Annotated in this window: 44 protein-coding genes, 1 tRNA gene, 1 rRNA gene and 1 pseudogene (1 of these 47 running past the window's edge); 13 read left to right on the top strand and 34 right to left on the bottom strand. The window is 73.7% G+C overall.

The features are described from left to right. Positions 1–657 (top strand): IS5 family transposase gene (locus IE329_RS29710; protein WP_229927872.1). Its coding sequence is split into 2 segments (ribosomal slippage): positions 1–182 and positions 182–657, totalling 807 coding nucleotides (it extends 149 nt beyond the left edge of the window); the frame shifts between segments, so codons are not numbered across the junction. Positions 658–804: 147 nt separating this feature from the next. Here the strand turns inward: IE329_RS29710 and IE329_RS29705 are convergent. The 3 genes from IE329_RS29705 to IE329_RS29695 all read right to left on the bottom strand — a co-directional run bounded on the left by IE329_RS29705 (position 805) and on the right by IE329_RS29695 (position 5,530). Next, positions 805–1,314, bottom strand: a complete 510-nt coding sequence (locus tag IE329_RS29705) for an HNH endonuclease family protein (protein WP_190214081.1) — start codon at positions 1,312–1,314, stop codon at positions 805–807. Positions 1,315–1,520: 206 nt separating this feature from the next. Continuing rightward, positions 1,521–2,888 (bottom strand): AAA family ATPase, encoded by a 1,368-nt coding sequence (locus IE329_RS29700; RefSeq protein ID WP_190214080.1) that lies wholly within the window; start codon positions 2,886–2,888, stop codon positions 1,521–1,523. 1,763 nt (positions 2,889–4,651) lie between these two features. Beyond that, the gene (locus tag IE329_RS29695) at positions 4,652–5,530 is read right to left on the bottom strand and encodes an HNH endonuclease (RefSeq protein ID WP_190214079.1); all 879 of its coding nucleotides are present in this window, start codon (positions 5,528–5,530) and stop codon (positions 4,652–4,654) included. 76 nt (positions 5,531–5,606) lie between these two features. On the opposite strand from IE329_RS29695, the gene IE329_RS29690 reads away from it, so the two are divergent. The 3 genes from IE329_RS29690 (at position 5,607) to IE329_RS29680 (ending at position 7,632) form a co-directional block, all read left to right on the top strand. Continuing rightward, on the top strand, positions 5,607–5,906 hold the full coding sequence (locus tag IE329_RS29690) for a DUF3631 domain-containing protein (RefSeq protein ID WP_308438413.1): 300 nt from the start codon (positions 5,607–5,609) through the stop codon (positions 5,904–5,906). A gap of 191 nt (positions 5,907–6,097) precedes the next feature. Beyond that, complete coding sequence (locus tag IE329_RS40945) at positions 6,098–6,394, top strand: helix-turn-helix transcriptional regulator (protein ID WP_229927871.1); 297 nt, start codon at positions 6,098–6,100, stop codon at positions 6,392–6,394. Further along, entirely contained in the window at positions 6,394–7,632 is a 1,239-nt protein-coding gene (locus tag IE329_RS29680) for a site-specific integrase (RefSeq protein ID WP_229927870.1), read from the top strand. The genes IE329_RS40945 and IE329_RS29680 overlap by 1 nt, the downstream gene beginning before the upstream one ends. Before the next feature lie 72 nt (positions 7,633–7,704). Here IE329_RS29680 and IE329_RS29675 read toward each other — a convergent pair. The 6 genes from IE329_RS29675 to IE329_RS41895 all read right to left on the bottom strand — a co-directional run bounded on the left by IE329_RS29675 (position 7,705) and on the right by IE329_RS41895 (position 13,873). Then, positions 7,705–7,778 (bottom strand) — tRNA-Pro (locus IE329_RS29675). Between the two features lie 199 nt (positions 7,779–7,977). Continuing rightward, entirely contained in the window at positions 7,978–9,273 is a 1,296-nt protein-coding gene (locus IE329_RS29670; protein ID WP_373311337.1) for an MFS transporter, read from the bottom strand. Between the two features lie 303 nt (positions 9,274–9,576). Continuing rightward, positions 9,577–10,371, bottom strand: a complete 795-nt coding sequence (locus IE329_RS29665; protein WP_190214077.1) for a DUF1684 domain-containing protein — start codon at positions 10,369–10,371, stop codon at positions 9,577–9,579. 164 nt (positions 10,372–10,535) lie between these two features. Then, positions 10,536–11,396 (bottom strand): acyl-CoA thioesterase, encoded by an 861-nt coding sequence (locus IE329_RS29660; RefSeq protein ID WP_190214076.1) that lies wholly within the window; start codon positions 11,394–11,396, stop codon positions 10,536–10,538. Between the two features lie 242 nt (positions 11,397–11,638). Further along, positions 11,639–12,346 (bottom strand): transglycosylase family protein, encoded by a 708-nt coding sequence (locus IE329_RS41900; protein ID WP_308438412.1) that lies wholly within the window; start codon positions 12,344–12,346, stop codon positions 11,639–11,641. Positions 12,347–13,102: 756 nt separating this feature from the next. Further along, positions 13,103–13,873, bottom strand: coding sequence for a LysM peptidoglycan-binding domain-containing protein (locus tag IE329_RS41895; protein ID WP_190214075.1), 771 nt, complete (start codon positions 13,871–13,873; stop codon positions 13,103–13,105). A gap of 585 nt (positions 13,874–14,458) precedes the next feature. Between IE329_RS41895 and IE329_RS29645 the strand changes: the two genes are divergently transcribed. After that, a complete protein-coding gene (locus IE329_RS29645) occupies positions 14,459–15,328 on the top strand; it encodes a hypothetical protein (protein ID WP_190214074.1) in 870 nt (289 codons plus the stop codon). Between the two features lie 274 nt (positions 15,329–15,602). Beyond that, positions 15,603–16,205: a hypothetical protein gene (locus tag IE329_RS29640; RefSeq protein ID WP_190214103.1), complete on the top strand. Its 603-nt coding sequence runs from the start codon at positions 15,603–15,605 to the stop codon at positions 16,203–16,205. A 280-nt stretch (positions 16,206–16,485) separates the two neighbouring features. Here the strand turns inward: IE329_RS29640 and der are convergent, their stop codons facing one another. From der to IE329_RS29625, 3 genes are all read right to left on the bottom strand, one after another. Then, entirely contained in the window at positions 16,486–17,928 is a 1,443-nt protein-coding gene (der, locus tag IE329_RS29635) for a ribosome biogenesis GTPase Der (protein WP_190214073.1), read from the bottom strand. A 168-nt stretch (positions 17,929–18,096) separates the two neighbouring features. After that, on the bottom strand, positions 18,097–18,810 hold the full coding sequence (gene cmk / locus IE329_RS29630) for a (d)CMP kinase (RefSeq protein WP_190214072.1): 714 nt from the start codon (positions 18,808–18,810) through the stop codon (positions 18,097–18,099). Between the two features lie 309 nt (positions 18,811–19,119). Next, complete coding sequence (locus tag IE329_RS29625) at positions 19,120–20,205, bottom strand: prephenate dehydrogenase (RefSeq protein WP_190214071.1); 1,086 nt, start codon at positions 20,203–20,205, stop codon at positions 19,120–19,122. Positions 20,206–20,428: 223 nt separating this feature from the next. Here IE329_RS29625 and IE329_RS29620 point away from each other — a divergent pair, with 223 nt between their 5' ends. From IE329_RS29620 to IE329_RS29610, 3 genes are all read left to right on the top strand, one after another. Continuing rightward, the gene (locus tag IE329_RS29620; protein ID WP_373311336.1) at positions 20,429–22,699 is read left to right on the top strand and encodes a DUF4139 domain-containing protein; all 2,271 of its coding nucleotides are present in this window, start codon (positions 20,429–20,431) and stop codon (positions 22,697–22,699) included. 3 nt (positions 22,700–22,702) lie between these two features. Beyond that, complete coding sequence (locus tag IE329_RS29615; RefSeq protein WP_190214069.1) at positions 22,703–24,262, top strand: mucoidy inhibitor MuiA family protein; 1,560 nt, start codon at positions 22,703–22,705, stop codon at positions 24,260–24,262. Positions 24,263–24,437: 175 nt separating this feature from the next. After that, entirely contained in the window at positions 24,438–24,800 is a 363-nt protein-coding gene (locus IE329_RS29610; RefSeq protein WP_190214068.1) for a DUF952 domain-containing protein, read from the top strand. A 202-nt stretch (positions 24,801–25,002) separates the two neighbouring features. Here the strand turns inward: IE329_RS29610 and IE329_RS29605 are convergent, their stop codons facing one another. From IE329_RS29605 to IE329_RS29560, 10 genes are all read right to left on the bottom strand, one after another. Continuing rightward, entirely contained in the window at positions 25,003–25,983 is a 981-nt protein-coding gene (locus tag IE329_RS29605; RefSeq protein WP_190214067.1) for a helix-turn-helix domain-containing protein, read from the bottom strand. Positions 25,984–26,216: 233 nt separating this feature from the next. Next, positions 26,217–27,527: a pseudouridine synthase gene (locus tag IE329_RS29600; RefSeq protein WP_190214066.1), complete on the bottom strand. Its 1,311-nt coding sequence runs from the start codon at positions 27,525–27,527 to the stop codon at positions 26,217–26,219. A gap of 65 nt (positions 27,528–27,592) precedes the next feature. Next, entirely contained in the window at positions 27,593–28,186 is a 594-nt protein-coding gene (gene scpB / locus IE329_RS29595; RefSeq protein ID WP_229927877.1) for an SMC-Scp complex subunit ScpB, read from the bottom strand. 425 nt (positions 28,187–28,611) lie between these two features. Continuing rightward, a complete protein-coding gene (locus IE329_RS29590) occupies positions 28,612–29,643 on the bottom strand; it encodes a segregation and condensation protein A (protein ID WP_190214065.1) in 1,032 nt (343 codons plus the stop codon). A gap of 79 nt (positions 29,644–29,722) precedes the next feature. Continuing rightward, positions 29,723–30,295 (bottom strand): hypothetical protein, encoded by a 573-nt coding sequence (locus IE329_RS29585; protein ID WP_229927869.1) that lies wholly within the window; start codon positions 30,293–30,295, stop codon positions 29,723–29,725. Further along, on the bottom strand, positions 30,292–31,350 hold the full coding sequence (locus IE329_RS29580; protein WP_190214064.1) for a ParA family protein: 1,059 nt from the start codon (positions 31,348–31,350) through the stop codon (positions 30,292–30,294). Before IE329_RS29580 ends, IE329_RS29585 begins: the two co-directional genes overlap by 4 nt. 564 nt (positions 31,351–31,914) lie before the next feature. Further along, positions 31,915–33,033: an alanine dehydrogenase gene (gene ald / locus IE329_RS29575; protein WP_190214063.1), complete on the bottom strand. Its 1,119-nt coding sequence runs from the start codon at positions 33,031–33,033 to the stop codon at positions 31,915–31,917. 257 nt (positions 33,034–33,290) lie between these two features. Further along, positions 33,291–35,708, bottom strand: a complete 2,418-nt coding sequence (locus IE329_RS29570) for an AAA family ATPase (RefSeq protein WP_190214062.1) — start codon at positions 35,706–35,708, stop codon at positions 33,291–33,293. A 193-nt stretch (positions 35,709–35,901) separates the two neighbouring features. Beyond that, on the bottom strand, positions 35,902–36,549 hold the full coding sequence (locus tag IE329_RS29565; RefSeq protein WP_190214061.1) for an NUDIX domain-containing protein: 648 nt from the start codon (positions 36,547–36,549) through the stop codon (positions 35,902–35,904). Positions 36,550–36,646: 97 nt separating this feature from the next. Beyond that, positions 36,647–38,281 (bottom strand): CTP synthase, encoded by a 1,635-nt coding sequence (locus tag IE329_RS29560; protein ID WP_190214060.1) that lies wholly within the window; start codon positions 38,279–38,281, stop codon positions 36,647–36,649. A gap of 709 nt (positions 38,282–38,990) precedes the next feature. On the opposite strand from IE329_RS29560, the pseudogene IE329_RS29555 reads away from it, so the two are divergent. After that, positions 38,991–40,907: pseudogene (locus tag IE329_RS29555) on the top strand (glycoside hydrolase family 15 protein); the annotation flags it as partial. A 138-nt stretch (positions 40,908–41,045) separates the two neighbouring features. On the opposite strand, the gene IE329_RS29550 reads toward IE329_RS29555, so the two are convergent. From IE329_RS29550 to yczE, 3 genes are all read right to left on the bottom strand, one after another. Continuing rightward, positions 41,046–42,212, bottom strand: coding sequence for a glycosyltransferase family 4 protein (locus IE329_RS29550; protein WP_190214058.1), 1,167 nt, complete (start codon positions 42,210–42,212; stop codon positions 41,046–41,048). 259 nt (positions 42,213–42,471) lie between these two features. Further along, a complete protein-coding gene (gene recN / locus IE329_RS29545; protein WP_190214095.1) occupies positions 42,472–44,205 on the bottom strand; it encodes a DNA repair protein RecN in 1,734 nt (577 codons plus the stop codon). A 78-nt stretch (positions 44,206–44,283) separates the two neighbouring features. Further along, complete coding sequence (gene yczE, locus IE329_RS29540) at positions 44,284–45,030, bottom strand: membrane protein YczE (protein ID WP_190214057.1); 747 nt, start codon at positions 45,028–45,030, stop codon at positions 44,284–44,286. A gap of 167 nt (positions 45,031–45,197) precedes the next feature. On the opposite strand from yczE, the gene yczR reads away from it, so the two are divergent. Continuing rightward, positions 45,198–46,706, top strand: a complete 1,509-nt coding sequence (gene yczR / locus IE329_RS29535) for a MocR-like transcription factor YczR (protein ID WP_190214056.1) — start codon at positions 45,198–45,200, stop codon at positions 46,704–46,706. A gap of 44 nt (positions 46,707–46,750) precedes the next feature. On the opposite strand, the gene IE329_RS29530 is transcribed toward yczR, so the two are convergent. The 5 genes from IE329_RS29530 to IE329_RS41645 form a co-directional block, all read right to left on the bottom strand. Further along, positions 46,751–47,293: an MOSC domain-containing protein gene (locus tag IE329_RS29530; protein WP_190214055.1), complete on the bottom strand. Its 543-nt coding sequence runs from the start codon at positions 47,291–47,293 to the stop codon at positions 46,751–46,753. Positions 47,294–47,394: 101 nt separating this feature from the next. After that, the gene (locus IE329_RS29525) at positions 47,395–48,297 is read right to left on the bottom strand and encodes an NAD kinase (protein WP_073923553.1); all 903 of its coding nucleotides are present in this window, start codon (positions 48,295–48,297) and stop codon (positions 47,395–47,397) included. Between the two features lie 105 nt (positions 48,298–48,402). Beyond that, the gene (locus IE329_RS29520) at positions 48,403–49,209 is read right to left on the bottom strand and encodes a TlyA family RNA methyltransferase (protein ID WP_190214094.1); all 807 of its coding nucleotides are present in this window, start codon (positions 49,207–49,209) and stop codon (positions 48,403–48,405) included. Positions 49,210–49,503: 294 nt separating this feature from the next. After that, positions 49,504–49,764, bottom strand: coding sequence for a hypothetical protein (locus IE329_RS29515; protein WP_190214054.1), 261 nt, complete (start codon positions 49,762–49,764; stop codon positions 49,504–49,506). Further along, positions 49,757–50,818, bottom strand: coding sequence for a hypothetical protein (locus IE329_RS41645; protein WP_190214053.1), 1,062 nt, complete (start codon positions 50,816–50,818; stop codon positions 49,757–49,759). Before IE329_RS41645 ends, IE329_RS29515 begins: the two co-directional genes overlap by 8 nt. Positions 50,819–50,986: 168 nt before the next feature. Here IE329_RS41645 and IE329_RS29505 point away from each other — a divergent pair, with 168 nt between their 5' ends. Beyond that, positions 50,987–51,334, top strand: a complete 348-nt coding sequence (locus IE329_RS29505) for a sterol-binding protein (protein ID WP_073923550.1) — start codon at positions 50,987–50,989, stop codon at positions 51,332–51,334. A gap of 183 nt (positions 51,335–51,517) precedes the next feature. Here the strand turns inward: IE329_RS29505 and IE329_RS29500 are convergent, their stop codons facing one another. Both IE329_RS29500 and IE329_RS29495 read right to left on the bottom strand, forming a co-directional pair. Beyond that, positions 51,518–52,570 carry an HAD-IIA family hydrolase gene (locus IE329_RS29500; protein WP_190214052.1) on the bottom strand — a complete coding sequence of 351 codons (1,053 nt, stop codon included), beginning with the start codon at positions 52,568–52,570 and terminating at the stop codon, positions 51,518–51,520. Then, on the bottom strand, positions 52,567–53,217 hold the full coding sequence (locus IE329_RS29495; RefSeq protein WP_190214051.1) for a tetratricopeptide repeat protein: 651 nt from the start codon (positions 53,215–53,217) through the stop codon (positions 52,567–52,569). The genes IE329_RS29500 and IE329_RS29495 overlap by 4 nt, the downstream gene beginning before the upstream one ends. 96 nt (positions 53,218–53,313) lie before the next feature. On the opposite strand from IE329_RS29495, the gene IE329_RS29490 reads away from it, so the two are divergent. Then, positions 53,314–54,684 carry a DUF1015 family protein gene (locus IE329_RS29490; protein ID WP_190214050.1) on the top strand — a complete coding sequence of 457 codons (1,371 nt, stop codon included), beginning with the start codon at positions 53,314–53,316 and terminating at the stop codon, positions 54,682–54,684. 118 nt (positions 54,685–54,802) lie between these two features. Here IE329_RS29490 and IE329_RS42225 read toward each other — a convergent pair whose 3' ends face one another. Then, positions 54,803–57,142: a tetratricopeptide repeat protein gene (locus tag IE329_RS42225; protein ID WP_461782307.1), complete on the bottom strand. Its 2,340-nt coding sequence runs from the start codon at positions 57,140–57,142 to the stop codon at positions 54,803–54,805. A gap of 226 nt (positions 57,143–57,368) precedes the next feature. Continuing rightward, positions 57,369–57,484: ribosomal RNA gene (gene rrf / locus IE329_RS29480) — 5S ribosomal RNA — on the bottom strand. Positions 57,485–57,671 lie beyond the last annotated feature (187 nt).

The raw sequence follows: 57,671 nt of genomic DNA, 5'->3' as shown, positions 1-57,671 counted from the left end.
CTGGCAGCAGCTCCCGCCGGAGCTGGGCTTCGGATCCGGGCAGACGTGCTGGCGCCGACTGTGCCGGTGGACGGAGGCCGGGGTCTTCGACCAGGTCCACCGGATACTGCTCGCCAAACTGAACGCGGCCCGGCAGATCGACTGGACGCGCGCATGCGTGGACGCCTCCCACGTCCGCGCGAAAAGGGGGGTGCCGGGGTCGGCCCGTCGCCGGTCGATCGCGGCAAGTCGGGCAGCAAGCACCACCTGATCTGCGACGGCAACGGAAGGCCGCTGAAGGTCATCACCACCGGCGGCAACATCCCCGATATCACCCAGACCCTCGCGCTGGTCGATGGCGTCCCACCCGTCGCCGGCCTACCGGGGCGACCCCACAAGCGGCCCAAGTCCCTGCTCGGCGACAAGGGCTACGACAGCAGACACGTCAGACGAGAGCTGATCAGGCGCCGGATTCTGCCCGTCATCTCCCGACGTGGAGAGCCGCACATCCGCGGCCTGGGGAAGCTCCGCTACGTGGTGGAGCAGACCTTCGCCCTACTCCACCAGTTCAAGCGCCTCGCCGTCCGCTGGGAACGCCGCCTCGACGTGCACAACTCATTCATCTCGCTTGCGTGTGCGCTCATCTGCTGGAGAAGGCTCAACAAGGCAACGGCTTGATCGTGTTACGAGCTCTCAAGCCTGAACATCTCGCGATATCCAACCGACTGAGGATCCGCCAGTGCCAACCCGGCGGCCCTATTCGGCCACAGAAATTTTCTGACCCCGCGGCGGAGCGTCGACTCGGGCACCGTATACCTGAACCAATCAGAGCCCGTACTCGGCTTGCCAAGCTACAAGAGCAGGCACGGTGTCCTGGCCGACAACGATAGCGGCAACACTCGGTTTGAGACGGGTCATGGCATGCACGACGTCGATGAACGGTCTATCCAGCAGCGCTTTCGCCACTCGATCGGCCCTGACGTCATTGGATTGGCGCTGGAAGTGCCAGTCGCGGATGTTGGAGCAGGCCAAGTCAAAGGCGTCCTGGCGACCCTTGATGAGGTCGGGACGATTGAGGCCGAATACCCTGATTGACTCGACCCCTTTAGGGGAGCCATTCACAGGTTCATATTCGCCGGACGCCAACATGAGCTGGAGATGCTCGGCTGGATCTTCAATTGTTGGATTGATCAGCAGGCAAAAGCCATTCGCGTCTACCGGATATTCCTCCCTCTTCACATCGCTATTGCAGTATGCGCAGGACAGTAGGTGATTCAGCCACTCGAATGCCCGAAGCGGTGCGCGTTCTAGCGGTTCGAAATGGTCAATGGCCATGCCTCGATTGTCATCGCAGTACATGCACCGCACAGCACCACGCGCCATACTCTCCAGAGCCTGACGCACATGCTTCGTGGTTCCGTCGGCATCCTTCCAGGTCTTGCGTGCAATCGCCGAGGTGCCGCCTCTCGTTTTGACGCGTCCCGTTGCCCTCGTCAGAAGGCCCTGTACACGCGGAGAAAGGTCTATTCGGTGAAGCGGGATCACTGGTCCTGCTCCAAACGGGCTGACACCTCAGCCACCCTGCTCGACAAGGAACTCGTAAGCAACTTGGCCAACTCTTGATACTCGGCTTGTTCCGCAGAGGAGCTCGTCCCGGCGTACACCTTCCGCTCCAGTGCTACCAGACGTCGGCGCTGCTGCTCGGCGCGGCTTGAGTATGGAGTCTCCACCCCAAATAGTTCAGAGAGCACTGCGTCGTCACCGCTGCCATAGACGACTCGGCGGTAGAGATCCTCGTCAACCACGGCCGGCGCCTGGAGTTCGTTGATTGCAGGAAGCCGGATTAGCCCGCCTTCATCGGCGGCCTGGCAGATATATGGGCTATGACTGGTGACAATGAACTGGATCATAGGAAAATGCTCCCGGAGCCAGCCGCCGATCTTGCGTTGCCAGCTGACGTGCATATGTGCGTCTATTTCGTCGATCAATACCACACCCGGCAACATGATTGCCATGCCACCATTTTCGGTGGATCCGATACGCAGCCTTCCGTAGGCATTATGGAGCTGGCGGACAATATCTAGCACCAATGCCACTACCGATCGATAGCCATCGCTCATCTCCCTCAAAGGGAAGCCCTTACCTCGCACCTTCTGACCATCAGACACCCACAGGCCATCCGCCGTAACCCTTTGAATCTGATAGCGGTCTGGAAGTAGATCGTCTCGCAGTAGCTGCAATACCGTCCTCAGCAATGGGCCAGCTACGACAGGACTTTCCCCTGAATGTTCCTCAGCAATTCTCTTCCGCTCTTCCTCCTCAAACTGTCGAAGTCGAAGATCGATCAGCCATGACACCCCCTCTGTCAGTACTGCATCCTCACGAAAGAGCGTTACCAGACGTCCGCTAGGGCCCTGATTCTTGAAGCGCCGCGATTCGCTCGACCCGAGCCGACGGAAAGGGCCGTAACCAGCACAGAACCATCCAGACGCGCCCGGCGCCCAGGGTCCGCGGGGCCCGCCCATAGTTGTGATCAGCGGCTCCAGCACCGCCACTCCTTGATCTTCCCGATCGAAGGAATGGCGAGTCCACTGCAGCCCAACGGAGAACTCACTGGGCTTTTGTCCTCGTCCAATGAACTGGTCAAGCTGAGGGTCAGCGGTCACGTGGACCTCGACCTCGCCCTTCCTGGCGCGTTCGTTGACCCAGCCGGCAAAGTCCGGCATCAACGTGCGTGAGACATCTGGGCCGCTGATCGCCAGTGCGATGGCTTGCAGCACTGTGGACTTGCCAGAGGCGTTACGTCCCGCGAGTACCGTCCAACCACTACGCCCGGACAGCGACAGGTCTACCGCGCGCTCACCACTGAAACTCTTGATATCTCTGAGCTGAACCCTTGTGACGTACACCCTGCGCTCCGTCTTCCCTTAGACCGCCGCATTGAGCCTGGCACGAGCTGACGTGCATGGGGCGATTCGGGACTAGGTTCTCACGCCACATGCCGCAGCTGACCGGTCCCGTGCCGAGTCAGACCATGACCGTTGTGACGGCACCGCAACATCCATGCCCGGTTGAGCCGGACGGATCTACGAGCAGACCTCTACCCATGAAAGATAGCCGCCTTGCGCGAAGACCAAGAGCTCACCAGGGCACTCGCCGCTTCCGGTGATCAGCTAGACCTCGGCAGCAACGATTGTGCCGGGGCCGGTTGGCCCCACCTCCACCGCCATACGCGCGGCACCTGTGAGCGCCAGCAGCGGATCCAGGCGATGGAGCGCCAGCTCCAGCCGGGAGCGGGTTGGCGCGGCGCGACGCAGCCCTCGCGCCACCTCCTGCGCGGCCCGCACCGGGTCATGGCCCGGTCCTGGTGGCTGTCGGCGCCGGCGGACGAGCGCCGACGGAGGCGCGAGGCGGCTACCCCGTGGGTTCTCGCCCACCACGGCACAGCACCGTACTTCGAGCACGAGGACTACGACCCCCGGTGGGCCGGAGGTATCCCGCTGTGCGCCGGCCACGCGGACGGACCCGTTGGCGCGCTGTTGCGCCCCAAGCGCTCCCACGTCCAGTGGGAGCAGCTAGCCGGTATCACCGTCCTGGCTGCGAGCGAGCCCGACCGAGAGAGGTTGACCACCATTGCGCCCCGTGGTGCGCACGTCATCAGCTTGACGGCACCGTGCTGAGCCTGTGCAGCCAACATGGCTGCTGACGCCCCGCTGAGTGGCTACTTACATTCGTCGGGCTATACGGCGCACAATACGAGGAGCTGTCAGCTGGCCTGTCGCAACTACCCGCCACGGAACTGGTCCGCCTCCAGGCAGGAACGCTCGCCGTGATCGCCGGCCACGTCATCTACCCCTACCGCTACGCGAAGAGAGACGTGCCGGTCAGCACAGCCAAGCTCCGCAGCAGGTCGAGGCTGCGGGCTGACCTCATCCGCCGGCACGGTCCCGACCCGCGTCAGCCAGAACTCGGCCTCGGCCTCGAACTCCCGGTCGAGGCCGAGCCCCACGCAGATCTCGCAGGCCTCGCCCCAGACACGAAGGTCGTACTCGTCGCCTACGCATGCTCGTTGGCAGAGGGCATCGTCCGCCTAGAGTGGGGATCCGCCGAGCTCCACAGCCAGGACCGGTCACTGATCTGGCACCACCACGAACCGCTGCCAGTCCCCCGACAGCGCTAACACAACCAGGCCACCTCGCGGTGCAGGGACTCTGCGCTATGAACTCACAGCTCCTTCGTCCCGAATTAGGCCCTGCGAGATCGCTGACGTGCGGCGCGAGGCAAAGTGGCAGGTCAGAGCCTCGTTGCGCGTTGGTCTTCATTGGTCCCGCGTGGCCGGGATTTCGTGATCATCTCCAGGATTTCTCCAGAGCCAGGCGGGTGCCTCCCGCAAGGGTCCGAGCTGGAGAGGTGGCCCACCCCGAGCGCGGTACACGACAGTGTTCGTGAGCTCCGCCATCCCAGATGCCCGAGACGTGACCACAGCCTCTTCGTCCGAAGCAACTTGGGCACCTATCCGGCGTGGAGGGTCAACGCGATTGACCTGCGCGGGTCGTCCCTGGGGGTCCGTGGTCGTCCGCTGGCGTGCGTGCCCGGCGTAGGCCAGTTAGATACTCAGACCCGTGCACGTGATGGGGCTGTGCGTGCTCTGCCTGTCGGCGAGCTCTGCAGCTCAATACCAGCGCCGATAGTGCTTACTTGAAGCAGTGATTCTATCCGACTTCTTCAGGTTGCACCTTCCGCACAGTAGTTGCAGATTGGTCAGATCATTGAGCCCGCCTCGTGCCAATGGAATCATATGGTCGTAGTTTGAGTCTGGGAACGTATCGATAAGGCCTGACAAGTCAGTTCGACATGATGCGCAGCGCCCGCGCTCTCGGTAGAAGACGGCTCTTTTAGCCCAGACTGGCGGCCTTACTCGTTTGAGCTCTCCGGGGCCAGAGAATAGCCGTGCAAGTCCCATGCTGTCTTCTGATATATAGGCGGGATCAATATCTCCCAAGTGTCCGGCGAGGTGCCGGTTTAGGCCCTCCAGCGCCCGGCGATTGAGAAACATCACGAAGAATACCTCTTCGGCAATCCTCGCAAGCAGATCCTCGTAGACCTGCGTGAGCCTCAGGTACTGGTAGCGCTCGTAGCAGGCGTTTTCTACCCACGGGGGAGTCACTTGTCGATAGATGCCGTCCTCGCCCTGGACGATGTTCCGATCCTCCGGAATGAAAAATTCTGGCTCATCGGAGAGGCCATACAACTGAAGCGCCAAGTCGACAGGAAGGATCCACTTCGGATGGACGGGATCGGAACCCCAGGGCGCACAGGTCGGCCCGGTAGTGTCCTCCGAGAAGAAGTCGTCTGCAATGTATCTAATGAGCCGATGGAGGGCGGTGTCCTTTTGCCAGCTAGGGGCAAATTCGAGAATCCCGTCTTCCAGGAACAGTGCCTCCAATTCCCTCAAGTAGTTGAACGGGTTCAGGGAAACCGACTCGACGCGCGTCGCAATTCTGTAAGTCCGGAAATACTCGTGCTCAATCCATTGATTCTTCCCGGTCACGCTTCCCCTTCATGGAAGTTACTAGGCTCAGACTACCGAGGGCCCTGGCCCGGCGTAGGCGTTTCGCGTTTCGCCCATCACCGCCCGCGCCCTCGCCCGGATGCTCGGCGACTACGTCACCGCCGACAACGACCCCATCAAGCCCCGCAACATCAAGACCGGCCCCAAGAGCAGCGTCAAGGGCTACTACGCCGCCGACCTCACCGACGCCTGGCTGCGCTACTGCCCGCCCCGCTCCCAGGAATCCGCTACTGCCGCTACCTCCGCTACCGCGCAGGTCAGAACCCTGTTTCCGGTAGCGGATAGCCCACCGGTAGCGGATACGAATCCGCTACCCACCCCCGAGACCAGCCCCGCGGAAGCCGCGCTCCGGTAGACGCCCTGCCGCTCCCGCCACCCGGCGGGAGCGGCACCAATCCGCTACCGCTACCCAATCCGCTACCAAAAACATGCCCCTGACCAGGGAGGTAGCGGCAGTAGCGGATGCCAGAGAAGAAGGCAGCCGAGCATGTCGGCCGTGCCATGCACGCAATCTACGACTTTCCACGCGGTTAGGAGCACGGACCCTTGCCTGAGCAGCAGTTGACGATCACGCAAGTAGCCGAACTGATCAGCTCGGTCAGCCAGGCCAGTCAGAATGCGCAAGCCCGCCGAACAGGCCTCCTCGCCGGAGAGGGGTATTCCACTGAGGACGTCGCGGCGCTCATCGGGGTCGACCCGTCGTCTCTTCGACGCTGGCGTACCTCAACACCCATGCAGGGTCCGCCGTTCGTACGCCTGACCTCGCGTATCACCGTCTACAGCGTGCCCGACGTCCAGGCCTGGCTGGAGTCGCGTCGCATCGCCCCCGGAGAAGCCGCCTGATGCCCCAACAGAATCCTCCCATCGGCGTGAAGCTCTCGACTGACATCGAGTACCGCCCGGAGTACCCCAAGCCCTATAGGGCGCGGGTCCGCTGGTTCGACCCGATCTCGGGGAGCCGACTGTCCCGCTCCGAGATGTCCGTGACGGTGGAGGAGGCCGAGGCCTGGATTCTCGGGATGGATCGGCTGGCCAGCCGCGGCGTCAGCCCGGGTACCGCAACGATGCCGCTCACCGAGTACGGAGAGTCCGTGATGGATCTGGCGTTGCGCGGTCTGGAGTCCAAGACTCTCGACCCATACCGTGCCGGCTGGCGGCTGCGGATCGTCCCCGCGATCGGCCACCTGCCGGTGCGCGCCGTGACAAACGGTGTGATCGACCGGGCTGTGTATGGGTGGATCGCCGACGAGCACGGCCGTTCCACGGTGAAGAACACCCTCGCCATGCTCGTGCGCATCATGGAGCAGGCTGTCCGGGACGGTGTGATCGACATCAATCCGGCCCGGGTGAGCGGCTGGCAGCGTGAGTACCAGCGCGCCGAGGACGAACTTGACGACCCGCGTGCCCTCGCGCTTCCGGACTGGGACGCCCTGGACCGGCTCGCCACCGGCCTGGTCATGCGTTCGCACGGGGAGTACGGCGGCTGGGGCGACGTAGTGCGCTTCGCGGCGTGCACCGCTGCCCGTATCGGCGAAGTCTCCGGTGTACGTCGCAAGGACGTCGACCGGGAACGGTGGACATGGGACCTGTGCCGGCAGACCACGACCGCGCCCGGCGGATTGCTGGACAAGGGCACCAAGGGCAAGCGGCGCCGGTCGGTGCCGCTGATCCCGGAGATCCGCGAGCTGGTGGCCTGGCGCCTGGACGTGATCGACCGGGACCCGATGGCGAGGCTGTTCACCGGGCCGAGGGGCGGCCGGATCACGACCGCCGTGCTGCGGGACGCAACGCACTGGGACGAAGTGGTGGTGGGGCTCGGCTACGAGCACCTGCGGCGCCACGATCTCCGACACACCGGGCTGACGTGGATGGCGGACGCTGGCGTGCCCCTGCACGTCCTGCGGAAGATCGCCGGACACGGATCGCTGATGACCACGCAGCGGTATCTGCACCCGGACCGACGCTCGATCGATCTGGCCGGCGAAGCGCTGAGCGCGCACCTGAGCGGGCCACGCCAGGGCGTTGGTCTCGAAGTGGTCCCGCAGGACTTCCCCGGCCGCCATCTGCGGCTGGTCCGCTGACTTACCCTCGGAAACAGCAAAAGCCCCGCTGGCCTGGACCTTCGTCCAGTCAGCGGGGCTCCGACATCACTGTCGGGACGACAGGATTTGAACCTGCGACCCCTTGACCCCCAGTCAAGTGCGCTACCAAGCTGCGCCACGTCCCGTGGTCTCGGATCCTTGTCGCCGGACCTTGCGGTTCGACTTCTCGGCTTCTCGACCTTGTCCCCGGTGACCCGGTGACGTGGAAAACAATACAGCACGTGGAGGGGTGCTCGCTGCCAGGTTTCCGGGGGCGGCGTGGCTGGTGGGAGCGGGGGTCTGCAGGCGGGTGGGTGGCGGGGCGGTGCAGGTCAGGGGGGCGGGTCAGGGGGTGGGGTGGCGGGCGTCGTAGCGGAGGAAGGCCGGGCGGCGGGCGGCGAGCAGGAGGATGGCGGCCACGCAGGCCAGGCCGCCGGTGACGACGGAGACGGCGGGGGAGGTCAGGGAGGCGACGGCGCCGGATTCGAAGTCGCCCAGGCGGGGGCCGCCGGCGACGACCACGATGAAGATGCCCTGGAGGCGGCCGCGCATCTCGTCCGGGGCGGCGACCTGCATCATCGTGTTGCGGAAGATCATGCTGACGGTGTCGGCGCAGCCTGCCAGGGCCAGCATGAAGAGACCGAGCCACAGGTTGTGGAGCAGGCCGAAGGCGGCGATGGCCAGGCCCCAGGCGGCGACCGCGGCCAGGACGGCGAGGCCCTGGCGGTGGACCCGGCTGATCCAGCCGGAGAACAGGGCGCCGATCAGGGCGCCGACCGCCGGGGCGGAGACGAGCAGGCCGACCGTACGGGCGTCGCCGCCGTAGAAGCCGACGGCGATGGCGGGGAAGAGGGCGCGCGGCATGCCGAAGATCATGGCGGCCAGGTCGGCGAGGAAGCTGGTGCGCAGGTTGGGCTGCTCCCGCAGGAAGCGCAGTCCGTCCAGGACGGAGGCGCGGCCCTTGCGTTCGCCGAGCGGGCGCATCGCGGGCAGCCGCCACATCGCGTAGAGGGTGGCCGTGAAGGCGAGGGTGTCGACCAGGTAGGCGGCCTGGGCCCCGTAGGCGCCGATCAGGACGCCGCCGATCATCGGGCCCACAGTGAGGCCGAGGTTCATGCTCACCGTGTTGAGGGCGTTGGCCGCCGGCAGCTGATGGGTCGGCACCAGCCGGGGGACCATCGCGGAGCGGGCCGGCGAGCTGATCGCGAAGAATCCGGCCTGGACGGCCACGGCCGCGTACAGGACCAGGACCTGCCCGAGGTCGGCGAGCGCCTGGCCGGCCAGCACGGCGGAGACCAGGGCCAGGCCGGCCGCACCGATCAGGCCGAGGCGGCGGCGGTCCACGGTGTCGGCGATCGCTCCGCCGTACAGGCCGAAGGCGACCAGCGGGAACAGCGAGCAGAGGCCGACCAGGCCGGTGGCGAAGCTGGATCCGGTGAGGTCGTAGACCTGGACGGAGACCGCGACGGCCGTCATCTGCTGGCCGATCGAGGACACGGCCTGACCGAACCAGAGGCGGCGGTAGTCGGCGTTCTCCCGGAGCGGGCTCAGGTCGGCGAAGGCGCCCCGCGCGGCCCGCCGGTACCAGGGCGCTGCGCCCGCGGACTCGGCGGGCGCGGCGGTGACGAAGTCCGCGGTCACGGCGCCTGGGGTGACGGTCCCGGCGGTGACAGGCCCGGCGGTGACGGGATGGTCGGGGGCCGGGCCGTCACCCGGGGCATCGGGCCCGGGCAGGGACCGGCCGGGAGATCGCGGGGACTGGCTCGGGGACTCGCTCGCTGGAGATTGATTCGTCGGCACAGCATTCATCGTCGACTGCCCGTTCGGGGCGCCGTCCACCGGGGTGGGTGACGGCCCGCCCGGCGACGGACGGCCTGCGGAAGCCGTCACCTGGCGCAGGCCCGTCCGTACGGGACGGCGGGTGGGGAGCGGGAGCGGGGACGGCTAGCGCGTCAGGACGTGCTTCTCCCCTGCCTCGACCGCGATGGCGAACTGGTTGCCCGGCGGCGGGAAGGGGCAGATGAAGTGGTCCGCGAAGGCGCAGGGTGGCAGGTGGGCCCGGTTGAGGTCGAGCACGGTGCGGCCGTCCGCGTCGGGGGCGGGGAGGGTGATGAAGCGGAAGCGGTAGGTGTCCTTGCCGCTCGTCGCGTCGGCGATGACTCCGCTGAGCCCCGCGCCGGAGCGGCTGACCGTCAGGGTGTGGTGCTCGCCGGCGAGGGTGAAGGTGATCCGGCCGGTGACGTTCAGCGGCCGCTCCCGGCCGTCGGCGTTGGGCACCACCAGCGGGCGGTCGGCCTCGAAGGGGGTGAACACCGCAGGGACGGCCCACTCGGGCGAGTACGGGTACGCCGAGATGCCTGCGAACGCCAGCCGGGCCGGCGCGTCCGGGTCGAACACCCGCAGGGCTATCTCCCCCTCGCGCTCGATCGGGACGAGGCGCAGGTCGCCGAGGACGGCGGTGTCGGCCGCCGGGTCGGTGTCCGGGCGGAGCAGCACCTCGCCCTCCACCGGGGTCTCCGGGCTGCCCCGGCCGTCGAGCACGATGCCGTCCTGAGCCGTTGCGCGCAGCCGGACGCCCTCCGTGTCGCTCCACCAGAGGCCGGGCAGGCCGGGTACGGCAGCCGGCTCCGGCTCCAGCCAGTGCGTCCCCGTGAGCGCGAGCTGGCCGTGCGGCGAACTCACCGTTGCCGCCCGGCCGTCACTCCAGTGCTTCCACGCCTCTGCGGCAGTCTCGGTCATCGAAACGCTCCAGTCCGACAGGCACCGGCTCCACCGGTCTCAACACCCTCAACGCTCGGTCCGGGGGCGGAACATTCCCCGCAGGTCAGCACCGCTCCCGCCGGCGGACCGGACCCGGGCCGACCCACCCGGGGCCGGGCGGGGCCGGTCCGGGCGGCGGCCGCCTACTCCGGCAGCGGCCGGAAGAGGCCCTCCTGCACCACGGAGACCACCAGCTGCCCGCTGCGGTCGTAGATCTCACCCCGGGCGAGGCCGCGGGCGCCGTGCGCGACGGGCGACTCCTGCTGGTAGAGCAGCCACTCGTCGGCGCGGAACGGGCGGTGGAACCACATCGCGTGGTCGAGCGAGGCCATGTCGAAGTGCCGGCGACCCCAGAGGGGCTCGACGGGGACGCGAACGGCGTCCAGCAGCGTCATGTCGCTCGCGTAGGTCAGGGCGCAGACGTGGATCAGCGGATCGTCCGGCAGGGCGCCGTTGGTCCGCAGCCAGACACCGCTGCGCGGCTCGACCCCGGCCAGCTCCTCCTTCGACCAGCGCAGCCGGTCGACGTAGCGGATGTCGAAGGGCTGGCGGCGGCTGATGAACGGCGGCAGCTCGCCGAGTCTGCTGCCGACCTCCTCCAGGGCACTGGGCAGGTCCTCGGGGGCGGGCACCTCCGGCATCGCGTTCTGGTGCTCGATCCCGCCCTGCTCGGGGACGTGGAAGTCGGCGGTGAGCGCGAAGATCGAGCGGCCCTGCTGGATGCCGAGCACCCGGCGGGTGGTGAAGGAGCGGCCGTCCCGGATCCGGTCGACCTGGTAGACGATGGGCACCCCGGGGACGCCGGGGCGCAGGAAGTAGGCGTGCAGGGAGTGCACGGGGCGGTCACCCTCCACCGTGCGCCCGGCCGCGACCAGGGCCTGCCCGGCGACCTGGCCCCCGAAGGTGCGTTGCAGCTCCTCCTCGGGGCTGCGGCCGCGGAAGATGTTCAGTTCGATCTGCTCCAGGTCGAGCAGTTCGACCAGCTGGTCGACGGGGGTTCCCATGGGTGTGCTTCCTCTCCCGGGCGGCCCGGGGGAGGTCCTCCGCCCGGCTACCGCCTTCGTCCAGTCGAATTCTCCTGCGACCCGGCAAATTCCCGCGCCCGGGGGTGGTGGCGACGGCCGGGCGGGCACGGGCCGGCGCGGCCGGACGGCGCGCGGGGTGACGCTCAGGGGCGTGGGGACGGCCGGAGGGCGCGGGAGGACGGCCGCCGGCGCGAAGGCGACCGTCACCACCCCTCCGGTCATCACGGCGCGGACGCCGGTGGTACGAGCACGGGCGGTACGGGCGCCGGCGGCACGGGCGCGGGCGCACCCGCCGGGGGAACTCGGTGCCGGTGCGGCGCGCGGTCTGGTTCGTGCGCCCGCGTGCGGTGCTGCCTGCGCACCCGTTCACGGTCCGACTGGGGGCCGGGGTCCGGACCGGGATCCGCTTCGTCCGACGGATCGCTCCACACGTCGGGCGCGGGCTCGGAGTCGACGGGCCCGGAGTCCGCGGACGGGTCCGGAGCCGGATCCGGCGACGGGCCGCCCGGGTGCTGACCCGGATCCGGCGCGTCGTCCGGCCCCGGGCCGAGGTCCACGCCGAGGTCCACGCCGAGGTTAACGCCGGGATCGACACCGGGATCGACGCCGGGGTCGGTGTCCGGGTCGGTCCCCGGATCCGGCGCCGGCCCCGGCTCGATCTCCGTGGCTCCGATCTCGCGGGAGCAGACCGGCCAGGCCCCCCAGCCCTGCAGCCGGAGGATCTGCTCAGCGACGACGATCTGCTGACGGCGGGACGCGTGGTCCGGACGGTCGGCGTAGGCGTGGCCGCCGGCCTCCGCCCAGGTGGGCGGCCAGATCTGCAGACCGCCGTAGTAGCCGTTGCCCGTGTCGGCCCGCCAGTCGCCGCTGCTCTCGCACTGGGCCAGTGCGTCCCAGACCGCGTCGTGGACGGCCGGCCGGACCGGCACTCCCGGCAGCCTGGACGCGGCCGGCGGCAGTGGGGCGGCCGGTGGCAGCGGAACGGCCGCAGCGGGCGGGACGGTCGGAGCCTGCGGGGCGGTCGGCGGCAGGTGGGCGGCGGGCGGTCGCTTCGTACCGGGCCGGCCGCCGGGACGGCCCGGGTGCCGGGGTGCGGCACCGTCCGGGGGCGGGCCGGCGGACGGCCCCGGCCGGCCGGGCGGGCCCTGCGCGCCCGGCCCCGGAGCACCGGCAGGTGCACCGGCGGCAGCACCGAGGGCGACCCCGGGGGCCCCGGCCGGGTAGGGCACCGCCAGCGCGACGGGGGCACGCGGGCCGGGCCCGTCGAGCAGCGGAGCCGCGGCGGCGGGGCGCGGCACGGCGCCCGACACCGGAACGGCCAGCCAGAGCGCCACCGCGCCGATTAAGAATGCTTGTCGCTTAGTCCCAGGAAGGCACAGCAGCCGAGCGTAGGCGGAGGCCACCGCTACCGACCGTGACACGCCGTCGGTGCCTGCCATCCGGGGTACCGGACGGCGGGGCTCCTCCCCCGCCCGGCCGCATCCCCCGCACCGCACCGCCGGAGGCCCGCGCACATCCCTCCGGCGCACCTCGGCCTCGCCGGACGGAACGCACGCCCCGGACACTCCCGGACACTCCGGAGGCCCCGAACGCCCCGAACACTCCGGTCGCCCCGGAAACGCCGGACGGCCGCTCCCCCGGAGGGAAGCGGCCGTTCGGTACCCGCCGGGGTCACCCGGACCGGATCAGACGGTGAGGGTCTGGCCGGGGAAGATCAGGTCGGCGTTGCCACCGATGACCTGGGCGTTGTTGGCGTACAGGGCGTGCCAGTCGAGGCCCTTGGCAGCGGCGATGCTGCTCAGGGTGTCGCCGCTCTTGACGGTGTAGGTGCCGTCGGCGCTCTTCTTGGCCGGGGCCTGCTTCCAGGACTTCGCGGCGTCCGAGTTCGAGGACTTGGCCGACTCGGTCGCCTTCGGGGCCGGGGCGGCCTTCGCGGCGGCGGGGGCCGCGTCCGAGGAGGTGGCGGGCTTGGCCGGGGCGGCGGGCTTCGCCGGGGCAGCCGGGGCAGCCGGGGCGGCGGGCTTGGCGGCGGCCGGGGCGGCGGTGTCCACGGCGGCGGGGGCGCCGCCCTTGGTCAGGCCGGCCTTGACGGAGCAGACGGGCCAGGCGCCGGGGCCCTGCTCGGCGAGGACCTTCTCGGCGATGGCGATCTGCTGCGCCTTGGTCGCCAGGTTGGCCTGCGGGGCGTACGCGGTGCCACCGAAGGCGGCCCAGGTGCTGGAGGTGAACTGCAGGCCGCCGTAGAAGCCGTTGCCGGTGTTGATGCTCCAGTTGCCGGTGCTCTCGCACTGGGCGACGGCGTCCCAGGTGGCAACCGACGCGGCGGAGGCCGAGTGGGCCGTGACGAGGCCGGCCACCGGCAGGGCGGCGACAGCGCCGGCCATGACGACCATCCGCACGCGGTTGCGCTTGGCGGAGGTGGTGGTGGCAGCGGCGGTCTCGTTACGGAAGGTCATGAGGTTCCTCTCGACAGCCCCGGGCGGGCATGCGGAACCAGACCCTCGACGGGCCGTGTCTCACTCGCCTCACTCGATGAGCGGCCGGGCACGTATGGGACGTGCCGCGCCGCCCCGGCAGCCCTCCGTCACACCGCTGACCTGATCGGACCGGTCGCTGCGGCGGGCACGTCCCGGGCCGGGGTGAGCCGGCGGGTCGTGCGGCGGGGGGTGAACCCGGGTGGTGCTCTGTGCACCGGGAATGAAGCTACGAGTCGGCCGCCCGGGAAACCAAACAGTTCGAGGACTTCCCAGCTCAGCGAAGTGTTACCGGCGGTAATGATCTCGGATTCATGTCCTGAATGCACCTTTTAGCCATTATTTCCTAGATCAAACCTCGGCCGACCGTGACTCAGCTCATAGGTCGCCCGAACCCGAATCGCACTCGGGATCGACATATTGCGACCACGGAAGCACTCTCCGTCATCGGATTTGCGGCAATTCTCGTCAGCTCCCGGACCGACCCGTGACCCCTGACACAGGGGTCCGTTGGTAATGGCGGCCGGGGGCGCCCCCGTCACCCCCGCAACAACCCGAGGAGTCTTCGTGCCGCACATGCTCGATGTCAGCGACGAGGTTCGATCCGAGATCGGCGACGACGAGGCCGACCGCCTGCTCGGCGGGGCCCACGCGCCCGACACCTACGAATGCACGTCCTGCCGGACACCGGGCGACACCCTGATGGAGCCCACCAGCACCGTGCTCTTCATCGGCGACGAGACCGCGGTGCTCGCCTTCGCGCACTCCCGCTGCATCCCGTCCCAGGTGGTGCCGGTGTCCGAGGAGCAGTTGCTCGGCGCGGTCCGGAGCATCAACCAGGCGCAGGAGCCGGCGGCCGCGCCTCAGCAGCCCTCCTACACCGTGCCGCTCCAGGAACCGGCCCAGGTGCCGGCCCAGGCGGCGCCGGTCCAGGAGGCTCCGCTCCCCGCGCCGGCCGCCGCCGGGCAGGCCGCCGTCCTCGGCATCACCTGCGGGCTGGTGATGCACGGCGGCACCGGCCACGCCGCCCTGGTCGTCGAGCCCACCGGACCGGTCGGCCGGCCCGGCAACACCTCGGGCACGGACGAGTTCCTCAGCCTGCTGCAGGACGCCGGGTTCCAGCCGCTGACGGACGTGGACGTGACGCCCGGCCAGTTGTCCGGCTGGTCGGTGCTGATGGTGATGGGGCAGTTGCACGCGATCCTGCAGCCCGCCGCGGCCGGCGGCAGCACCGGGTGGTGGCAGGCCCACCAGCCGCTGCAGGTCACGGACGCCTGGCGGGTGGCGGCCGGCAAGCAGGCCGAGGTCACCATGTACGCGGTGCCGGCCGGGACGGTCGGCCGCCAGCCGCGCGAGGACCTGCTGCGGCTGGCCCTGGAACGGGCCGCCGCCCAGGGCCAGGTGGTGGCCGCCTCGCTCCCGCTGGCGGGCACCTGAGCGGGCCGGGCGGACAGCGAGGCAGGCCCGGCGGACACCGCGACGGTCCCGGCGGACACCTGAGCGGGCCCGGCGGGCCGCGCAGGGCGGACGGGCCCGGCAGCGCGCCCCGGACGGCCACCCGGGCGGGCGCGGCGAACACCTGGACCGGCGCGGCCGGTCCGGAGCGCCGCCCCGCCCGGCCCGCCCGCCCGACCCGGGGAGCCTCCCGCCGGAGGCCGGGGCGGGCGCTCCGGACCCGCATCCCCTGCCGTTCTCGCTCGTTGGCTCCTACGTGTACAGCTACGACGTCGCCGCAGCCCACCGTCAGCCCACCACCGTGACCAGCCGCCCGATCCCGGGCATGCGCCCGTCGTACGACGCGGAGCACCCCCACTCCACGACGCCGATCTACGACGAGCTGTACTCCGAGTACCGGCGGCTGTTCCGGGCACTGCCCGGGGACCGCTCGGGCGAGGAGGACCTCCGCTTCGCCGGCTTCGCCGTCCGGGACCCTTACCCGAGCCGGTCCGAGACCCGGTCGTACCCGCAGCAGCAACAGACCTTCCTCACGTACGCGGGGCAGACCCTCGGGGCGCCGCAGTTCATGCCGGGCCAGCAGAACGGCCAGCACGAGCAGCAGAACGGCACGCCCGGCGGATCGGGGGCCGGGCAGCCTGGCAGGCAGCCGGAGGACCGGACGGACGGTCAGAACGGGCAGCCGGCCGGCCTGCGCGCGGGGTCGCAGGCGGGGTCGCACGGCGGTCAGCTGGGGAACGGGCAGGGCTGGGTGGCCGCCGGCTATCTCGGCCCGGTGCAGGCCGCGGGGGCCGGGGTGGGCGGCCGGCACCGCAACCGGCTGTCGTTGCCGCCCGGCCGGAGTTCCGCCGAGTCCTGAGCCCGGCGGAACGGCAGCACGGCAGCACGGCAGGTCAGCAGGTCGGCAGGTCAGCGGGGCAGCAGCACGGGAGAACAGCAGTACGACGTAAGGGCGAAAGGGCGGGCGGCACGGCGGACGGCGCCGGGCTCGTCCCGGTGCGGGCCCCGTCCGGGACGAGCGCCCGTGGTCCGGACAGCAGGAGGCCCTGGCACCTTCGGGTGCCAGGGCCTCCTGTCTGCCGAGCGGGGCGGACGCACCGCCCGCCGCCGCTCAGCGGGGTGTCACGTGCGCCGGGGCGTCACTTGCGGCGGCGCTTCTCGCGCACCCGCACGGAGATCGAGATCGGCGTGCCGACGAAGCCGAACTCCTCACGCAGGCGGCGCTCCACGAAGCGGCGGTAGCCCGCCTCCAGGAACCCGGAGGCGAAGAGGACGAACCGCGGCGGGCGGATGCCGGCCTGCGTTCCGAACAGGATGCGCGGCTGCTTGCCGCCGCGGATCGGGTGCGGGTGGGCCGCGACCAGCTCGCCGAGGAAGGCGTTGAGGCGCGCGGTCGTGATCCGGGTCTCCCAGCCGGCCAGCGCGGTCTCGATCGCCGGGACGAGCTTCTCCATGTGGCGGCCGGTCAGCGCGGAGACGTTGACCCGGGGGGCCCACTGCACCTGGACGAGATCCTTCTCGATCTCGCGCTCCAGGTAGAAGCGGCGCTCCTCGTCCATCTGGTCCCACTTGTTGTAGGCGATGACGACGGCGCGGCCGGCCTCGACGGCCATCGAGATGATCCGGGTGTCCTGCTCGGCGAGGGTCTCGCTGGCGTCGACCAGGACGACGGCGACCTCCGCCTTCTCCAGCGCCGAGGAGGTGCGCAGCGAGGCGTAGAAGTCGGCGCCGGCCGTGAGGTGCACCCGGCGGCGGATGCCGGCGGTGTCGATGAACTTCCAGGTCTTGCCGCCGAGCTCGATCAGCTCGTCGACCGGGTCACGGGTGGTGCCGGCCAGCTCGTTGACGACCACCCGGTCCTCGCCCGCGACCTTGTTCAGCAGGCTGGACTTGCCGACGTTCGGGCGGCCGATCAGGGCGACCCGGCGGGGGCCGCCGGGGGCGACGCCGAAGGTCTGCGGCGGCGCCTCGGGCAGCGCGGCCATCACGGCGTCCAGCAGGTCGCCGGAGCCGCGGCCGTGCAGGGCCGAGACGGGGTACGGCTCGCCGAGGCCCAGCGACCAGAGGTACGCGGCCTCGGCCTCGGTGGACTGGCCGTCCACCTTGTTGGCGCAGAGCACGGTGGGCTTGCCGGCCCGCCGGATGAGCTTGATCAGGGCCTCGTCGGTGTCGGTCGCGCCGACGGTGGCGTCCACCACGAAGAGCACCGCGTCGGCGCTCTCGATGCCGAGCTCGGCCTGCGCGGCGACCATGGCGTCGATGCCGAGGACGTCCAGCTCCCAGCCACCGGTGTCGACCAGCTTGAAGCGGCGGCCGTTCCAGGTCGCCTCGTAGGAGACCCGGTCGCGGGTGACGCCGGGCTTGTCCTCGACGACGGCCTCGCGGCGGCCGATGATGCGGTTCACCAGGGTCGACTTGCCGACGTTCGGGCGGCCGACGACGGCCAGAATCGGCAGCGGGGCGTGCACGCCCTCGCCGTCCAGCTCCTCGCCGTCGAAGCCCTCCTCGGCCGCGAGGGCCATGAACTCGGCGTAGTCGGCGGCGTCCAGCTCACCGGTGCCGGTGGCGGTGTCTTCGGTCATCTTCGTTTTTCCATTTCCCGGCGCAGCCCTTCCCAGGGACGTGCCGTGCGTACCTGCCCTCGATGCGGGGCAGCGCGAAAAATCAGGGGTGGTGCGATCAAACTGCTACCGGCGGGACCGTCCGGGCCGGACGGTCGCGCCGGTGGTGGCGGGTGGTGCCGGCGGGGGTCAGACCGCCGACAGGCCGGCCCGCTCCTCGACCAGCTCGGCGATCGTGGCGATCACCTGGTCGAGGGTCAGCTCGCTGGTGTCGACCAGGACGGCGTCGGCCGCCTGGGCGAGCGGTGCCGTCTCCCGGGAGGAGTCGGCGGCGTCCCGGCGGGCGAGGTCGGCCGCCATCGCGGTGATGGTGGCCTCGTCGACGCCCTTGGCCCGCAGTTCGGCGGCCCGGCGCCCGGCGCGGGCCGTCTCGGAGGCGGTCAGGAAGATCTTGACGGTGGCGTCCGGGAACACCACGCTGCCCATGTCCCGGCCCTCGGCGACGATGCCGCGCTCGGCGACCCGGGCGCAGCCCTGCTGCAGCTCCACCAGCCGGGCCCGCACCTGCGGGACGGCGGCGACGGCGCTGACCTGGGCGGTGACCTCCGGGCCGCGGATCGGGCCGGAGACGTCCTGGCCGTCCACGGTGATGGTCGGGCCGGCCGCGTCGGTGCCGGAGACGATCACCGGCTTGGCGCAGGCGACCGCGACGGCCTCGGCGTCGTCGACGTCCACCTCGTTGGCCAGCATCCACCAGGTCATCGCGCGGTACATCGCGCCGGTGTCCAGGAAGCTCAGCCCGAGCCGGGCGGCGACCGCGCGGGAGACGGTCGACTTGCCGGAGCCGGAGGGTCCGTCGATGGCGACGACGACCGGGGCGTGCGCTCGGTCGGCAGTGTCCACGGGGCGAACCTCTCTCTAAACCTGGGGATGTCTCCCTCAAGGTTAGACGACCGGCGCCGAACCCCCGCCCGCTGCGGCCGTCACCCGCCCGGCCCAACGTCCCACCGGCTCCGGACGCGGCGCCCGGACGCGATCGCGCGCCCTGTCCGTGCCCCGTCCGCCGTCCTGTCCGCCGCCCTCTCCGCCCGCCGGGCCGCCGTCCCTTCCGGTGTCCGGGCCGGCCCCGCACGACCGCCCGGCACGAGCCGGCACGGCCGCCCCGGAGGCCGTCGGTCCCGGAGAAGCCCGTCGGTCCCGGAGGACCGTCGGTCAGTCCCGGACGCTCCAGCCGCGCTCGCGCAGCGCCGCCGTCAGCGGCTTGACCGCGCCGGGCGCCACCGAGAGCTGCACGAAGCCGACCTGCTGCCCGGTGGAGTGCTCGATGACGACGTCCTCGATGTTGACCCCGGCCGCGCCGACCTCGCCGAAGAGGCGCCCCAGCTCGCCGGGCTGGTCGCCGAGCACGACGGCGACGGTCTCGTAGCGGGTGGGCGGGGCACCGTGCTTGCCGGGGATCCGGGCCTGGCCGTGGTTGCCGCGCCGCATCACCGCCTCGATGCCGGCCGCGCCGGCCAGCCGCTCGCCCTCGTCGGTGGCCTGGAGGGCCCGCAGCGCGGTGACGGTCTCGCCCAGGTCGGTGGCGAGGTCCTCCAGGACGTCCGCGACCATGCCGGCGTTGGCGGACAGGATGTCCACCCACAGGGCGGGGCTGGAGGCGGCGATCCGGGTGACGTCCCGGACGCCCTGGCCGGAGAGCCGGACGGCGGTCTCGTCGGCGTGCTCCAGCCGGGCGGCCACCAGCGAGGACAGCAGCTGCGGGGCGTGCGAGACGAGGGCGACGGCCCGGTCGTGCGCGGCGGCGTCCATCACGATCGGCATCGCGCCGCAGAGCGCGATCACCTCCAGCACCGCGTTGAGCGTCCCGGTGTCGGTGTCGGGGGTCGGCGTGAGCACCCAGGGCCGGCCCTCGAAGAGGTCGGCGCGGGCGGCCAGCGGGCCGGAGCGCTCGCGGCCGGCCATCGGGTGGCTGCCGATGTAGTGGACGGTGTCGAGCCCCAGCGCGGCCACCTCGGCGCGCGGGCCGTCCTTGACGCTGGCGACGTCCGTGTACCAGCGGGCCAGGCCGCGGCGCTGGCAGTCGGCGAGGACCTTGCCGACCAGCGCGGGCGGCACCGCGATGATCGCCAGGTCGACCGGGCCGTCCGCCGGCTCGGTGGTCCCGGCGCCGAGCGAGGCGGCGGTGCGCGCGGCGTCCGGGTCGGCGTCCTCCAGGTGGACGGTGAGCCCTCGGCCGGTGAGGGCGAGCGCGGCGGAGGTGCCGATCAGTCCGGTGCCGACGACGGCGACAGTGCGCATGGCTGGTACGTCTCCTGACGGGCGGGCCTGGTGGCGGTGCCCGCCCATCCTCTCGCACCCGCGTGCACCGGCGCCCCCTCGCCCCCTCGGGTGGGCGCCGCCGCGGGCCGGTGCCCGGCCGCCGGAACGCACACGCCCGTCGGCGGCCAAATCCGGGGACAGCGGGCCCGGCGGGCGGCAGACTGTGCGCCCGGAGCGGCGCAACGGACGAAGGGACATCGGGGTGGCGGCTGAAGCGGTCGGCAGCGCGGGCGGGAACGGCAGTACGGACGGGAACGGCGGCGCGGGCGGGAACGGCACGGCGGACGGCGGCGGGGACGGGCGGGCGGCCACGGACGGCGGCGCGGCCGCCGCGGGGAGCTGGGAGTCGGTCCTCGACTCGGTGGTGGTGTACGCGGTCGGGGCGGTGTGCCGCAGACGCGCGCGCGGGCCGGTGCCGGCCGGCCGGCGGGTCAGGCTGACCGGCCTGCCGCAGGTGCTGGACGGACGGTCGCTGCGGGCCTCGGTGGTCGGCGGCGCGCCCGGCTGGAGCGTGATCGAGGCCCGGCTGGAGCCCCGGGCCGAGCTGCGGGAGCGGTCGGAGCTGCCGGAGCTCCGGCGCCGGCTGGACGAGGCCCGTGAGCGCGAGAGCGCCGTCCGGGAGCGCCACGGGCTGGTCCGGGCCCGGATCGACGAGACGGCCGCGCTGCGCGCCGTGCCGCCGCCCCGGCGCCGCGAGGAGCCGCACCGCCGGACCCCGGCCGACGCCTGGCTGGAGCTCGCGGACTTCGTGGACGAGCGCCTCACCGGGCTGCACGCCCGCGCCGAGGAGCTGGTCGAGGAGCTGCGGCTGGCCGAGCACGAGACCGAGGTCCTCACCGACCTGGTGGACCGCTCCTCGACGGCCGGCCCGAGCCGGCCGGTGGAGACCGGTGCCACCGTCCTGCTGACCCTGTCCGGCCCGCCCGCCGCCCCCGGCGGCACCGGGGCCGGGCCGGCCGCCGACGGGCCGGGGCCCGAGCTGGAGATCGAGCTGGAGTACGGCGTACCGGGTGCCCGCTGGGTCCCCGCCTACCGGCTGGACTACCGCCAGGGCGCCGGCAGCGGGAGCCTGCTGCTGCGCGCGTCCGTGGTGCAGCGCACCGGCGAGGACTGGGCGGGCGTGCGGCTGGCGCTGTCCAGTGCGGACCTGGAGCGCCGCACCGAGCTGCCCCGGCTGCGGTCGCTGCGGATCGGCCGCAGCCAGCCGGCCCCGCCGCCGACCGGCTGGCGCGAGCCGCCGAGCGGACTGTCGGAGCTCTTCGCCGGCTACGACGCCGCCGGCCCGCGCCCGGCCGGCGAACGGCCGGTGCCGGTGGCGGCGGCCCGCCCGGTGGCCTCGCGGCCCCGCGGCGGCAGCCTGGAGGCCGGCGGCCCGCCCGTACCGCCCCCCGCGCCCTTCGCCCCGGCCCTGGCGCCGTCCGCCGCCCCACCGCCGGCGCCCGGCGGCTACGGCGCCCCGCCGCCTCCGCCGGTCGGCTACGGCGCTCCCCAGGCCGCGGCCGGGTTCGGCGGCGCGGCCCCGGCGCCCCAGCCGGCCGCCCGGGCCCGCCGGGGCGGCACCCGGTCGGCCGACATCGCCCTGGCCGCCCCCGGTGGTCCGCCGCCCGGCGCCCCGCAGGCGGGCGGGCCGGCCGGGCCGCCCGCCCCGGACCGGGCCCTGCTCGACTACCCCGCCCTGCGGCTCTCCGGCCCGGAGCAGGGCTCCGGCCACCGGGGCGAACTGCGGCCGGCGACGGACGGCCCCGCGGGCCGGCCGGACCCGGCGGCGCGCGGCCGGGCGGAGCGGGTGGCCGCGCTGCCGCTGCCGCGCCACGCCGTCCCGCCGCGCAGGTCGGCCGGATCGTTCGACCACCGCTTCGACGCCGCCGCGCCCGCCGACATCCCCTCCGACGGCACCTGGCACACCGTCACGGTGGGCGAGGTCGAGGTGGGCCTGCGGCCGGAGTACATCTGCGTGCCGTCCGTCGAGGAGCGGGTCTACGGCACGCTGGTGATCACCAACGACTCGGCGCAGGCGCTGCTGGCCGGGCCGGTGGAGGTGACCGTGGACGGTGACCACCTGCTGACCGCGGGGCTGCCCTCGCTGGCCCGCGGCGGCACCCGGCGGCTGGGGCTCGGGGTCACCGAGAGCATCGAGGTGGCCCGTCGCACCGAGCTGCGCGAGTCCACCGCGGGGATGCTGAACAGCAGCACGGTGCTGGACCACCGGGTCCACGTCGAGCTGGCCAACCGGCTCGGCCACCCGGTCACGGTCGAGGTGCGCGAGCGGGTCCCGGTCCCGTCCGAGGCGGACATCAGGATCGAGGAGCGGGCCGGCTGGCAGGCTCCGCAGGACGCCGCGGACGACCTCCCGGCGAGCAGCAGGCTGTGGCGGGTCGAGGTGCCGGCCGGCGGCCGGGCCGAGCTCGACGGCGGCTACGAGATCCGAATCCCGGCCGGCAAGGCCATCGTCGGCGGAAACCGGAGGAACTGACCCATGGCCCCCCTCACCCCTGTCCCGCCGCTGCCCTTCCCGGTCACCGCGGTCACCTGCCTGGAGGACCGCGGCCAGGTCGAGCGCTCCGCCACCGTCGAGCTCACGGCGGGCGTCCAGCGGCTGCGGCTCGGCCCGGTCACCGCGCTCACCGTGGACCGGAGCCTGCGCGCCGAGAGCGGCCGGCCCGGCGTCCGTGTCCTGGACGCCCGGGTGGTGCGCGCCTGGACCCCGCGGGCCCCGCTGGCGCCCGGGCCGGAGGACTCCCGGCTCCGCCACCGCCTGCACGAACTCGAAGGGCTGGTCCGGGAGAACGGCCGGCTGCGGGACCGGCTGGACGCCCGGCTGGCCCTGCTCGCCCAGCTCGCCGCGGACCTGCTCCGCGAGATCGGCGAGGGCGCCGGCCTCGGCGAGGTCGAGCGGGCCCGCTGGACGCGTGAACTGGACCGGGTGGACGCCGACCGCGAACGCTACGGCGAGGAGCTGCGCGCCGCCCGGTCCCGGCTGCGGGTGCTGGAGCAGGAGCGCGAGGAGGCGGGCCGGGCCCTCGAAGCGGCCGAGGAGGAGCCCGCCGAGCTGGTCGCCCATCTCGAACTCACCGTGGAGGCGGACCGGGCCGGCCCGGCCGGCCTGACGGTGAGCCACCTCGTCCCGTGCGCGCTCTGGCGGCCCTCCTACCGGGCGACCCTGGTGGACGGCTCCCTGCGGCTGGAGTCCGAGGCGGTGGTCTGGCAGCGCACCGGCGAGGACTGGACGGGCGTGCGGCTCACCCTGTCCACCGCCCGCTCGGCGCTGGCCACCGACCCGCCGCGGATCACCGAGGACCGGCTGACGCTGCGCGAGCGCAGCGCCGAGGAGCGCCGCACGGTCGAGGTGGAGCTGCGGGAGGAGGCGATCAGCACCCTCGGCCCGTCCGCGGCCGTGCCGGGCGTGGACGACGGCGGCGAGGTCCGGGTGCTGCCCGCGCCCGCCCCGGCCACCGTCCCCTCGGACGGCCGGGCGCACCGGGTGCCGCTCGGCTCCTTCACCGCACCAGCGAGCAGCGAGTACGCCTGCGCCCCCGAACTGTCGCCGCTGGTGACCCAGGTGGTGCGGTTCCGCAACGGGGCCGGCCACGCCCTGCTGGCGGGCCCGGTGGAGCTGGTGCGCGGCAGCGGCTTCACCGGCCGCGGCGAGCTGGGCTTCACCGCCGCGGGGGCCGACGCCGAGCTGGCCTTCGGCAGCTCGGACGACTACCGGGTGGTGCGGGAGACGGAGGAGCAGGACTCCACCGCCGGGATCACCCAGCGCAACGTCTCCACCCGGACGGTCCGGCTGTTCGTCTCGCGCTTCTCCGGCCCGGAGGAGCGCGACGAGCGGGTGGTGACGGTCCGCGAGCGGGTCCCGGTCTCGGAGGTGTCGGCGGTGGAGGTGAAGCTGCGCAAGGAGCGCTGCGCGCCCGAGCCGGACGCCTTCGACTCCGAGGGCATCGTCCGCTGGGACCTCGTGCTGGCGCCCGGTGCCCGGCGGACCGTCACGCTGGTCTACGAGGTGTCCTCCTCGGCCAAGGTCGCGGGTCTCTGAGCCCGGCGCCGCGGCCCGGCGGCGCCCTGCCGCCGTCCGGGCCGCGGCCGGGTGCGGGCGGCGGGGTGCAGGCGGCGGGGCGGCGGCGGGGTGCGGGCGGCGGGGTCGTGACACCCCGGTGCAAAGGCCGCCCGCGAGTGGCCGATGTGACGGCGATTCGGGGTAGAACAGGAGAATGATCCTGCACCTCGCCCCCTTGGACGACTGGCTCACCGACCCCGGGCGGCCCTACGCCACCGCCTCGCTGCTGACCGACGGGTTCATCCACTGCTCGGCGGACGAGCGGACGGCGCTCGCGGTGGCCAACGCCTTCTTCGCCGACTCCCCCGGCCCGCTGATGGTGCTGCTGATCGAGGAGTCCCTGGTGGAGCCGATGGTGAAGTGGGAGGCCCCGGACGGCGGTCCGGTCCCGGGCGCCACCCCGGGCGTCCTGTACCCGCACATCTACGGGCGGCTGAACCGCAGCGCGGTGGTCGGGCTGGAGAAGGTCGAGCGCGGGCCGGACAAGCGCTGGGCCAGCCTCTCCCCCTGGAGCTGAGCCACCGGGCCGCCGGGCCCGCCGGGCGTACGGGCCGCACGGAGGTTCGGACGTACGGACGCCCGGACGTACGGACGCCCGGACGTACGGGCTGCGCGGGCCGGCCGTACGGGCTGCGCGGACGGTCCCGGGTCCGCCGGCGCCCCGGCCGTGAACGGCGCGCCCGCCCGCTCCCGCGCCCCTCGGCGCCAGGGGCGCCCGCTCACAGCCAGCCGCGCTCCCGGGCCGCCATGCCGGCCTGGAACCGGGTGGTGGCGCCCAGTTCACGCATCAGGCTCTGCAGCCGGCGCTGGGTGGTCCGGGCGCTCCAGCCGAGCGAGCGGGCGATCGACTCGTCGGTGAGGCCGGCCGCGAGCAGCCCGAGCAGCTTGCGGTGGTCGGCCTCGGGCTCCAGCGAGTCCTCGCCGGAGCCGATCGCGGCCTGGAGCTGGACGGCCCGCTCCCACTCGGCCTCGAACAGCGTGTCCAGGGCCTGCAGCAGCGCCGAGGGGTGGATCACGTAGGCGGCGTCCAGGACGCTGTCGCCGACGCTGATCGGGACGATCGCCATCCGGTCGTCCGACATGATCATCTTCATCGGGAGGACCGGCCGCACCCGGGCCTCCTCGCCGTCCTCCACCCCGACCAGGATGTTCTTCTCCAGCCGGCCGGGCCAGGCGACCGCCTCCCGGTCGTAGATGGTCCGCAGCCGCAGGCCCTCCTTGAGCCGCCGGCGCTGCACCGGGTTGTCGGCCACCGGGTCCTGGATGTACGGCGGGCAGTCGAAGCCGCGCACCTGGTACTGGCTGGTCTCGGTGATGTGCTCCAGCCGCTGCGCGATCGCCTCGCCGCCGGTCAGCACCTCGACCGAGTGCGCCGGGTCGGTGTAGCGGGAGGCCTCCCGGAAGGCGTCCATCAGCCGGTGCATCTCGGCGCGGGCGTGCCGCAGCTCGGCCTCGCGGTGGCCGATCAGGGTGCCGATCGCGACGTCGGGGGCGACCGGCAGGAACCGCTGCCGGTCGACCGGGGCGCGGGTGGCCATGCCGTGCTGGGCCAGCCGGTCCAGCGCCCGGCCGCTCTGCTGCAGCGTCAGCCCGCACTGCTCGGCCAGGTCCTCCGCGGTCGACTGCGGATTGGCCACCAGCGCCGAGTAGACCTGTCCGTCCGGCTCGGCCAGTCCCAACGCGCTGAGTGCTTCGGACACGACGTTCCTCCCCCTTTCGCCCTTGTGCCCCGGTGTGGCGCACTCCCGCCACACGGCGGGTCGATGTCAGGTGGCAATCCTCTGCCACAGATCATCCGGCTGACAAGGCGGTGCGGCCAGGTTCACATCCCGCCGCCGGACGGCGAGAGGGCCTCCCCGCCGAACGGCGGGGAGGCCCTCATCAGCAGGGAGGACACTCCTGCGGTGACGCTGTCCTAAGGTGCGGCAGCCGCCTACAGGCCGACCTCGTTCATCAGCTGGCCGACCTCGGGGTTGGTGAGGCGGCGCAGCCAGCCCGACTTCTGGTCGCCCAGGGCGATCGGGCCGAAGTGGGTGCGGACCAGCTTCTCGACCGGGTAGCCCGCCTCGGCGAGCATCCGGCGGACGATGTGCTTGCGGCCCTCGTGCAGGGTCACCTCGACCAGGTAGTTCTTGCCCACGTTCGAGAGCACCTTGAAGCTGTCGGCACGGGCGAAGCCGTCCTCCAGCTCGATGCCCTGGGCGAGGATCTTGCCCAGGTCGCGCGGGATCGGGCCCTGGATCGCCGCCATGTACGTCTTGGTCACGCCGTACTTGGGGTGGGTCAGACGGTGGGCCAGCTCGCCGTGGTTGGTGAGCAGGATGATGCCCTCGGTCTCGGTGTCCAGGCGGCCGACGTGGAACAGCCGGGTCTCCCGGTTGGTCACGTAGTCGCCGAGGCACTGGCGCCCGTCGGGGTCCTCCATGGTGGAGACCACGCCGGCCGGCTTGTTGAGCGCGAAGAACAGGTACGACTGGGTGGCGACGGTCAGGCCGTCCACCTTGATCTCGTCGTGCTGCGCGTCGACCCGCTTGCCCTGCTCGGTCACCAGCTTGCCGTTGACCATGACGCGGCCCTGGGTGACCAGTTCCTCGCACGCCCGGCGGCTGCCCATGCCGGCCCGCGCCAGCACCTTCTGCAGGCGCTCGCCCTCGGGCTCGTCGAAGGTCTTCGGCAGCTTCACGGCCGGCTTGTCGTGCCGGGCCAGCACCGCGTCCTCGATCTTGGCCTGCAGCTCACGCGAGCGCTGCGGCTGGCGACGCGGGTCGCCCGGGGCGCCCTGGCCCTCCTTGCGCGGGGCCTGGGTGCGGGGGCGCTGGCTCTGCGGCAGCGCCTTGCGGGCGCCGTAGTGGCCGCCGGAGCCGAACTCCGGACGGTCGTACTTGCGCTCCTCGGGGCGCAGCGGACGGTCCGGGTACTGCCGGCGGTCGTCGCGCCGGTCGTCCCTGCGGTCGTCCCTGCGGTCGTCCCTGCGCTCGTACGAGCCGCCGCCGGAGCCGCCGCGCGAACCGCCCGAGCCGCCGCCGTACGAACCGCCGCCCGAGCCACCGCCGTACGAGCCGCCACCGGAGCCGCCGCGCGAACCGCCCGAGCCGCCGCCGTAGGAGCCGCCGCCCTGCTGGCCGCCACGGCCGCCGCCGTAGGAACCGCCGCCCGAGGAGCTTCCGCCCCGGCCCCCGCCCTGTCCGCCGCGACTGCCGCTGCCGCCGCCGCTGCTGTTCCTGCCGTTACCACTGCTACGCATCAAAAAAGTCCGTACGTCGATTCCGTCTGGGATGTGCAAGTCGTCTCGGCCGACCTCACCGCCCCCTACCGATCAGACGCAGCCCGATCGGTCTCACCGCTGCGGACCGCAGATTGCGCGGTAGCGGCGGCGACCGCATCCGCGATCATCGTGCCCTCCAGGGACTCCGCTTCCACGTCGTCGACCTCGGGCAGGAAGGGCGCGAGCTCCGGCAGCTCGTCCAAGCCGCGCAGCCCCATCCGTTCCAGGAAGTAGTTCGTCGTCCGATACAGGATCGCACCTGTTTCGGGCTCGGACCCGGTTTCTTCCACCAGTCCTCGCTGTACCAGGGTACGCATCACACCGTCGCAGTTCACACCACGGACGGCCGATACCCGTGATCTGGACACCGGCTGCCGGTATGCGACCACCGCCAGCGTCTCCAGCGCGGCCTGGGTCAGCCGGGCCTGCCGGCCGTCCAGGACGAAGCGGTCGACGGCCTGCGCGCAGTCGGCCCGGGTGTAGAAGCGCCAGCCCCCGGCCACCAGCCGCAGGTCGAAGCCCCGGCCCTGCGCGGTGTACTCGGCGGCCAGCTCGCGCAGGGCGGCGGCAACCTCGGCGCGCGGTCGCTCCAGCACGTCGGCCAGGTGGGCCTCACCGGCCGGCTCGTCGACGACCATCAGGATCGCCTCCAGTGCCGGCCGCAGCGCGACCGCCGGCCCGGCGCCGGCCTCGTCCCCACCAGCACCGGCACCGGCACCGGCACCGGCCGCAGCGGACCGGGGGGCGCGGACCGGCGGCGCGGGCACCACCGGCTCGGCCTGGTGGGGCAGCCGGGCCGGTTCCTCCGCCACCGGCGCGGGCGGCTCGGCGGGCGCCGGCAGCGCGGGTGACCGGGGTGCGGGCGCCGGTTCGCGCTCCGGGGCCGCCGTCGCGCCCTCCGGTACGCCCGCCCCGGGGCTGTGGGCGGGCTCCTGCCACTCCTCGGCGCGCGGGCGGCCCGGGACCCCGAGCGGGCGCCGCGGGGGCCTGCGGGCCCCCGGGAGGGCCGCGTCGCCGGTCGCGCCGGGCCGGGCGTCCTCGGCCCCCTGGTTCTCGGCCGCGGTCATCGCGGATCACCGTCCTCGCGGGTACTGCCGTTGCTGCTGCTACTGCCGTTGCTGCTGGTACTGCCGTCGCTGCCGACCGGACGGGCACGCGGGGCCGGGCCGGGCCCACCCGGGCCCGCGGCCCCGGCGTCCGGCGCCGTTCCGCGCACGCCCCCGGCGTCCGGCCCGGGCTCGCCGGGCGGGCGGTCGAACTCGTCCGTCACCTCGACCACCGCCCGGTCCGCCTCGGCCACCCAGCGCACCAGGAGGTCCCCGAGCGCCTCCGGCTGCTCGAAGGCGAGCACCCGCTCGCGGTACAGCTCCAGCAGGGCGAGGAAGCGGGCGACCACCACCAGGTTGTCCGGGGCGTCCGCGACCAGCTGCGCGAAGGTGGCCTCGCCCAGCGAGCCGAGCAGTCCCACCACCAGCGCGGCCTGCTCCCGCACGCTCACCGGCGGGGCGTGGATGTGGTCGACGTGGACGACCGGCGCGGGCCTGGGGGTCATCGCCCTGGCGGCGAGCCGGGCGAAGTCCTCGACGCCGAGGGTGATCACCACCTCGGGCAGCAGCGCCGCGTGCTGCGGCTCCAGCCCGGCCGTCCGGGGGGCCCGCAGCAGTTCGGCGGCCCAGTGCTCGCCGAAGACCGCGGCCGCCCGCTTGTACGCCCGGTACTGCAGCAGCCGGGCGAAGAGCAGGTCGCGGGCCTCCAGCAGGGCGAGGTCCTCCTCGTCCTCGACCTCGGCGGCGGGCAGCAGCCGGGCGGCCTTCAGGTCGAGCAGGGTGGACGCGACGACCAGGAACTCGGTCGCGGCGTCGAGGTCCCAGTCCGGGCCCATCGCGCGGATGTGGGCGATGAACTCGTCGGTGACCTTGGAGAGCGCCACCTCGGTGACGTCCATCCGGTGCTTGGCGATCAGGCCGAGCAGCAGGTCGAACGGGCCCTCGAAGTTGTCCAGCCGTACCTGGAAGCCCCCGCGCTGTTCCGGCACGGCGGGTGCGGCGTGATCAGCGGTGGTGGCGGCGGCCGGGGTCTCGTTCGTGCTCGGCATGACGGTCCATCTTCACCCGGGCCCGCCGGACCGCCCGACCCGGGGGCGCCGACACGCCGCCCGGGCGCCCGCCGGCGCCTCAGCGCCCGCGCAGCCGCCGGACCAGAATGCTGGCCTCGCCCCGCTGTTCCAGGTCCGCCAGGACGACCGCGATGGCCTCCCGGACGATCCGGCCGCGGTCGACCGCCAGGCCGTGCTCGCCGCGCAGCACCAGCCGGGTGTGCTCGAGGTCCATCAGCTCCTCGGCGGACACGTAGACGGTGATCTTCTCGTCGTGCCGCTCGCGCCCGCTGGGCCGGCGTGGTGCCCGGCCGCGCGGCCGGGCCCGGCGGGCGGGGTCGCCCGCGCCCGTCTCGTCCTCGGCCGCGCCGTGCTGGCGGCCCTGGCCCGCGCCCTGGGCCGGCATGCCCGCGCCCGGCTGGCCGGCCTGCGGCCCGGGCCCCGGCTGGCCGTGCGACGGCGCCGGGACGGTGGGCCGCTCGCCCTGGCGCTCGGCACCGGGGCGGCCGGTACGGGGATCCCGGCCGGCCTCCTCGGCGCCGGCGGCCCGTGCGGTCTCCGTCTTGGGCGCCTCGGCCGGCCGGCTCAGGGAGGGCGACAGCGCCATCCCGCCGGTGGTCCGGAACAGCTCGTCGGCACCCGGGAGACTCACTCGGCGGGGCGGCACCGGTCGAGCACCTCCCTGGCGAGCTGGCGGTAGGCGGCGGCGCCGACCGAGTTGGTCGCGTACGTGGTGATCGGCTCGCCGGCGACGGTGGTCTCCGGGAAGCGCACGGTACGGCCGATGACGGTGTGGAAGACGTGCTCCCCGAAGGCCTCGACCACCCGTGCGAGCACCTCACGGCTGTGCACCGTGCGGGAGTCGTACATGGTGGCCAGGATGCCGTCCAGCCGCAGCTCGGGGTTGAGCCGCTCGCAGACCTTCTCGATGGTCTCGGTGAGCAGCGCGACACCGCGCAGCGCGAAGAACTCGCACTCCAGCGGGACGATGACGCTGTGAGCGGCCGTCAGGGCATTGACCGTCAGCAGGCCCAGCGAGGGCTGGCAGTCGATGATGACGAAGTCGTAGTCGGGCAGCAGCGGCTTGAGCGCGCGCGCCAGTGCCGACTCCCGCGCAACCTCGCTGACCAGCTGGACCTCGGCGGCCGACAGGTCGATGTTGGAGGGCAGCAGGTCCATCCCGGGCACCGCGGTCTTCAGCAGCACCTCATCGGCCGTCAGGCCGCGCTCCATGAGCAGGTTGTAGACCGTGACGTCGAGCTCCATCGGGTTGACCCCGAGGCCGACGGAGAGCGCGCCCTGCGGGTCGAAGTCGACCAGCAGCACGCGGCGGCCGTACTCGGCGAGGGCGGCGCCCAGGTTGATGGTCGACGTGGTCTTGCCGACGCCGCCCTTCTGGTTGCACATCGCGATGATCTGCGCGGGGCCGTGCTCGGCCAGCGGCGCGGGGATCGGGAAGTACGGCAGCGGCCGGCCGGTGGGGCCGACCCGCTCGCGGCGCTGGCGCGCGGCGTCGGGGGCCAGGGTGGCGGCGTACTCGGGGTCGGGCTCGTACTCGGCGTCCGGGTCGTCGTAGGCGCCGTAGGCGAACTCGCCGTAGGCCAGGCCGTGTGACGGCAGGTCGGCGTCCAGGTCGATGACCGGCGCGGTGGCCTGGCGGGCCTCGAAGGTGCGGATCGCGACCGAGCCGACCTCGGCCGAGCCCACGGTGGCCTGCCGGGCCCCGGGCCCCTCACTCGGCTGTCCGGCGGCGTGCCCCGCCAGTCCTGGCTGACCACCCCCGGGAGCAAATGTCGACTCATTCACAAGTCGTCTTACCTCCTTGGGCATCCAGGACTCTATGTCGATTCGTCAGCGTGGCAGCATGCCGACGGTTTGCGACTCTAGGCCGTTTAAGGCGTTCGCAGCAACACAATCCACGGTAGTGGGCAGGATGTGTCGACTATCGGGCCACCCGCTGTCAAGGGATGGGCGGGCCCTTGACCCTAACGTTTCTGCGGTCGGGTGACGCGACCCACAGAAATTGACGACACTCGCACGGCACCCCGACGGTGAACAATGCGTGACCGCACGGTGTACTTCCGGCGACGGCGCGCGGCCGGCCCGCGGACGCGCCGACGGGCCCCGGGGAGGCGTCCGGAGGGCCCGGCAGGCTCCCGCCCGGAGCCGGGGGCGGCCGTTCGCAGGCATGCCGAAGCCCCCGGCCCGAGGGGAGCGGGCCGGGGGCCGGCAGCCCGCCCCCGGGCGGGGGCGGGCCGGGCTGAGGGAGCGTCAGGCGAGCACGCTCTCCAGGGAGACGGACTCCAGGCCGAAGGCCTCGGCGACACCCGCGTAGGTGATCTGGCCCTCGTGCGCGTTCAGGCCCTTGGCCAGCGCGGCGTCCCGGCGCAGGGCGTCCTTCCAGCCACGGTTGGCCAGCTCCACGATGTAGGGCAGCGTGGCGTTGGTCAGCGCGTAGGTGGAGGTGTTCGGGACGGCGCCCGGCATGTTCGCGACGCAGTAGAAGACCGAGTCGTGGACCTGGAAGGTCGGGTTGTCGTGCGTGGTGGCGCGCGAGTCCTCGAAGCAGCCGCCCTGGTCGATCGCGATGTCGACGAGCACGGAGCCCGGCTTCATCCGGGAGACCAGCTCGTTGGTGACGAGCTTGGGGGCCTTGGCGCCCGGGATCAGGACGGCGCCGATCACCAGGTCGGCGTCGAGGACGGCCTTCTCCAGCTCGAAGGCGTTGGAGGCGATCGCCTTGATCTTCGTGCCGAAGATCTTGTCCGCCTCGCGCAGCTTGTTGATGTCGCGGTCGAGCAGGGTCACGTCGTAGCCCATGCCGATGGCGATGGTGGCCGCGTGCCAGCCGGAGACGCCACCGCCGATGACGACGGCCTTCGCCGGGTGGGTGCCGGGCACACCGCCGGGCAGGGTGCCGCGGCCGCCGGCCGGGCGCATCAGGTGGTAGGAGCCGACCTGCGGGGCCAGCCGGCCCGCGACCTCGGACATCGGGGCGAGCAGCGGCAGCGCGCCGTTGGCGAGCTGCACCGTCTCGTACGCGATGGCGGTGGTGCCGGACGCGAGCAGCGCGTCGGTGCCGGCCCGGTCGGCCGCCAGGTGCAGGTAGGTGAAGAGGGTCTGGCCCTTGCGCAGGCGGTGGTACTCCTGCGCGATCGGCTCCTTGACCTTCAGCAGCAGGTCGGCCGTGGCCCACACCTCGTCGGCGGTGGGGAGGATGGTCGCACCGGCGGCCACGTACTCCTCGTTGGGGATCGAGGAGCCGACGCCGGCGTTGTCCTCGATGTAGACCTCGTGTCCGTTACGGACCAGCTCATGCACGCCGGCGGGCGTGATGGCCACGCGGTACTCGTGGTTCTTGACCTCGCGGGGGATGCCGACCTTGGTCACGGCTAAACACGTCCCTCTTGCCTGTGGTCCCAGCCGGGGGAAGACCGGTGGGCGACGCGCGCGGAAGCCTCCGGAAGACACCGGGGCACAGTTCGCTGCGCGACTAGGTTCGAGTGTAATGAAGCCCAGGCGGCGTGTCAGCCTTCCAAACTGACTAAATCAGCCGGACACATTGGCAGGTTCGTAGGCTTGCTAGGCCACTTCCCCGCCAAAATCGAGCAAAAAAGGCATCTGCGACATTACTCCGAAGCCGATCGTCACCAACCGCCATCGACCTGCTCGCGCAGCCGCTGCACGGCAGCCGTGACCGCCGCCCTGCCCTGCTCGTCGCCCAGCCTGCGCAGCACCGCGAGGGACGCCCGGTACTCCCGCTCGGCCTCCTCGAACCGGCGCTGGGCGACGTGCGCCTCCGCGACCCTGGCGAGCAATCGGGCCTCGGCCGGCTGGTCCCCCAGGGTCTGCCGCAGGGCAAGCGCCCGTCCGTACGCGTCGGCGGCGCGGACGGCGTCGCCCAGCGCGCGGTGGCAGCCGGCCGCCCCCTCCAGGGCCCGCGCGCAGGCCGGCTCGTCCGCCGCCTCGCGGGCCGCCCCGAGCGCCGCCCGGAACCGCTCCGCCGCCTGCTCCCAGTGCCCGGCCGCGACGTGCAGGTCGGCCAGGTTGAGCAGCGCGGCCGCCGCCCGCCTGGGGGCGCCGTGCCGCTCGGCCACCCGCAGCACCAGCTCGTGCAGCTGGTGCAGGTCGGCCGGGGCGGCGGCACCGGTCAGCGGCAGCGCGCGCAGCAGCGCGGTGACCAGCCGGCCGGCCGAGCCGTCCAGGTCGCCCTGGCCGATGGCGTCCGCCACCGCGCCCAGCAGCAGGTCCCGCTCGCCGAGCAGCCACTGGCGGGCCTGGACGGCGCTGCGCAGCCGCAGCGGCCCGGGCAGCGGCTCGGGCGCCGGGCCGCCGGCCGGGTCCAGCAGGGCCCGCGCCGAGTCCACCAGCCGGACCAGCCGCTCCAGCAGCCGGGCCCGGGCGAGTTCGGTCTCGGTCGGGCGGTCGACGGCCTCCCGCAGCTGGACCAGCCGCGGGTGCAGCCGGCCCGGCACCCGGTAGCGGGGCGTGCCGTCGGCGGCGGGCGGCTCCTCGCCGAGCAGTTCGTGGCCGGCCAGCGCCGCCAGGGCGGCCGCCGCCTCCGGCGCCGGGCAGCCGACCAGCGCGGAGGCGGTCCGGAGATCGGCGATCTGGGCCGGGGCGAGGGTCAGGGTCCGCAGCATCCGCGCCTGGGCGGGCGGCAGCGTGCCGTAGAGCAGGGTGAACGCGCCGATCAGCGGGTCGTTGTCCGGTACGGGCACGGGTTCGGCCGCCCCCGGCGGCAGGGTGACCCATGGGCGGTCGCCGGCGTCCCCGGCGGCGGGCCCGGCCGTGGGAGCGGCGGCGGGCCCGGCTCCCGGAGCCGTGGCGGGCCCGGTGGCGGGCGCCACCGGCGGGGTCCGCAGCGCGGGGCCGGCCGCGGCGGCCGGGCGCCCCGCGCCGGCCCTCCCCTTGCGGCCCTTGCCGGCCCGGCCCGCGGCCGCGCGGGTGCCCGGCGCGCCGGCCGCGCCCCCGGGCGAGGCGGTGCCCTTGCCCGGCGGGCCGGCCACGGGCTTCCCGTCCGTCGGCCCCGCACCGGGGGGCGGCGAACCTGCCGGCGTCACACCCACGGGCGTCCCACCGACGGGCACGCCGTCCGCGCGCCTCCGGTTGACGGCGGCCCCGCCGGCCGGGCCGGCGTCCTTCGTGCCCGGGGTGCCCCCGACGGCGGCCGGCCCGGTCGCGCCGGCCGGGTTCCCCGCCGCCGCTCCGTTCAAGCCGCCGGGCCCGGCGGCCCCGCCGTTCACGGCACCGCCCTTCACGGCGGCGGCCTTCACCGCACCGGCCTTCACCGCACCGGCCTTGGCGGCCCCGCCGACCGTCCCGGTCACACTCACCAGTTCACGCGCCGCGTCCGTCACCGCAGACTTGGGGTTGGCCCGCAGCCAGCCGGCCATCAGCCGCAACGCTGCCGGACGGGAGGCGCAGGCCTCGGCCAGGTCCGCGCCGCCGACCGGGTCGCAGCTGATCCGGTTGCCGCCGACCAGCTCGCCGAGCAGGCCGACCGCGGTGGGCTGTTCCAGACCGCCGAGGATGCAGGGGTCGATGTCCTCGATGCCGGTGAGCGGACCGGCCGTGGTGGCGACCACCAGGCAGCCGGGTTCGTCCGCGAGCAGCGGCCAGAGCTGGCCGGCGTCCTTGACGTCGTCCAGCAGCAGCAGCACCCGGCGGCCGGTCAGCGCGGCCCGCAGCCGCACGCAGGCGGGGTCGTCCCGGCCCTCCTCCCCCGCACCGGGCAGCAGCATCGCGTCCACCGGCGCGCCGAGCTGTTCCAGCAGCCGGCGGGCGACCTGGCCGGGCGCCGCCCGGCCGCCGTCGGGGGCGGAGAGCCGGGCGAAGAGCACGCCGTCGGGGTAGTCGGCGGCCACGTCCCGGGCGAAGCGGACGGCCAGCGTGGTGCGGCCGGAGCCGGGGCGCCCGGCCAGCACCAGGACGGGACTGCGGCCCTCGGCGGGCCGGGCCGCGGCGGCCCGCAGGGCGGCGAGTTCGGTGCGGCGCCCGGCGAACACGGCGGGACCGGCGGGCAACTGGTCCGCGGCTCCGTCCGGGGCCGGCCGTGCGTCCATCGTCGCCGTCTTCCTCGCCACCAGCGCCACTCCCGACCTGTCACTCAGCGAAGCCGGCCCGTCCCGGGCCCTGTTTGCGAAGCGTAGTTCGAGCGCGGCCCGGCGCGGGGCACCGCGGGGCCGGGATCCGGTCGTACGAACCGGTAAATCACCCCCGTGGATCAACGGCCCGGCGGCCGGGCGCCCGAGCCGGTCAGCCGTGCCCGAACGGCCGGGCCGGCCAGGGAGATCCGGCGGGGCGCAGGGCGGCCGTGCCGCCCGGGGCGGCCAGCGCGGCCTGCAGTGCGAGCACACCGGTGACCAGCGTCGGGTTGTGCAGCTCGCCGGCCAGGACCAGCGCGACCAGCTCGCCGAGCGGCACCCGGGCCAACTCGATCTCCAGCTCCTCGCCGTGCGCGGCGTAGCGCTCCTCTTCGGCCTCGGCGAGGTCGGTGGCGAGGAACAGCCGCAGGGCCTCGTCGGTGCCGCCGGGGGAGGTGTAGAAGTCGACCAGGACCTTCCACTCCCCCGCCTTGCAGTGCGCCTCCTCGAACAGCTCGCGCTGGGCGGCGTGCAGCGGGTTCTCGCCGGGGACGTCGAGCAGGCCGGCCGGCAGCTCCCACAGCCGCTGGCGGACCGGGTGGCGGTACTGGCGCACGAGCAGCACCCGCTGCTGGGTGTCGAGGGCGAGGACGGCGACCGAGCCGGGGTGGATCTGGTAGTCGCGGCGCGCGACGGAGCCGTCCGGCATCTCGACCCGGTCGGTCCGCACCCCGGTGACCCGGCCCTGGAACGGCGTCTCGGTGCTGAGCACCCGCCACTGCTCGGCCTCGTCCCGGATCGGCTGCGTTGCGTGCGTCATCGCTTCTCTCCCCTTTTCGTCAGTACGACGCTAATGTACGCGGAACGGCGGCCGCGCGGGTGGCCGCGCTCCCGCCGTCCGATGGAGCACGGGCCGGTTACTGGTCGCCGGTCTTGATCTTGATGGCGGCCGCCACCAGACCCGCGAACAGCGGGTGCGGGCGGGTCGGGCGGGACTTCAGCTCCGGGTGGGCCTGGGTGGCCACCAGGTAGGGGTGCACCTCGCGCGGGTACTCGACGTACTCGACCAGGTCGCCCTTCGGGGAGAGGCCGGAGAACTGCAGGCCGGTCTTCTCCAGGTCGGCGCGGTACGCGTTGTTGACCTCGTAGCGGTGGCGGTGGCGCTCGTCCACGTACTGCTCGCCGCCGTAGACCTCACGGACGATCGAGCCCTCGGCGAGCTTCGCCGGGTACAGGCCCAGGCGCATGGTGCCGCCCAGGTCGCCCTTGCCGTCGACGATGGCCAGCTGCTCGGCCATGGTCGAGATCACCGGGTACTTGGCGGCGGCGTCGAACTCGGTCGAGTTCGCCTCCGGCAGGCCGGCCAGGTTGCGGGCCGCCTCGATGACCACGCACTGCAGGCCCAGGCAGAGGCCCAGCAGCGGGACCTTGTTCTCACGGGCGTAGGTGATCGCGCCGACCTTGCCGTCCACACCGCGGTCGCCGAAGCCGCCGGGGATGCAGATCGCGTCCACGTCGCCCAGCTGCTCCTGCGCGCCCTCGGGGGTGCTGCAGTTGTCGGAGGTGACCCACTTGATCTCGACCCGGGCGTTGTTGGCGAACCCGCCGGCCCGCAGCGCCTCGGTGACCGAGAGGTAGGCGTCGGGCAGGTCGATGTACTTGCCGACCAGCGCCACCTTGACGATGTGCTGGGGCTCGTGGACCCGGCGCAGCAGGTCGTCCCAGGTGGTCCAGTCGACGTCGCGGAACGGCAGGTCCAGGCGGCGCACCACGTAGGCGTCCAGGCCCTCGCCGTGCAGCACCTTGGGGATGTCGTAGATCGACTTGGCGTCGATCGCCGCGACCACGGCCTCCTCGTCCACGTCGCACATCAGCGAGATCTTGCGCTTGATGGCCTGCGGGACCTCGCGGTCGGCGCGCAGCACGATGGCGTCCGGCTGGATGCCGATGTTGCGCAGGGCCGCGACCGAGTGCTGGGTGGGCTTGGTCTTCAGCTCGCCCGAGGGGCCGATGTACGGCAGCAGGGAGACGTGCACGAAGAACACGTTGTCCCGGCCGACCTCGTGGCGGACCTGGCGGACGGCCTCCAGGAACGGAAGCGACTCGATGTCGCCGACGGTGCCGCCGACCTCGGTGATCACCACGTCGACGTCGTCGGTCGCCATCCGGCGGATCCGGGACTTGATCTCGTTGGTGATGTGCGGGATGACCTGGACGGTGTCGCCGAGGTACTCGCCGCGGCGCTCCTTGGCGATGACCGTGGAGTAGACCTGGCCGGTGGTGACGTTCGCCGAACCGTGCAGGTTGGTGTCGAGGAAGCGCTCGTAGTGGCCGACGTCCAGGTCGGTCTCCGCACCGTCGTCGGTGACGAACACCTCACCGTGCTGGAACGGGTTCATCGTGCCCGGGTCGACGTTCAGGTACGGGTCGAGCTTCTGCATCGTCACGCGCAGCCCGCGGGCCTTGAGCAGGGCTCCGAGGCTGGAGGCGGTGAGGCCCTTGCCGAGCGAAGAGGCGACACCCCCGGTGACGAAGAGGTGCTTGGTCGTCACGGCGCGGCCGTTCGATGCCTTGCCGGAATGGGGCTGTGCCAAGAGGGGGCTCCCGTGGGTCGCGTGTCGAAGTGACTAGGGGCGGGGGCCCTCGGCTCGCCTCGCGACGCGGAGCAGGTGCTCGGTGAGCGTGCTCGGCCGGGGCTCCTGGAGGAGTTCCGGCGGGGTCGTCGGTCGGCTGGTCCGGGGCGTTTGACCCCACCAGTCCACGGGATACCAGGGTATCAGTGAGCCGGACCGGCTGCCTTCCGGCCCGTCCCCGGGTGCGCCGGAGCCGCCCCCTTCCGGGCCAGGAGCACCGGCCCGGAAGGATCACCTCCGCATGGCCCATCAGGATGATCCTCGGCGCCGCGGCGCCGAAGAACGGCATTTCGGCCGGAATATGCCGCCACACGGGCCACTGTGCATGTGCTCAGCCCCACCTGCCCGACGTAAGCTGCACGGACGCATCGCCGACAGCAGAGCACGCGGAGGGCGAGGGAGGGCCAGCACACCCCTCGGTCCCCGATGCGCGACCGGACCTCCCCGCCACCCCGTTCCTCCCCGCCCCGCGGGGGCCCACCTCAGCCCCTCGCGAAACACCCGCCGGCCCCGCCACCACCGCGGCAGGTCCGCCGAGGTGCCCGGCGCGGTCGGGACCGGGATCGCTCCCGCTCGCTCCAAGCCGTCGCCGTACGCGTCGTGCCCACCTTGCGAACTGGAGATCCACGTGGCCGGCCGTATCGAGGACTACGCACTCATCGGGGACATGCAGACCGCCGCCCTGGTCAGCAGGGACGGGGCGGTGGACTGGCTGTGTCTGCCCAGATTCGACTCCCCGGCCGTGTTCGCCGGGCTGCTGGGCACCGATGAACACGGGTTCTGGCGGATCGGCCCGGCCGAGGCCGTCGCCGCCCCGGCCGCCGCGAGCACGCCGGCGCCGCGCAACGCCTTCACCGAAACGGGTGAACTCCGGATCCCGCCGCCGACCGCCGCGGCCCCGGCCCTGCCGGCCGACCGCCGGCGCTACCGCGGCGACTCGCTGATCCTGGAGCAGGAGTGGGACTCCCAGGGCGGCAAGGTCCGGGTGATCGACTTCATGCCGCCCCGGCCGCTGGCCGGCCGCGACTCGGTGCCGCAGATGATCCGGATCGTCGAGGGCCTGGAGGGCAAGGTCCGGATGCGCTCCGCCCTGCGGATGCGGTTCAGCTACGGCCGGGTCGTCCCCTGGGTGCACCGGGTCGAGCAGCCCGACGGCGGCCACCGCACCGTCGCCGTCGCCGGGCCCGACTCGGTCTGGCTGGACGGCGAGGCCGAGACCTACGGGCGCGACCTCACCACGTACGCCGACTTCACCGTCCGGGCCGGCGAGCGGATCGCCTTCGCGCTCACCTGGCAGGCCTCCCACCTGGACGCCCCCAGCCCGCCGGACGCCGAGGAGATGCTCGCCGCCACCGAGGACTTCTGGCGCGACTGGGCGGGCCAGTGCACCTACCAGGGCCCGTACCGCGAGGCCGTGGTCCGCTCGCTGATCACCCTCAAGGGCCTCACCTACGCCCCCACCGGCGGCATCGTCGCCGCGCCCACCACCTCGCTGCCCGAGGACATCGGCGGGGAGCGCAACTGGGACTACCGCTACACCTGGCTCAGGGACGCCGCGATCACCCTCTCCTCGCTGCTGCGCACCGGCTACCGGGACGAGGCCCGGGCCTGGCGCGAGTGGCTGCTGCGGGCCGTCGCCGGCGACCCGGAGAACCTGCAGATCATGTACGGCATCGCGGGCGAGCGCGAGCTCACCGAGTCCTCGCTGGACTGGCTGCCCGGCTACGAGGGCTCCCTGCCCGTGCGGGTCGGCAACGGCGCGGCGGGCCAGCTCCAGCTGGACGTCTACGGCGAGGTCGTCGAGGCCCTGCACCTGGCCCACATGACCGGGCTGACCCGCAACGACCACGCCCACCACCTCCAGCTCAAGCTGATCAGCTACCTGGAGGAGCACTGGACCGAGCCCGACGAGGGCATCTGGGAGGTCCGCGGGCCGCGCCGGCACTTCGTCCACTCCAAGGTGATGGCCTGGGTCGCCGTCGACCGCACCATCAAGCTGCTGGAGCAGGCCCCGGCCGACGCGCCGGACGACGGCTCGCTGGAGCGCTGGCGGGAGCTGCGCGAGACCATCCACCGGGACGTCTGCGAGAAGGGCTACGACCCGGAGCGCAACACCTTCACCCAGTACTACGGCGGCCGGGAGCTGGACGCCTCGCTGCTGCTGATCCCCCAGGTCGGCTTCCTGCCGGCGGACGACAAGCGGGTGATCGGCACCATCGAGGCGATCCAGCGCGAGCTGTCCACCGAGGACGGCTTCGTCCTGCGCTACCCGACCCACGACGACGAGGGGAACAACGTCGACGGGCTGTCCGGGCACGAGGGGGCCTTCCTGGCCTGCTCCTTCTGGCTGGCCGACGACCTGGCGATGATCGGGCGGGTCACCGAGGCCCGGGAGCTGTTCGACAAGCTGCTGTCGCTGCGCAACGACATCGGGCTGCTCGCCGAGGAGTGGGACCCGCGGCTCAAGCGCCAGGTCGGCAACTTCCCGCAGGCCTTCAGCCACGTGCCGCTGATCGACACCGCGCTGCGGCTGACCGCCTGCGGCGGTGCCTACCTGTCCGCCCAGCCGGCCGCCCGCGCGGACGGGCCGGCGGCGGCCGACCTCGGGGAGCAGGCCACCGTCTGAGCCCCGCGCCCCCACCCGGGGCCCGGCCGCCCGCCGCGGCGCGGGCCGGGCCCCGGGTCAGCCGCGCTGCACCAGTTCGTCGTAGGTGCTGAGCACCTGGGCCACCGTGGCGGCCTCGTCCGGCCAGGTGCCGGCCTGCTGGCGACCCGCCCCGGCCAGCAGGCCGCGGCGGTCCGGGTCGGCCAGCAGCTCGCGGACGGCCCTGCCCAGCGCGGGGGCGTCCCCCGCCGGGACCAGCACGGCGGCGTCGCCGACCAGCTCGGGGATCCCGCCGACGGCGGTGGAGACCACCGGGACCCCGGCCCGCATCGCCTCCTGCACCACCAGCGAGCGGGCCTCCCAGCGGCTGCTGACCACCACCACGTCGGCGGCCGCCAGCAGGTCCGGGACGTCCGTGCGGTAACCGAGCAGCTCGACCGGCAGGCGCTCGGCGGCCACCCGGTCGCGCAGCGCCGGGCCCTCCGCGCCCTCGCCCGCGATCACCACCAGCGGCCGGGGGTCCAGCCCCGACAGCTCCCGGGCGGCGTCCAGCAGCTGCCCGAAGGCCTTCTGCGGGACGAGGCGCCCGATCGCCAGCACCAGCGGACGGTCCGGGCCGCCGCCGAGCAGGGCGGCCCGGGCGGCGGCCCGGTCCAGCGAGCCCGGCGGCATCGGCGGGGCGGCGACCGGGCCCAGCCGGGCGTCGGTGGCACCCAGCTCGCGGGCCCGGGCGACCAGGTCCGAGGAGGCGCCGAGCACCAGGTCGGCGGCCCGCGCCACCCGGCGCTCCATCAGCCGCTGGAGCCGGCGCTCCATCCCGGTGGCCAGCATCGCCTGGTGCGAGGTGACCACCAGCGGGGTCTCCGGGCGCAGGCCCGGGAACCGGCCCGCCGTCCGCAGCGCCAGGTCCGAGAGCAGCCCGGCCCGCAGGCCGTGGGCATGCACCACGTCGGCGCCGGTGAAGGCGCGGCGCAGTTCGCCGATCGCGGCGGCGTCGCTGCGGGCGCCGGCCGTGGGCGTGATGTCGACCAGGTGGAACCGGGCGCCGGTCCGGGAGAAGCCGAACAGCGCGTCCGCCCCGGCGGGCGCGCAGACGGTCACGGTCACTCCGTGCGCGACCAGGCCCTGTGCCAGGGAGCGCACGTGCGCGCCGATGCCACCGGTACCGGCGGACAGGACGAGTACCACGTGCAGCTGCCCCGGTTCGGGGGCGGCCGCCGAGGTCCGGGCAGCGGATGTGTCCACGTCGTCTCGCTCCGACTCGATCAGGTACTGACCGCCGCTTCCGGGTCCCGCTCCTCCCGGTGTTGTGGCCGGGAGGCGCCCCCTGGCCCGTGGTGGTGGGCAGGGAGCCGGTGGGGCCCGCGAGCGGCGCTCGGGACTGGAGGGCCAGTGTCCAGGCGCCACGATGCCAGGTCGGCAGCCCTCTTGGACAGTCGGCACCTCGATGGGGCGCGTCGTGGCCGCCGCCCGGACGGCGGCGGCCACGACGGCCGCGGGCGGGTCAGCGGCCGCGCGGGGCGCGGGCGGCGGCCAGCAGCTCCTCGGCGTGGGCGCGGCCCAGCTCGGAGTCCTCCAGGCCGGCCAGCATCCGGGACAGCTCCCGGACCCGCTCCTCGTCGCTCAGCACCTTGACGCCGCTGCGGGTCACGGTGCCGTCGTTGGTCTTCTCCACCACCAGGTGCCGGTCGGCGAAGGCCGCGACCTGGGGCAGGTGGGTGACCACCACGACCTGCGCGCTCTGCGCCAGCTTGGCCAGCCGGCGGCCGATCTCCACCGCCGCCTTGCCGCCGACGCCGGCGTCGACCTCGTCGAAGAGGTACGTCGGCACCGGGTCCGCGCCGGCGAACACCACCTCGACGGCGAGCATCACCCGGGACAGCTCACCCCCCGAGGCGCCCTTCGCGATCGGGCGCGGCGAGGCGCCCGGGTGCGGGGCGAGCAGCACCTCGACCTCGTCCACGCCGTGCGAGCCGTAGGCGACGGTGCGTCCGTCGATCTCCAGCCCGGCCGGGTCGTCCGTCCGGCTGATCCGGAAGGTCACCCGGGCGTGCGGCATGGCCAGCTCGGCGAGCTCGGCCGAGACGGCCTCGGCGAAGCGGCCGGCGGCCGCCTCACGGGCGGCCGACACCTCGGCGGCGAGCCGGGCCAGCTCGGTGCGCAGTTCGCCCTCGCGGGCGGCGAGCTCGTCGATCCGCTCGTCGTCGCCGTCCAGCTCGGCGAGCCGGGCGGCGCCGGCCTCGGCCCAGGCCAGCACCTCGGCCAGGGTGTTCTCCGGGCCGCCGTACTTGCGCAGCAGGTGGGCGAGCACCGAGCGGCGCTCCTCCACCGCGGCCAGCCGGACGGGGTCGGCGTCCAGGTCGTCCGCGTAGCCGGCCAGGTCGCCCGCGACGTCGGCCAGCAGGTAGCCGACCTCGTTGAGCCGGTCCGCCAGCGGGGCGAGCCGCTCGTCGTGCGCCCGGACGCCGTCCAGCGCCCGGCGGGCCTGGGCGAGCAGGGTGCCCGCGTCCAGCGAGTCGGGCTCGGCCGGGTCGCCGGCCAGGGCGGCGTGGGCCAGCGTGGCGGCGGAGGACAGCGCGTCTGCGTGGCCCAGGCGCTCGGCCTCGGCGGCCAGCTCGGTGTCCTCGCCGGCCACCGGTTCGGCCGCGCCGACCTCGTCCAGCCCGAAGCGGAGCAGGTCGGCCTCCTGGGCGCGCTCGCGGGCCCGGGTGGTCAGCTCCTCCAGGGTCGCGGAGACCTCCCGCAGGTCGCGGTAGACCTCCCGGTAGCGCTCCAGCGGCCCGGTCAGGCTCTCGCCCGCGTAGCGGTCCAGCGCGCCGCGCTGGCGCGAGGGGCGCAGCAGCCGCTGCTGGTCGGTCTGGCCGTGCACGGCGATCAGGTCCTCGCCGAGTTCGGCGAGCAGCCCGACCGGCACGGCCCGGCCGCCGACGAACGCCCGGGAGCGGCCCTCGGCCGAGACGGTACGGCTGATCAGCAGCGCGCCGTCGTCGAGTTCGGCGCCGGCCTCCAGCGCACGGGCGGCCGCCGGGGAGCCGGCGGGCAGCTCGATCCTGCCCTCGACCACGGCCCGGCCCGCGCCGCCGCGCACCAGGCCCGGGTCGGCCCGGCCGCCGAGCAGCAGGCCGAGGCTGGTCACCACCATGGTCTTGCCGGCGCCGGTCTCGCCGGTCACGGCGGTGAACCCCGGTGCCAGCTCGACCACGGCGTCGTCGATGACACCAAGATCTCGTATCCGCATCTCGTCCAACACGGAGACGACCTTACGAGGTTCCACCCCCGCCGCGCGACGAGCGACGGCTCCGCGGCCCCAAGTTCATCAGTTCCGGGGCACCGCGGTGACCTCGGCGGCGGCCGCCGGGCCGGCCGGGGCACCGGTCCGGGAGGGCGGTCCGGCGGGCCGCTCGGGCAGTGCCGGGGCGGCCGGTTCGGGCACGGCCGGCGTCACGGCGCAGTGGCGCAGGAAGAACTGCGCCAGCGGGCCGATGGCCAGCGCGTACGCGACGGTGCCGATCCCGGCGGTGCCGCCGAGCAGGACGCCGACGAGCAGCACGGTCAGTTCGATGCCGGTCCGGATCAGCCGCAGGGAGCGGCCGGTGCGCCGGTGCAGGCCGGTCATCAGGCCGTCCCGCGGCCCCGGGCCGAGCCGGGCGCCGATGTAGAGGCCGGTGGCCAGGCCGTTGAGGAGGATGCCGAGGGCGAGCAGCGCGATCCGGGCGGGCAGCGGGCCGGGGGCGCCGACCGTCCGCAGGGTGACGTCCATGGCCAGGCCGAGCAGCAGCACGTTGCCGACGGTCCCGACGCCGGGCCGCTGGCGCAGCGGGATCCAGAGCAGCAGGACAGCGGCGCCGGTGATGGTCACCCAGGCGCCCATCGAGAGCCCCAGGTGGCGCTGCAGGCCCTGGTGCAGGACGTCCCACGGGTTGACGCCGAGGGTGGCGCGCATCATCAGGCCCATGCTGGAGCCGTAGAGCAGCAGTCCGGCCAGCAGTTGCGGGACGCGGCGGCCGAGGGCGCGGCCGGCCAGGGTCACGGGGGCTCGTTCGGGTGCGGCGACGACGGCCATCGGTGTCTCCTTGCGGTGCTGCGGGGGGCAGTACGGGATTGCGGGGGCTGCGGGTGCGTCGGACCGGTTCGCCCGGTCCACTGGCGGGCCCGATGGCCGCAGTGCCATGATGACCAGGCCACCTGGGCCGTTCCCAGGGCCAATGACGAGCAAGTGGACTGATTCCCGTGGCCGAATGGCACAGCACCGTCACCCCCGCCGCGCTGGCCCGGCTGCTGGGGAGCACCCGGCTGCCCGAGCCCGCCGGGCACCGCCCCGCCTACCGCACGCTGGCCGACCAGGTCCGCACGCTGGTCTCGGCCGGCCGGCTGCCGGTCGGCGCGCGGCTGCCCGCCGAGCGGGAACTGGCCCTCGCGCTGGCGGTGAGCCGCACCACCGTCGCCACCGCCTACGAGACCCTGCGCGGCGAGGGCTACCTGCACAGCCGGCGCGGCGCCGGCAGCTGGACGGCGCTGCCCGAGGGCGCCCCGCCGCCCAGCGACGCCATGCACCCCGTCCCGCCGGACGAGCAGGGCCGGGTGCTGGACCTCGGGGTCGCCGCGCTGCCCGCCCCGCAGCCCTTCCTCGGCGAGGCCGCCGCCCGGGCCGTGGAGCAGCTGCCCGCCTACGCGGCCGGGCACGGCTGCTACCCCACCGGCCTGCCGGTCCTCCAGGAGGCGGTGGCCCGCCGGTTCACCGCCCGCGGCCTGCCCACCACCCCCGACCAGATCCTGATCACCACCGGCGCGATGAGCGCCCTGCACCTGTTGCAACGGACCCTGCTCGGGCGCGGCGACCGGGTCGCGGTCGAGTCGCCGAGCTACGCGCACACCTTGCAGGCGCTGCGGCTGAACGGCTCCCGCCTGGTGCCGGTGCCGCACGCCTGGCCCGGCGGCCCCGACCGGCTGCCGCTCTGGGACCTCCCCGAGTGGCGCCGGGTGCTGCGCGGCGCGGCCCCGAAGGCCGCGTACGTGATCCCCGACTTCCACAACCCGACCGGGGCACTGATCGACGAGGAGCAGCGCCGGGAGCTGCTGGCGGCGGCCCGGGCCGCCGGGACGGTGGTGCTGGCCGACGAGACCACCGCGGAACTCGGCTGGGGGATCGAGGACGAGAGCCTGCTGCCGCGGCCCACGGCCGCGCTGGACCGCGCCGCCCAGGTGGTCACCGTCGGCTCGGCCAGCAAGCTGCTCTGGGGCGGCCTGCGGATCGGCTGGGTCCGGGCGGCGCCCGCGCTGGTGCGCCAGCTGGCCACCGACCGGGTCTACACCGACCTGGGCACCCCCGTGCTGGACCAGCTGATCGCCGCCGTGATGCTCGGCGAGCAGCTGGCGGACGTCCGCGCGCACCAGTTGCGGCAGCTGCGCGCCACCGCCGCGGCCCTGACGGCCGGGCTGCGCGAGCGGCTGCCGCACTGGCGGTTCGCCGAGCCGTCCGGCGGGCTCAGCCTCTGGCTGGCCACCGACGGGGTCTCGGGCGCCGCGCTCGCCCGCGCCGGGGAGCGCGGCAGTGTGCGGATCGCGGCCGGGACGAGGTTCGGCGCCGACGGTGCCTTCGAGAACTTCCTGCGGATCCCGCTCACGGTGCCCGCGGCGGCCGTCCCGGACGCGGTGGAGCGGCTGGCCGCCGTGGCCGCACTGGCCGAGGCGGGCGACCGCTGGTCGGCCGCCGACGGGCGCCAGCCACTGGCCGTCTGAGGCCCTCCCGCTCCCGCCGGCGGGAGCGGGAGGGCCCCGGGGCCTCAGACCCGTTCGAGCGGCAGCGGCGGCCCGTCCGGGAGCTCGACCCGGACGGTGTCGCCGGGACGGACCTCACCGCCCGCGAGCACGACGCCCATGATCCCCGCCCTGCGGACCACGTTGCCCGCCTCGTCCCGGCCGGCCACCCGCTTCAGCAGGCCCTCCTGGAAGGCCTCGATCTGCAGGCAGGGGTTGCGCAGCCCGGTCACCTCGACCACGGCCTCCTCGCCCAGGTGCAGCCGGGCGCCCCGGGGCAGGCCCAGCAGGTCGAGCCCGCGGGTGGTGATGTTCTCCCCCAGTTCGCCGGCCGCCACCGGGTGGCCCGCCAGCCGCAGTTCGTCGTGCAACTCGGCGTGGATCAGGTGCACCTGACGGAGGTTCGGCTGCGTCGGGTCCTGCGCGACCCGCGAGCGGTGCTGGACGGTCACCCCCAGGTGGGCGTCGCCCTCCACGCCGAGCCCCGCGAGCAGCCGTACGCTCGGCAGGTTCGGCTTGCTGAAGTCGTGCCCCGCGCTGCGGCTGACCGCCGCTATCGTGCCGTTCATCGCCACTCCCCCTTCACCGCGCCCGCCCGGGCGCCTCCGGCGGGGCCCGTGCAGCGGTCCCCGGCCATGCCTGCCGTCCGTACTGGAAGGTCCTCGGAGCCTCAGCAGGCTCCGCCGCGCCCGCGCCACCCGGTCACCGGGAGGGCGAACTTGGCCACCAGCCGGTCGGTGAACGGCGCCCGGTGCAGCCGCGCCAGGCGGACCGGCGTCTGCCCGCGACGGACCTCCACCCGCGCGCCGGCGGGCAGTTCGACCGAACGGCGGCCGTCGCACCAGAGCACCCCGTGCGGGGTCTTCGGCTGCACCTCGACCGCCAGCACCGAGTGCGGCGAGGTCACCAGCGGCCGGGCGAACAGCGCGTGCGCGCTGATCGGCACCATCAGCAGCGCCTCCACCTCCGGCCACACCACCGGGCCGCCGCCCGAGAAGGCGTACGCCGTCGAGCCGGTCGGCGTCGCGCAGACCACCCCGTCGCACCCGAAGTTGGAGACCGGCCGGCCGTCCACCTCGGTCACCACCTCCAGCATCCGCTCCCGCGAGGCCTTCTCGATGGACGCCTCGTTCAGCGCCCAGTCCTGGTGGATCACGTCACCGTTGGTGCGCACCAGCACGTCGAGGGTCATCCGCTCCTCGACCTCGTAGTCGGCGTCGACCACCCGCTCCACGACCACCGCGAGATCGTCGCGCTCGGCCTCCGCGAGGAAGCCGACCCGGCCGAGGTTGATGCCCAGCATCGGGAGCCCGTGCTCGCGGGCCAGCTCGGCGCCGCGCAACAGCGTGCCGTCCCCGCCGGCCACCAGGATCAGCTCGCAGCCGTCCGCCGCGCCCTCGCCCCCGGCGACCCGCTCGACACCGTCCGGGAGGTCCAGGTCGACCGCCTCGGCGGCCAGCAGCCTGATCCGGATCCCCGCCTTCAGCAGGCCGTGCACCAGTCCTTCGACGCTGCGCAGCGCGGTCTCGCGACCGGTGTGCGCGATCAGGAAGACCGTACGTTCCTCAGTCATGCTGCCCTCTCCCTACGCCTGCCGGGTCGCCTGTCGGGGGCTCGGGTCGCCCTCGGCCCGGTGCGGCCGCCACTCGGCATGGCGGCCGGACGTCCGCAGAGCACCCTATCCGGGGCCCTCCGCGACGGCCCGGTCCGCCTCGGCCGGGTCCAGCTCCGCGGCGTCCCGGCGCAGCCACAGGAAGTACTCGACGTTCCCGGACGGGCCGGGCAGGGGGCTGGCGGTGACCGCCCGCACCCCGAGCCCGAGAGCCCAGGCCTGGGCGGCCACCCGGCGGACCATCTCGGCCCGCAGCTCCGGGCTGCGGACCACCCCGCCGCTGCCGAGCCGCTCCTTGCCGATCTCGAACTGCGGCTTGACCATCAGCACCAGGTCGGCGTCCGCGGCGCTGCAGGCCGCCAGGGCCGGCAGCACCAGTCCGAGCGAGATGAAGGACAGGTCCCCGACGACCAGGTCGACGGGCGTGCCGCCGATCTGCTCCAGGTTCAGCTCGCGCACGTTGGTGCGGTCCATCACGGTGACCCGCTCGTCGCTCTGCAGCGACCAGGCCAGCTGCCCGTAGCCGACGTCCACCGCCAGCACGTGCGCGGCGCCCGCCCGCAGCAGGACGTCGGTGAAGCCGCCGGTGGACGCGCCGGCGTCCAGCGCCCGGCGGCCGGCCACCACGAGGCCCTGCGGGACGAAGGCCGCGAAGGCGCCCGCCAGCTTGTGCCCGCCGCGCGAGACGTAGTCCGGGTCGTTCTCGTCCTTGGCGACCACCACGGCCGCCGCGGTCTCGACCTGTGTCGCCGGCTTGGTCGCGGTGGTGCCGCCGACGGTCACCCGCCCGGCCGCGATCAGCTCGGACGCGTGCTCGCGCGACCGGGCCAGCTTGCGGCGGACCAGCTCCGCGTCGAGTCGGCGTCGTGCCACTGCCACTGGGTTTCAGCTCCTACCGCTGCCTGCCACCGCCCACCGCGCCGTCCACCGCGGTGTGCTGCCGGCAGGTGCTGCCTGCTTGAACGGACTTCTTGAACGGACTGCTCGGACCGACTGCTCGGACGGACTGCTCGGACCGGCTTCGAACGAACCGGCCGAACGAACCGAGGAACGCACGGCCCGGACGGGACGCCCCGACCCCGACCCCGACGCCGACCGCCGAACGGGACGGCCGAAGGGAAGGCCGGACCACCGCGAACGGACCCGCGAAAGGGACCGCGGCCGGCCTCAGGGCCGGTCGAGCGCGGCGAGGGTCTCCCCGAGCCGCTGATGGACATCTTCGTACACCGGGAGGTGTCCCTCGGTCGGGACCCCGTCCAGGACCTCCAGCCGCCCGAGCGCCGCGTCCACCTCCGGATCGCCGGTCGGGGTGAACTCCACGCCGAGCGGACGCACTTCGGTGTCCCGGCCGGCCGCGGCGGGGGCGGCCGGCCGGGCGACGGCTGCGGGGACGGGAGCGGCGCCGGGAGGCGCGCCGAGGTCAGGCATCGGGGCCCTTGCTGCTCGTCGTCCGGCGGACGGTGGTGCGCTTGGTCGCCGCCCGCTTGGCCGCGCCGCCCGCCGGGGCCGCCTTCTTCGCCGTCGGCTGGCCGGCCGACGCCGTCCTGGTGACCGTGGTCTTCTTGCCTGCGGCCTTCTTCGCCGCCGGCTTCTTCGCCGCGGCCTTCTTGGCCGCCGCCTTGTCCGCCGCCGCCTTGTCCGGTGCGCTGCCGCCGGCGGCCGCCGCGCCCTTGCCGGGCGCGCCCTTGGCCGGGGTCCGCCGCGCCGGTGTCTGCTTCGCCGGAGCCTGCTTGGCCGGAGCCTGCTTGGCCGGCGCCTGCTTGGCGGAGGCCGGCTTGGCAGGCGCCTGCTCGGCGGGCGTCCCCGTCCCGGCCTTGCCCGCCGGCTTCCCGGCCGTCTTCCGGGCGGCCTTCCCGGCCGCCGCGCGCTTGGCCGGCGCCGTCCGCGCCGACGGCCGCGGGGCGCCGGCGTCCGGCTCCTCGGCGGCCCAGGCCTCGCGGGCCGGTGCCTCGGCGCCCGGCTCCGGCGACCCGCCGTCGTCCACCGGCACCCGCTCGGCCACTATCGGCTCGCCGGTCCGGCCGCCGGTGTCCTGGGACTCGCCGCCGTGCTCCCAGCCGTGGCCGAACAGCCCGTCCGCCCGCGCCGCGGCCGCGCCGTTCTTGTCGGCCGGCCGGGCCGCCTCCGGGGCGGTGTCCTCCTCGACGTCCCGGAGTCTGCTCTCCAGGTACGCCAGCACCACGCCGACCTTGGTCACCTGGTCGCCGACCTTCTCGAAGGCCTTCTCCACCTCGTTGCGGGCCACGCCGGTGGCGAGGTCGAAGCCGGCCCGGCCGGCGGTGACCGCCTCCTCCGCCAGCGTCTGCAACGACTTGACCGAGGGCGGGAACTGGCCGGCCGCGCGCGCCTTCCGCTCGACCTCGGCCAGGTCGATCCCGCTGCGTTCGAGCAGTTCGGCGGCGGTCAGCACGACGCGCTTCCCGGCCTCCTCGGCCAGCCCGGAGGCGACCGTGACAAATCCCCGCACCGTGTCCCGAAGCATCCGGGCGCCTCCTTCGTGCATCACTCCGTCGTGGAAGACCCCGGACCGGCCCGGCGCCCACTGACGACGCTACCGCCAAGGTGCCCCGGCCCGCTGCAGGCGATCCCCCCACCGGGCTGCGATAGCGTGAGGCTCCGGGAACCGCAGAAGCAGGAGTGGACAGCAGCCATGGCCAACGCCGAGGAGTGCCGCGAGGCATTGGAGCAGCTCAGCCGGAACATGGCGAACTCCACCGGCGACGTCCGCAAGGCCGCCGCCCTCGACCGCTCGCTGACCTGCTGGATCACCGATCTGGACATCACCTTCCACGGCCGGCTGCGCGAGGGCCGGATCCAGGACGTCACCGAGGCCCCCGGGGGCCCGGCCGAACGGGCCGAGATCCGGCTGGCGATGTCCGGCGACGACCTGGTCGCCCTGGTCGGCGGCCGGCTGAACTTCGCCTCGGCCTGGGCCGGCGGCCGGGTCAAGCTGGAGGCCGGGTTCCGCGACCTGCTCCGGCTGCGCACCCTGCTCTGAGCCCGCGCACCGCACCGTCCTGACGGTCCACGGGCCCGCCCGCCGCCGTGCCCGCCCCGCCCCGGGCGGGCCGCCGGGGCCGCGCCCGCCGGCCCGCCCGGCCCTCGACCCGGCCCGGGCACGCAAGTGCCCGGCGGCCCCGGTCTCCCCGGGCCGCCGGGCACCCTCCGGCCGGCTGCCGGTTCAGAAGCCGAGGTCCGCCAAGGCCTTGCGGCCGTCCGGCGCACCGGCACCGGCGGCGCCGGCGTCCAGCGCCGTCCAGGCAGCCGCGCAGAGCGCCCGCAGCCCGTCGTAGCGGTCCTCCCCGACCCCGTCGAGCCGCAGCACACCCTCCGCGACCGTGGCCGTCCAGCCGCCGCAGGCGAAACCCCCGCCGTCGGCCGGCTCCACCGCGGACTGCGCCATCAGCAGGCCGCGCAGATCCTCGGCCAGGTAGGTGGGCCGGTGCTCGACGGGCGCGGTCAGCAACTGCGCGGGGGTGGTGACGCCGGTGAAGACCAGCAGGCTGTCCACCCCGCCGTTGTGCGCGCCCTCGATGTCGGTGTCCAGGCGGTCGCCGACCACCAGCGGCCGCTTCGCGCCCGTCCGCAGCACCGTCTCGCGGTGCATCGGCGGCATCGGCTTGCCCGCGACCTCCGGCTCGACCCCGGTCGCGGCCCGGACGGCCGCCACCAGCGTCCCGTTGCCCGGAGCGATGCCGCGGGCGGTCGGGATGGTCAGGTCCGTGTTGGAGGCGACCCACGGCAGCCCCTGCTGCACCGCGTAGGAGGCCTCCGCGAGCTGCGCCCAGCCCACCGACGGGTCGTACCCCTGCACCACCGCGGCCGGTCCCTCGTCCAGCGAACGGACGGCCACGAGGCCGCGCTCGGCCACCGCCTCGACCAGACCGGCGCCGCCGATCACCAGCACCTTGGAGCCGGCCGGCACCTTGTCGGCCACCAGCCGGGCCGCCGCCTGCGCCGAGTTGATCACGTCCCCGGCCTCGGCCGGCACTCCCAGCCCGGTCAGGTGACCGGCCACCACCTGCGGCGGGCGGGAGGCGTTGTTGGTGACGTACGCCAGGCGCATCCCGGCGGCCCGGGCCGCCTCCAGCGACTCCACCGCGTGCGGGATCGCGTCCGGTCCGGCGTACACCACCCCGTCGAGGTCGAGCAGGGCGGTGTCGTACGCCTCGGTCAGCGGGCGGTCACTGCCGGCCGGTACGGTGCGCCGGGCGGTGGTTGCCGTGTCGTTCATCCGTGCTCATCCTCGTTGTCCGTCAGCTCCGCGTCGCCCGCGCCATTGCCGGCCTTGTCCGTGCCCTGGTCCTCGCCCCGGCCCGCCGCGCCCCCGCCTGCCGGGCCCTCCGGCCGGACGGTCCCGGGCGCGGCGTCGGCCGGCGGCTCCAGGTAGCCGGGCGCGCCGGGCAGCAGCGGCCCGTACGCCCCGGCCCGGGCCGCCAGCGTCGCCCGGGTCTGCTTGAGCGCGGCCCGGTAGTGGGCCGTCCCGGGGCTCATCGCCACCGCCAGTGCCAGGTGCTTGGCGGAGGTCTCGAAGTCGCCCAGCCGGGCGGCCGAGATCCCCCAGCCGAACCGAGCGTAGTCGTCCGACGGGTCGGCCATCGCCACCGCCCGGAAGTTCTCCAGCGCGGCCGCGTACGAACCCGCGTCGTACTGCGCCCTGGCCAGCGCCTCGCGGATGCTGTGCGACTGCGGCTCGGCCGCCGCCGCCCGGGCCAGCAGTTGCACCGCGGCCCCGGGATGGCCCTCGGCCAGCAGCTTCGCACCGCGCCGGTACCAGTCGTACACATCACCCGTCGGCTCGCCCGGCCGCCCCTGCCCGGGCGCACCGCCCCCGCCCTCGGTGGGCCCGCCGCCGCCGACCCGCTCCTGCCCGTCGCTCATCCCGTACCTCGCTCCCGGTCCGTCCCACTCCCCGACCTGCCGGTCGGCCGGGTGTTCCGATCTCTCAACAACGCGTACCCGATTACGATGCCCAGAATGAGTGCACCCAGTGCAGAAAGCGGAGCGGAGTCTCCGCAGGGCGGCCCCGGCGATCCCGGGCACGTCGCCACCGCAGGGCTGTCCCTGTCCCCCTTCCGCGGCCTTCGGTACGACCCCGACCGGGTCGGCACGCTCGCCGCCGTCACCTCACCCCCGTACGACGTGGTCGATCCGGGCCGGCGGCTCGATCTGGAGACCGCCGACCCGCACAACGTCGTACGGCTCATCCTGCCGCGTCCCGAGCCCGAGGACGCCGGCGACCGGCCGGACCGCGACACCCGCTACCGGCACGCGGCGAGACTGCTGCGGGCCTGGCGGCGCGAGGGCGTGCTGGTCCCCGACCCGGCGCCCGCGCTGTACGTCTACGAGCAACGGGCCGCCGACGACGGCACCGGCCCCGGGCGGGTGCAGCGCGGCCTGATCGGCGCGCTGGCGGTCAGCGGCCCCGAGGGCGGGGTCGTGCTCCCGCACGAGGACGTGATGCCCAAACCCGTCGCCGACCGGGTCGGCCTGATGCGCACCACCCGCGCCAACCTCGAACCGCTGCTGCTCACCTACCGGGGCAACGGCGGCGCGGCCGGCGTGATCGAACGCGCCGTGCTCGGCGAGCCGCTGCTCACCACGACCACCACCGACGGCACCCACCACCGGCTGTGGGCGGTCACCGCGCCGGCCGACCTCGCCGAGGTCTCCCGCGACCTGGCCACCTGCCGGGCGCTGATCGCCGACGGCCACCACCGCTGGGAGATGTACCTGCGGCTCCAGCGCGAGCACCGGCACCTGCCCCGCAGTCCCTGGGACCGCGGCCTGGTGCTGCTGGTCGACACCGCCCGCTACCCGCTGCGGGTCCGCGCGATCCACCGGGTGCTCTACCGCCTGCCGGTCGCCGAGGCGCTGGAGCGGCTGGGGGACCACTGGCAGGTCAAGGAGATCGCCGGGCCGCTGACCAGCGCCCTGGAGGCCCTCGCCGAGCTCAAGCGGCACGGCGGCAACGGCTTCGTCCTGACCGGCGGGGACGGCCAGTTCTGGCTGATCGGCGAGCCGGACGAGGCCCAGCTGGACGCGACCGTGCCGCAGGACAAGCCGCAGGAGTGGCGCCACCTGGACGCGACGGTCCTGCACTCCACCCTGCTGGACCACACCTGGCACGTCCCGGACGGCCCGGACGACATCGGCTACCTGCACACGGCCGCCGGCGCCGAACGGGAGGCCGCCCGTACCGGCGGCACGGCCGTCCTGCTGCACCCGGTCAAGGAGAGCGTGGTCCGGCGGCTGGCCGAGCAGGGCGTCACGATGCCCCGCAAGTCCACCTCCTTCGGCCCGAAACCGGCCACCGGGCTGGTGATCCGCAGCCTCGAACTGGGCTGAGCCGGCACGGTCACCGGCCCCGGGGACCCGGCCGTGGCCGGCCCCGGAACGACGAAAGGCCCTGCCGCACCCGAGAGGGTGCGGCAGGGCCTTTCGTCAGATCCGCCGGGACGGACGGTCAGCGCTCGTCGCGCTCGTCCGCCTGCTCCGCGCGCTGGGGGGCGCGGCCGTCGAAGTCCTCGTCGATCTCCAGGTCGTCCTCGTCGTAGTACTCCTCGACGTCTTCCTCGTCCTCGAAGATCTCCCGCTCGTCCGGCACGCCGCCCGCGGGGGCCTTGCCGCGCGACTTGGCAGGAGCCTCGGTCTCGGCCTGCGCCGCGTCCTCGGACTCCTCGCCCTCCTCGACGTCCAGGTCGGGGTCGAGGGCGTCGACGAACTCCAGGCCGTCGATCTCGGCCAGCCGCTCGGAGGCGTTGGTCGAACCGTCGGTGTCCGCGTCGGCCGCCTTGGCGAACCAGTCGCGGGCCTCGTCGGCACGGCCGGCCGCGATCAGGGCCTCGGCGTAGGCGTACCGCAGGCGGGCGCTCCACGGGTGCACCGAGTTGGAGGCCAACTCGGGGCTCTGCAGGGTCACCACGGCGGCGTCGAACTGCTCCATGTCGCCACGGGCACCGGCGGCGACCAGGCGCATCTCGACCTGGCCGGCCTTGTCCAGCTGCTTGACCTCGGGCTCGCCGGCCATCGCCAGCGCGCGCTCGGGGCGGCCCAGACCGCGCTCGCAGTCGGCCATCACCGGCCACAGGTCCACCCGGCCGGTCATCCGGCGGGAGGCGCGGAACTCGGTCAGCGCCTCGGAGTAACGCTGCGTCATGTACGAGGCGAACCCGGCCGCCTCACGCACGGCGGCGACGCGGGACGCGAGCCGCAGCGCGACGCGGGAGTACTGGTAGGCCTCCTCCGGCTCGGTGTCGAGCAGCCGGGCGACCATCACCAGGTTGCGGGCGACGTCGTCCGCGAGCGTCTTGGGCAGGCTCTTGAGCTCCTGGCGCACGTCGGCGTCGATCTCGAAGCCCGTGACGTCCTCGGGGATCGGCAGCCGCTTGACCGGCTCGTAGTTGCCACGACGGTCGTCGTAGCCCCCACGGTCGTCCCGGCGGTACTCCTCCCGGCGCCCCTCGAAGCGGCCGCCCCCGCGGCTCTCGCCACGGTTCTCGTACGGCCGGCCGCCGCGGTCGTCGCGGTCACGGTTGAAACCGCCACCCGACGGGCGGTCGTCACGGCGGAAGCCGCCGCCGGAGGGGCGGTCGTCGCGACGCGGGCCACGGTCGTCACGGTCCCGGTTGAAACCGGACGGACGGTCGTCACGGTTGAAGCCACCACCGGAGGGACGGTCGTCACGGCGGAAGCCGCCGCCGGAGGGGCGGTCGTCACGGCGCGGGCCACGGTCGTCACGGTTGAAACCGCCGCCGGAGGGACGGTTGAAGCCGCCGCCCGAGGGGCGGTCGTCACGGCGCGGGCCACGGTCGTCACGGTTGAAACCGCCGCCGGAGGGACGGTTGAAGCCGCCGCCCGAGGGGCGGTCGTCACGGCGGAAGCCGCCGCGGTCGTCACGGTCACGGTTGAAACCGCCACCCGACGGACGGTCATCGCGGCGCGGGCCACGGTCGTCACGGTTGAAGCCACCGCCCGTGGGACGGTCGTCACGGCGGAAGCCGCCGCCGGAGGGGCGGTCGTCGCGACGCGGGCCACGGTCGTCACGGTCCCGGTTGAAACCGGACGGACGGTCGTCACGGTTGAAACCGCCACCCGACGGACGGTCATCGCGACGCGGACCACGATCGTCACGGTTGAAACCGCCGCCGGAGGAGCGGTCGTCACGGCGCGGGCCACGGTCGTCACGGTTGAAACCGCCGCCGGAGGGACGGTTGAAGCCGCCGCCCGAGGGGCGGTCGTCACGGCGGAAGCCGCCGCGGTCGTCACGGTCACGGTTGAAACCGCCACCCGACGGACGGTCATCGCGGCGCGGACCACGGTCGTCACGGTTGAAACCGCCGCCGGAGGGACGGTTGAAACCGCCACCCGACGGACGGTCGTCGCGACGCGGGCCACGGTCGTCACGGTCCCGGTTGAAGCCGGACGGACGGTCGTCACGGTTGAAGCCGCCACCCGACGGACGGTCGTCGCGGCGGAAGCCACCGCCGGACGGGCGGTCGTCACGGCGGAAGCCACCGCGGTCGTCACGGTCACGGTTGAAACCGCCACCCGACGGACGGTCGTCGCGGCGCGGACCACGGTCGTCACGGTTGAAGCCACCGCCGGCCGGGCGGTTGTAGCCGCCACCGGAGGGGCGGTCGTCGCGGCGCGGGCCACGGTCGTCACGGTTGTAACCGCCACCAGCGGGGCGGTCGTCCCGACGGGGGCCACGGTCATCACGGTTGAAGCCACCGCGGGACCGGGGCTCGTAGCCGCGGCCGTCGTCCGGGCGGCGCTCGGGTCGGTCCTGGGGCGGGTTCGGCATCGTGGTGACTCCTTCTGCTACTTCAGCTCTACCGCTACCTCGGGCGACACCAGCGCCCGGAGCGGTTCGATGCCGGCCTCGTGGCCGCGCACCATCTCCATTGTCCGGCATCCGGGACAACCCCGCGTCTGGGCGGAGGTCCCGAGGAGCCGGATTACCTGCGTTCGAGAAAAACAAAAAGGCCGTGGCCCCAGCGAATCGCTGGGGCCACGGCCTTTGAATGATTGTTCGGCGGCGTCCTACTCTCCCACAGGGTCCCCCTGCAGTACCATCGGCGCAACGAGGCTTAGCTTCCGGGTTCGGAATGTAACCGGGCGTTTCCCTCGTGCTATGACCACCGAAACCCTATCGGGTATTCAGCGAAACACACTTTTTAGTTAAGAGGTGTCTCTTTATCGTGGTTGGACCGATACATCGGTCCGTCACCGGCGATAGCTGTTCGCTACCCGGGAACCACACAGTGAACGCGAGCGTCTGAGGACAAGCCCTCGGCCTATTAGTACCGGTCAGCTCCACCCCTTACAGGGCT

The organism is Kitasatospora indigofera (genome assembly GCF_014655955.1).
Taxonomy (GTDB): domain Bacteria; phylum Actinomycetota; class Actinomycetes; order Streptomycetales; family Streptomycetaceae; genus Kitasatospora; species Kitasatospora indigofera.
The sequence above is the reverse complement of the archived record's forward strand: the minus strand, read 5'-3'. Positions and strand labels throughout refer to the sequence as shown.

Coding starts and splice junctions, on each gene's coding strand:
- IE329_RS29705 (WP_190214081.1), bottom strand. CDS start 1,314: ATGGCCATTGACCATTTCGAACCGCTAGAACGCGCACCGCTTCGGGCA.
- IE329_RS29680 (WP_229927870.1), top strand. CDS start 6,394: ATGCCCCAACAGAATCCTCCCATCGGCGTGAAGCTCTCGACTGACATC.
- IE329_RS29665 (WP_190214077.1), bottom strand. CDS start 10,371: ATGACCGAGACTGCCGCAGAGGCGTGGAAGCACTGGAGTGACGGCCGG.
- IE329_RS29660 (WP_190214076.1), bottom strand. CDS start 11,396: ATGGGAACCCCCGTCGACCAGCTGGTCGAACTGCTCGACCTGGAGCAG.
- IE329_RS41895 (WP_190214075.1), bottom strand. CDS start 13,873: ATGACCTTCCGTAACGAGACCGCCGCTGCCACCACCACCTCCGCCAAG.
- der (WP_190214073.1), bottom strand. CDS start 17,928: ATGACCGAAGACACCGCCACCGGCACCGGTGAGCTGGACGCCGCCGAC.
- IE329_RS29625 (WP_190214071.1), bottom strand. CDS start 20,205: ATGCGCACTGTCGCCGTCGTCGGCACCGGACTGATCGGCACCTCCGCC.
- IE329_RS29615 (WP_190214069.1), top strand. CDS start 22,703: ATGGCCCCCCTCACCCCTGTCCCGCCGCTGCCCTTCCCGGTCACCGCG.
- IE329_RS29610 (WP_190214068.1), top strand. CDS start 24,438: ATGATCCTGCACCTCGCCCCCTTGGACGACTGGCTCACCGACCCCGGG.
- IE329_RS29600 (WP_190214066.1), bottom strand. CDS start 27,527: ATGCGTAGCAGTGGTAACGGCAGGAACAGCAGCGGCGGCGGCAGCGGC.
- scpB (WP_229927877.1), bottom strand. CDS start 28,186: ATGGTCGTCGACGAGCCGGCCGGTGAGGCCCACCTGGCCGACGTGCTG.
- IE329_RS29590 (WP_190214065.1), bottom strand. CDS start 29,643: ATGCCGAGCACGAACGAGACCCCGGCCGCCGCCACCACCGCTGATCAC.
- IE329_RS29570 (WP_190214062.1), bottom strand. CDS start 35,708: ATGGACGCACGGCCGGCCCCGGACGGAGCCGCGGACCAGTTGCCCGCC.
- IE329_RS29565 (WP_190214061.1), bottom strand. CDS start 36,549: ATGACGCACGCAACGCAGCCGATCCGGGACGAGGCCGAGCAGTGGCGG.
- recN (WP_190214095.1), bottom strand. CDS start 44,205: ATGCGGATACGAGATCTTGGTGTCATCGACGACGCCGTGGTCGAGCTG.
- yczE (WP_190214057.1), bottom strand. CDS start 45,030: ATGGCCGTCGTCGCCGCACCCGAACGAGCCCCCGTGACCCTGGCCGGC.
- IE329_RS29530 (WP_190214055.1), bottom strand. CDS start 47,293: ATGAACGGCACGATAGCGGCGGTCAGCCGCAGCGCGGGGCACGACTTC.
- IE329_RS29525 (WP_073923553.1), bottom strand. CDS start 48,297: ATGACTGAGGAACGTACGGTCTTCCTGATCGCGCACACCGGTCGCGAG.
- IE329_RS29515 (WP_190214054.1), bottom strand. CDS start 49,764: ATGCCTGACCTCGGCGCGCCTCCCGGCGCCGCTCCCGTCCCCGCAGCC.
- IE329_RS41645 (WP_190214053.1), bottom strand. CDS start 50,818: ATGCTTCGGGACACGGTGCGGGGATTTGTCACGGTCGCCTCCGGGCTG.
- IE329_RS29505 (WP_073923550.1), top strand. CDS start 50,987: ATGGCCAACGCCGAGGAGTGCCGCGAGGCATTGGAGCAGCTCAGCCGG.
- IE329_RS29500 (WP_190214052.1), bottom strand. CDS start 52,570: ATGAACGACACGGCAACCACCGCCCGGCGCACCGTACCGGCCGGCAGT.
- IE329_RS29495 (WP_190214051.1), bottom strand. CDS start 53,217: ATGAGCGACGGGCAGGAGCGGGTCGGCGGCGGCGGGCCCACCGAGGGC.
- IE329_RS29490 (WP_190214050.1), top strand. CDS start 53,314: ATGAGTGCACCCAGTGCAGAAAGCGGAGCGGAGTCTCCGCAGGGCGGC.
- IE329_RS42225 (WP_461782307.1), bottom strand. CDS start 57,142: ATGCCGAACCCGCCCCAGGACCGACCCGAGCGCCGCCCGGACGACGGC.